57 protein-coding genes and 1 pseudogene are annotated in these 55,170 nt (G+C 64.7%); 20 read left to right on the forward strand and 38 right to left on the reverse strand.

Translation table 11 applies throughout. The features are described 5' to 3' along the window. Positions 1–159: 159 nt before the first annotated feature. Positions 160–405, reverse strand: coding sequence for a hypothetical protein (locus tag ACEWFR_RS19940; protein WP_374062693.1), 246 nt, complete (start codon positions 403–405; stop codon positions 160–162). A 405-nt stretch (positions 406–810) separates the two neighbouring features. Between ACEWFR_RS19940 and ACEWFR_RS19945 the strand changes: the two genes are divergently transcribed. Continuing rightward, a complete protein-coding gene (locus ACEWFR_RS19945) occupies positions 811–1,761 on the forward strand; it encodes a phytoene/squalene synthase family protein (RefSeq protein ID WP_374062694.1) in 951 nt (316 codons plus the stop codon). 273 nt (positions 1,762–2,034) lie between these two features. Here the strand turns inward: ACEWFR_RS19945 and ACEWFR_RS19950 are convergent, their stop codons facing one another. From ACEWFR_RS19950 to ACEWFR_RS19970, 5 genes and pseudogenes are all read right to left on the reverse strand, one after another. After that, the gene (locus ACEWFR_RS19950) at positions 2,035–2,196 is read right to left on the reverse strand and encodes a hypothetical protein (RefSeq protein ID WP_176548183.1); all 162 of its coding nucleotides are present in this window, start codon (positions 2,194–2,196) and stop codon (positions 2,035–2,037) included. Between the two features lie 93 nt (positions 2,197–2,289). Further along, positions 2,290–3,303, reverse strand: coding sequence for a bisanhydrobacterioruberin hydratase (gene cruF / locus ACEWFR_RS19955; RefSeq protein ID WP_374062695.1), 1,014 nt, complete (start codon positions 3,301–3,303; stop codon positions 2,290–2,292). Then, complete coding sequence (locus tag ACEWFR_RS19960) at positions 3,296–4,168, reverse strand: prenyltransferase (protein ID WP_374062696.1); 873 nt, start codon at positions 4,166–4,168, stop codon at positions 3,296–3,298. Before ACEWFR_RS19960 ends, cruF begins: the two co-directional genes overlap by 8 nt. A gap of 40 nt (positions 4,169–4,208) precedes the next feature. Beyond that, on the reverse strand, positions 4,209–5,690 hold the full coding sequence (locus ACEWFR_RS19965; RefSeq protein WP_374062697.1) for a phytoene desaturase family protein: 1,482 nt from the start codon (positions 5,688–5,690) through the stop codon (positions 4,209–4,211). A 150-nt stretch (positions 5,691–5,840) separates the two neighbouring features. Continuing rightward, positions 5,841–6,895 (reverse strand): annotated as a pseudogene (locus ACEWFR_RS19970) (TSUP family transporter). Positions 6,896–7,042: 147 nt separating this feature from the next. Between ACEWFR_RS19970 and ACEWFR_RS19975 the strand changes: the two are divergent. Then, positions 7,043–7,234, forward strand: a complete 192-nt coding sequence (locus ACEWFR_RS19975) for a hypothetical protein (RefSeq protein ID WP_098725928.1) — start codon at positions 7,043–7,045, stop codon at positions 7,232–7,234. Between the two features lie 196 nt (positions 7,235–7,430). Here ACEWFR_RS19975 and ACEWFR_RS19980 read toward each other — a convergent pair whose 3' ends face one another. The 14 genes from ACEWFR_RS19980 to ACEWFR_RS20045 all read right to left on the reverse strand — a co-directional run bounded on the left by ACEWFR_RS19980 (position 7,431) and on the right by ACEWFR_RS20045 (position 18,127). Next, entirely contained in the window at positions 7,431–7,715 is a 285-nt protein-coding gene (locus ACEWFR_RS19980; RefSeq protein ID WP_098725929.1) for a translation initiation factor eIF-1A, read from the reverse strand. A 142-nt stretch (positions 7,716–7,857) separates the two neighbouring features. Continuing rightward, a complete protein-coding gene (locus ACEWFR_RS19985; protein WP_374062698.1) occupies positions 7,858–8,370 on the reverse strand; it encodes a YkgJ family cysteine cluster protein in 513 nt (170 codons plus the stop codon). A 242-nt stretch (positions 8,371–8,612) separates the two neighbouring features. After that, a complete protein-coding gene (locus tag ACEWFR_RS19990) occupies positions 8,613–9,356 on the reverse strand; it encodes a fumarylacetoacetate hydrolase family protein (protein WP_374062699.1) in 744 nt (247 codons plus the stop codon). A gap of 123 nt (positions 9,357–9,479) precedes the next feature. Continuing rightward, on the reverse strand, positions 9,480–9,716 hold the full coding sequence (locus ACEWFR_RS19995; protein ID WP_374062700.1) for a hypothetical protein: 237 nt from the start codon (positions 9,714–9,716) through the stop codon (positions 9,480–9,482). Positions 9,717–9,858: 142 nt separating this feature from the next. After that, complete coding sequence (locus tag ACEWFR_RS20000) at positions 9,859–10,332, reverse strand: hypothetical protein (protein ID WP_374062701.1); 474 nt, start codon at positions 10,330–10,332, stop codon at positions 9,859–9,861. 356 nt (positions 10,333–10,688) lie between these two features. Further along, positions 10,689–11,492: an adenosylcobinamide amidohydrolase gene (locus ACEWFR_RS20005; RefSeq protein WP_374062702.1), complete on the reverse strand. Its 804-nt coding sequence runs from the start codon at positions 11,490–11,492 to the stop codon at positions 10,689–10,691. Continuing rightward, a complete protein-coding gene (locus tag ACEWFR_RS20010) occupies positions 11,489–12,547 on the reverse strand; it encodes a histidinol-phosphate transaminase (protein WP_374062703.1) in 1,059 nt (352 codons plus the stop codon). The genes ACEWFR_RS20005 and ACEWFR_RS20010 overlap by 4 nt, the downstream gene beginning before the upstream one ends. After that, entirely contained in the window at positions 12,537–13,592 is a 1,056-nt protein-coding gene (cobT, locus tag ACEWFR_RS20015) for a nicotinate mononucleotide-dependent phosphoribosyltransferase CobT (protein WP_374062704.1), read from the reverse strand. Before cobT ends, ACEWFR_RS20010 begins: the two co-directional genes overlap by 11 nt. A 2-nt stretch (positions 13,593–13,594) precedes the next feature. Continuing rightward, a complete protein-coding gene (locus ACEWFR_RS20020) occupies positions 13,595–14,182 on the reverse strand; it encodes an NTP transferase domain-containing protein (protein WP_374062749.1) in 588 nt (195 codons plus the stop codon). Continuing rightward, positions 14,182–14,961: an adenosylcobinamide-GDP ribazoletransferase gene (cobS, locus tag ACEWFR_RS20025; RefSeq protein WP_374062705.1), complete on the reverse strand. Its 780-nt coding sequence runs from the start codon at positions 14,959–14,961 to the stop codon at positions 14,182–14,184. The genes ACEWFR_RS20020 and cobS overlap by 1 nt, the downstream gene beginning before the upstream one ends. Next, a complete protein-coding gene (gene cbiB / locus ACEWFR_RS20030; protein ID WP_374062706.1) occupies positions 14,952–15,989 on the reverse strand; it encodes an adenosylcobinamide-phosphate synthase CbiB in 1,038 nt (345 codons plus the stop codon). The genes cobS and cbiB overlap by 10 nt, the downstream gene beginning before the upstream one ends. Before the next feature lie 39 nt (positions 15,990–16,028). Then, positions 16,029–16,670 carry an HAD family hydrolase gene (locus tag ACEWFR_RS20035; RefSeq protein WP_374062707.1) on the reverse strand — a complete coding sequence of 214 codons (642 nt, stop codon included), beginning with the start codon at positions 16,668–16,670 and terminating at the stop codon, positions 16,029–16,031. A 191-nt stretch (positions 16,671–16,861) separates the two neighbouring features. Next, positions 16,862–17,473 carry a translation initiation factor IF-2 subunit beta gene (locus ACEWFR_RS20040; protein WP_180842191.1) on the reverse strand — a complete coding sequence of 204 codons (612 nt, stop codon included), beginning with the start codon at positions 17,471–17,473 and terminating at the stop codon, positions 16,862–16,864. A gap of 297 nt (positions 17,474–17,770) precedes the next feature. After that, positions 17,771–18,127, reverse strand: coding sequence for a hypothetical protein (locus ACEWFR_RS20045; RefSeq protein WP_374062708.1), 357 nt, complete (start codon positions 18,125–18,127; stop codon positions 17,771–17,773). A 317-nt stretch (positions 18,128–18,444) separates the two neighbouring features. On the opposite strand from ACEWFR_RS20045, the gene ACEWFR_RS20050 reads away from it, so the two are divergent. After that, positions 18,445–18,969 carry a winged helix-turn-helix domain-containing protein gene (locus ACEWFR_RS20050; protein ID WP_098725942.1) on the forward strand — a complete coding sequence of 175 codons (525 nt, stop codon included), beginning with the start codon at positions 18,445–18,447 and terminating at the stop codon, positions 18,967–18,969. Positions 18,970–18,975: 6 nt separating this feature from the next. Here ACEWFR_RS20050 and ACEWFR_RS20055 read toward each other — a convergent pair whose 3' ends face one another. The 5 genes from ACEWFR_RS20055 to ACEWFR_RS20075 are packed head-to-tail and all read right to left on the reverse strand — an operon-like array spanning position 18,976 to position 24,215. Next, positions 18,976–19,797 (reverse strand): ABC transporter permease, encoded by an 822-nt coding sequence (locus ACEWFR_RS20055; protein ID WP_374062710.1) that lies wholly within the window; start codon positions 19,795–19,797, stop codon positions 18,976–18,978. Next, positions 19,794–20,726, reverse strand: coding sequence for an ABC transporter permease (locus ACEWFR_RS20060; protein ID WP_374062712.1), 933 nt, complete (start codon positions 20,724–20,726; stop codon positions 19,794–19,796). The genes ACEWFR_RS20055 and ACEWFR_RS20060 overlap by 4 nt, the downstream gene beginning before the upstream one ends. Before the next feature lie 9 nt (positions 20,727–20,735). Continuing rightward, entirely contained in the window at positions 20,736–21,935 is a 1,200-nt protein-coding gene (locus ACEWFR_RS20065) for a M24 family metallopeptidase (protein ID WP_374062713.1), read from the reverse strand. After that, a complete protein-coding gene (locus ACEWFR_RS20070; protein ID WP_374062714.1) occupies positions 21,932–23,044 on the reverse strand; it encodes an ABC transporter ATP-binding protein in 1,113 nt (370 codons plus the stop codon). Before ACEWFR_RS20070 ends, ACEWFR_RS20065 begins: the two co-directional genes overlap by 4 nt. A 37-nt stretch (positions 23,045–23,081) precedes the next feature. Further along, entirely contained in the window at positions 23,082–24,215 is a 1,134-nt protein-coding gene (locus ACEWFR_RS20075) for a PotD/PotF family extracellular solute-binding protein (protein ID WP_374062715.1), read from the reverse strand. A 199-nt stretch (positions 24,216–24,414) separates the two neighbouring features. Between ACEWFR_RS20075 and ACEWFR_RS20080 the strand changes: the two genes are divergently transcribed. The 5 genes from ACEWFR_RS20080 to ACEWFR_RS20100 are packed head-to-tail and all read left to right on the forward strand — an operon-like array spanning position 24,415 to position 29,932. Continuing rightward, positions 24,415–25,725, forward strand: coding sequence for an ArgE/DapE family deacylase (locus ACEWFR_RS20080; RefSeq protein ID WP_374062716.1), 1,311 nt, complete (start codon positions 24,415–24,417; stop codon positions 25,723–25,725). After that, on the forward strand, positions 25,715–26,596 hold the full coding sequence (locus ACEWFR_RS20085; RefSeq protein WP_374062717.1) for a creatininase family protein: 882 nt from the start codon (positions 25,715–25,717) through the stop codon (positions 26,594–26,596). The genes ACEWFR_RS20080 and ACEWFR_RS20085 overlap by 11 nt, the downstream gene beginning before the upstream one ends. Next, entirely contained in the window at positions 26,593–27,576 is a 984-nt protein-coding gene (locus tag ACEWFR_RS20090) for a CoA transferase subunit A (RefSeq protein WP_374062718.1), read from the forward strand. The genes ACEWFR_RS20085 and ACEWFR_RS20090 overlap by 4 nt, the downstream gene beginning before the upstream one ends. Then, entirely contained in the window at positions 27,569–28,519 is a 951-nt protein-coding gene (locus tag ACEWFR_RS20095; protein WP_374062719.1) for a CoA-transferase subunit beta, read from the forward strand. The genes ACEWFR_RS20090 and ACEWFR_RS20095 overlap by 8 nt, the downstream gene beginning before the upstream one ends. Positions 28,520–28,546: 27 nt before the next feature. Then, the gene (locus tag ACEWFR_RS20100) at positions 28,547–29,932 is read left to right on the forward strand and encodes an aspartate aminotransferase family protein (RefSeq protein ID WP_374062720.1); all 1,386 of its coding nucleotides are present in this window, start codon (positions 28,547–28,549) and stop codon (positions 29,930–29,932) included. Between the two features lie 30 nt (positions 29,933–29,962). Here the strand turns inward: ACEWFR_RS20100 and ACEWFR_RS20105 are convergent, their stop codons facing one another. Further along, positions 29,963–31,549: an AMP-binding protein gene (locus ACEWFR_RS20105; protein ID WP_374062721.1), complete on the reverse strand. Its 1,587-nt coding sequence runs from the start codon at positions 31,547–31,549 to the stop codon at positions 29,963–29,965. A 363-nt stretch (positions 31,550–31,912) separates the two neighbouring features. Between ACEWFR_RS20105 and ACEWFR_RS20110 the strand changes: the two genes are divergently transcribed. Continuing rightward, positions 31,913–32,107, forward strand: coding sequence for a hypothetical protein (locus ACEWFR_RS20110; RefSeq protein ID WP_374062722.1), 195 nt, complete (start codon positions 31,913–31,915; stop codon positions 32,105–32,107). Positions 32,108–32,295: 188 nt separating this feature from the next. Here the strand turns inward: ACEWFR_RS20110 and ACEWFR_RS20115 are convergent, their stop codons facing one another. Further along, positions 32,296–33,630 (reverse strand): aspartate aminotransferase family protein, encoded by a 1,335-nt coding sequence (locus ACEWFR_RS20115; protein ID WP_374062723.1) that lies wholly within the window; start codon positions 33,628–33,630, stop codon positions 32,296–32,298. Positions 33,631–33,840: 210 nt separating this feature from the next. Here ACEWFR_RS20115 and ACEWFR_RS20120 point away from each other — a divergent pair, with 210 nt between their 5' ends. Then, entirely contained in the window at positions 33,841–34,332 is a 492-nt protein-coding gene (locus tag ACEWFR_RS20120; protein ID WP_374062724.1) for an Lrp/AsnC family transcriptional regulator, read from the forward strand. Positions 34,333–34,344: 12 nt separating this feature from the next. On the opposite strand, the gene ACEWFR_RS20125 is transcribed toward ACEWFR_RS20120, so the two are convergent. Next, positions 34,345–35,742, reverse strand: coding sequence for an APC family permease (locus ACEWFR_RS20125; protein ID WP_374062725.1), 1,398 nt, complete (start codon positions 35,740–35,742; stop codon positions 34,345–34,347). 399 nt (positions 35,743–36,141) lie between these two features. Here ACEWFR_RS20125 and ACEWFR_RS20130 point away from each other — a divergent pair, with 399 nt between their 5' ends. From ACEWFR_RS20130 to ACEWFR_RS20145, 4 genes are all read left to right on the forward strand, one after another. Next, positions 36,142–37,095, forward strand: a complete 954-nt coding sequence (locus ACEWFR_RS20130; protein ID WP_374062726.1) for a PGF-CTERM sorting domain-containing protein — start codon at positions 36,142–36,144, stop codon at positions 37,093–37,095. A 451-nt stretch (positions 37,096–37,546) separates the two neighbouring features. Beyond that, complete coding sequence (locus ACEWFR_RS20135; protein ID WP_098725960.1) at positions 37,547–37,771, forward strand: hypothetical protein; 225 nt, start codon at positions 37,547–37,549, stop codon at positions 37,769–37,771. 255 nt (positions 37,772–38,026) lie between these two features. Then, positions 38,027–38,455 carry a hypothetical protein gene (locus tag ACEWFR_RS20140; protein ID WP_374062727.1) on the forward strand — a complete coding sequence of 143 codons (429 nt, stop codon included), beginning with the start codon at positions 38,027–38,029 and terminating at the stop codon, positions 38,453–38,455. Between the two features lie 158 nt (positions 38,456–38,613). After that, the gene (locus tag ACEWFR_RS20145; protein ID WP_374062728.1) at positions 38,614–38,991 is read left to right on the forward strand and encodes a hypothetical protein; all 378 of its coding nucleotides are present in this window, start codon (positions 38,614–38,616) and stop codon (positions 38,989–38,991) included. A gap of 56 nt (positions 38,992–39,047) precedes the next feature. Here ACEWFR_RS20145 and ACEWFR_RS20150 read toward each other — a convergent pair whose 3' ends face one another. The 3 genes from ACEWFR_RS20150 to ACEWFR_RS20160 all read right to left on the reverse strand — a co-directional run bounded on the left by ACEWFR_RS20150 (position 39,048) and on the right by ACEWFR_RS20160 (position 43,529). Next, positions 39,048–41,579 (reverse strand): DEAD/DEAH box helicase, encoded by a 2,532-nt coding sequence (locus ACEWFR_RS20150; protein ID WP_374062729.1) that lies wholly within the window; start codon positions 41,577–41,579, stop codon positions 39,048–39,050. Positions 41,580–41,581: 2 nt separating this feature from the next. After that, complete coding sequence (locus ACEWFR_RS20155) at positions 41,582–43,102, reverse strand: ribonuclease H-like domain-containing protein (protein ID WP_374062730.1); 1,521 nt, start codon at positions 43,100–43,102, stop codon at positions 41,582–41,584. Between the two features lie 76 nt (positions 43,103–43,178). Further along, the gene (locus tag ACEWFR_RS20160) at positions 43,179–43,529 is read right to left on the reverse strand and encodes a thioredoxin family protein (protein ID WP_374062731.1); all 351 of its coding nucleotides are present in this window, start codon (positions 43,527–43,529) and stop codon (positions 43,179–43,181) included. Positions 43,530–43,736: 207 nt separating this feature from the next. Here ACEWFR_RS20160 and ACEWFR_RS20165 point away from each other — a divergent pair, with 207 nt between their 5' ends. Beyond that, positions 43,737–44,087, forward strand: coding sequence for a hypothetical protein (locus ACEWFR_RS20165; protein ID WP_374062732.1), 351 nt, complete (start codon positions 43,737–43,739; stop codon positions 44,085–44,087). A gap of 283 nt (positions 44,088–44,370) precedes the next feature. Continuing rightward, positions 44,371–45,723, forward strand: coding sequence for a type I glutamate--ammonia ligase (glnA, locus tag ACEWFR_RS20170; protein WP_374062733.1), 1,353 nt, complete (start codon positions 44,371–44,373; stop codon positions 45,721–45,723). 123 nt (positions 45,724–45,846) lie between these two features. On the opposite strand, the gene ACEWFR_RS20175 is transcribed toward glnA, so the two are convergent. Next, positions 45,847–46,080 carry a MarR family transcriptional regulator gene (locus tag ACEWFR_RS20175; RefSeq protein ID WP_374062734.1) on the reverse strand — a complete coding sequence of 78 codons (234 nt, stop codon included), beginning with the start codon at positions 46,078–46,080 and terminating at the stop codon, positions 45,847–45,849. Between the two features lie 168 nt (positions 46,081–46,248). Here ACEWFR_RS20175 and ACEWFR_RS20180 point away from each other — a divergent pair, with 168 nt between their 5' ends. After that, entirely contained in the window at positions 46,249–46,566 is a 318-nt protein-coding gene (locus ACEWFR_RS20180) for a hypothetical protein (protein WP_374062735.1), read from the forward strand. On the opposite strand, the gene ACEWFR_RS20185 is transcribed toward ACEWFR_RS20180, so the two are convergent. After that, the gene (locus ACEWFR_RS20185; RefSeq protein ID WP_374062736.1) at positions 46,515–46,904 is read right to left on the reverse strand and encodes a hypothetical protein; all 390 of its coding nucleotides are present in this window, start codon (positions 46,902–46,904) and stop codon (positions 46,515–46,517) included. The genes ACEWFR_RS20180 and ACEWFR_RS20185 overlap by 52 nt on opposite strands. A 138-nt stretch (positions 46,905–47,042) precedes the next feature. Between ACEWFR_RS20185 and ACEWFR_RS20190 the strand changes: the two genes are divergently transcribed. Both ACEWFR_RS20190 and ACEWFR_RS20195 read left to right on the forward strand, forming a co-directional pair. Then, positions 47,043–47,423, forward strand: coding sequence for a hypothetical protein (locus tag ACEWFR_RS20190; RefSeq protein WP_374062737.1), 381 nt, complete (start codon positions 47,043–47,045; stop codon positions 47,421–47,423). Beyond that, positions 47,420–47,992, forward strand: a complete 573-nt coding sequence (locus tag ACEWFR_RS20195) for a hypothetical protein (protein ID WP_374062738.1) — start codon at positions 47,420–47,422, stop codon at positions 47,990–47,992. The genes ACEWFR_RS20190 and ACEWFR_RS20195 overlap by 4 nt, the downstream gene beginning before the upstream one ends. 4 nt (positions 47,993–47,996) lie before the next feature. Here the strand turns inward: ACEWFR_RS20195 and ACEWFR_RS20200 are convergent, their stop codons facing one another. Genes ACEWFR_RS20200 through ACEWFR_RS20210 form a run of 3 tightly spaced genes read right to left on the reverse strand, consistent with a single transcriptional unit; the run spans position 47,997 to position 51,907 of the window. Next, entirely contained in the window at positions 47,997–48,836 is an 840-nt protein-coding gene (locus tag ACEWFR_RS20200; protein ID WP_374062739.1) for a metallophosphoesterase, read from the reverse strand. A gap of 9 nt (positions 48,837–48,845) precedes the next feature. Further along, a complete protein-coding gene (locus ACEWFR_RS20205) occupies positions 48,846–50,636 on the reverse strand; it encodes a hypothetical protein (protein ID WP_374062740.1) in 1,791 nt (596 codons plus the stop codon). After that, on the reverse strand, positions 50,633–51,907 hold the full coding sequence (locus tag ACEWFR_RS20210; RefSeq protein ID WP_374062741.1) for a Single-stranded DNA binding protein: 1,275 nt from the start codon (positions 51,905–51,907) through the stop codon (positions 50,633–50,635). Before ACEWFR_RS20210 ends, ACEWFR_RS20205 begins: the two co-directional genes overlap by 4 nt. 209 nt (positions 51,908–52,116) lie before the next feature. Here ACEWFR_RS20210 and ACEWFR_RS20215 point away from each other — a divergent pair, with 209 nt between their 5' ends. Then, positions 52,117–52,455, forward strand: a complete 339-nt coding sequence (locus ACEWFR_RS20215) for a hypothetical protein (protein WP_374062742.1) — start codon at positions 52,117–52,119, stop codon at positions 52,453–52,455. A gap of 72 nt (positions 52,456–52,527) precedes the next feature. Here the strand turns inward: ACEWFR_RS20215 and ACEWFR_RS20220 are convergent, their stop codons facing one another. Further along, complete coding sequence (locus ACEWFR_RS20220) at positions 52,528–53,925, reverse strand: arylsulfotransferase family protein (protein ID WP_374062743.1); 1,398 nt, start codon at positions 53,923–53,925, stop codon at positions 52,528–52,530. Positions 53,926–54,076: 151 nt separating this feature from the next. Beyond that, entirely contained in the window at positions 54,077–55,072 is a 996-nt protein-coding gene (locus ACEWFR_RS20225) for a PhoU domain-containing protein (RefSeq protein ID WP_374062744.1), read from the reverse strand. Positions 55,073–55,170: the final 98 nt, after the last annotated feature.

Here is a 55,170-nt window from a genome sequence, read left to right on the forward strand (position 1 = left end):
TTGCACCCATAGATGTTTGTTCAGTCAACAGTGACTGTCGAACGCGCTGAAACGGAATCCGCGTCGATTGCACGCCCGTCGAGTGAGACCGATGTCGACTACACCGATCGTTCGGCGGGGAGCAACCGCTGGAGGCGGAAATATTTCACTGCTGTCGCTTCACGTAGCGACTCCGTCGTCGGTACCAACGGGTCGCCCGACCGACCGTCGGCAGACGGCCGGCTGCGCAGACGACCGCGAATGACAGGGGTGAGCGTGGACGGCGCTACTGGGGTGGGCCGGGCGGACGACGGCGTCCGTCGTCGGACCGACCCGTCCGTTCGCGTGGATCGAATCGGAGATCGCCTCGTCAGTTCGGCCACCGTCTCCGAGCGCCCGTACTCGAGCGACCGTCGTTGCCAACATGCTCGCTCGTTTCCAGCGCTCTGTTCGTCGTTTGAGGGATCTGTATCCCAGCGCGCCCGATCTCCGTGGAAGCCGTCCACGAACGACTACAAAAACGTTATCAAACATGTTTAGTGAGTTATAGTATTGGGCGGACGACCATCCGTCACCGATAGCCGGTTCACCTCGCGTCGGCGGTTGGAACGTTCCGAACCGCTGGTTCACGGCCCGGTCCGCGGACCAGTTCGGTTACAACTCCGGCTGAATCGTGACGCGATGCTCTCCGGGTACGAACTCACCGAAGTATCAACTATCCGGCCGGCCCGCGATCAGCGGTCGGTAAGCATAGTGAGGGTGTGCTACTTTATATGCAACTGTTGTAAGATCAACATCCGATCGCATCTGGTGGGATCAACGAGTCAAAGAATGAAACAGGAACATATCGATGCAGGCAAGGCGATACAGAAACGAACCGGGAAGACGTTCTATCTCGCGACGCGGTTCCTCCCCAAGCGGGTTCGACACGCTACGCACGTCCTCTACGCGTTCTTCCGGATCGCCGACGAAGTCGTCGACGACGCCGACGGGGTCCCGCCGGAAACGCAGCGCGCTCGGCTCGAGGAACTTCGTGCACAGGCCCTCGGCGAGCGAGAGCCCGACGATCCCGTGCTCGAGGCCTTCCAGGAACTCCGAGCGGAGTACGGCATCGCCGACGATGAGATCGACGCGTTTGTCGACGCGATGGCGACCGACATCGAGACGGAGCGCTACGAGACCTACGACGACCTCGAGTCCTACATGCGGGGCTCGGCCGCGGCGGTCGGCGTGATGATGACCGCGATCATGGAGTCCGAGGACGAAGCGGTCGCGCTCCCCCACGCGATCAAACTCGGCGAAGCCTTTCAGTTGACGAACTTTCTGCGCGACGTCCGCGAGGACGTCCTCGAACGGGATCGGATCTACGTTCCACAGGAGACGCTCCGGGAACACGGCGTCGACGCCGCCCAGATCGAGCACCTCGAGTTCTCCGACTCGTTCGCGGCGGCGATGGCCGCCGAACTCCAGCGGACGGAGGAGCTTTACCGCGAGGGCGTCGCCGGCATTCGATATCTCCCAGAGGACTGTCAGCTTCCGGTGTTGCTGGCGGCGGTTCTCTACGCGGAACACCACGCCGTCATCCGAGCCCAGGGATACGACGTGCTCTCGCAGGAGCCATCGCTGTCCACGACTCGAAAGCTGTGGTGTCTCGCGAAGACGCGGTGGCACTGGCACTGGAACCGCGATCCTGAGGCGGTGTTCCAGCGCGTGTCGGCGGTGCCGTCGGGCGAACCGGACCACCGCGGCTCCGAACACGGGGATACCGTCCCGATGCGCTGAGTGCTATAGTAGTCACTGAACGTCACTGTCCACCTGATCGCATGATCGCGATGCGATCAGCGTGTAAATCGTTTCAGTGACTACTATATTTCGAACCGCCCCGATATGGGGGCGCTCGGTTCGGGTACCGGATGTCCTTCGTTCGCGTTCGGCCGCCGACCGGTGCTCGCCAGCCATCGACGCGGGCCGACGCACAGCCCGAACGACCACGATCGCACTCGGCACCCGTTTCGCTCGCGAGGGCCGCGTTCGACTCGCGAGACGACCGCGGCGCTACTCGGCCGCGTCGCCGTTTGCCAGCACGGCCGTTTCGGCCACGATGAACTTCGCTAGCTTTCGTTTCGAGTGTTCCGTGAAGAGGTGGTCCTCGAGCTGTTGGCTCGCGTCGGGCGGTTCGCGACAGACCGGACATTCGACCGGCTCCTTCGTCGCCATGCTAGTGGTACTCCTCCCGAGCGCAAAAGGTACCGGCCGGAATTTCCCGCCGTCGGTATCGGTCCGCTCACCGCTCGCGATCGATGCACGGCACTACCGTCGGTCTCGAACCCCCGGGAGCGCCGCTCGAACCGTCTCCAGGTCGTAGCGATCGGTCCGGAGGAGCACGAGACAGAACAGGCCGGCGACGCCGACGGGCAACCACTGGCCGTAGAGCGCGTTGATCGTTCCCCATAGCACGAGGAAACTCACCAGATCGTCCAGCGCGAATTCGCAGGCACGGACGCGCTCGAGCACGGCCGTGCGATCGAACGCGAGATCGACGAGGACGACGGCGACGGCCCCCGAGAGGAGCCAGCCGCGGTAGTTCGAGGCCGGAACGCCGTAGTAGTCCCCCGGCGGGACGTACGTCCAGAACCCGATGGCGACGGCCGCGGGATCGAGCACCAGATCGATGGCGAGGACCGCAGCGATCGCCGCGAGAACGCGCGGGACGACTCGAACGGCGCGCTCGCCGAGCGCCAGTATCGCGAGCAAGAACGCGTTCAGCACGAGCGGGACGAAAAACAGCGGCAGCGCGAGTGGCACCTCGCCGCCCACCATCGGCCCGAGCCGAATCCCGTACTCGAAGGTCCCGTAGGGCCAGCCCGTCCGTACACCGACGATTTCGATCGCGTACGTGTACGCCGTCAGGACGCCGAGGAGGGCAAGCGCCCGGCGGTCGATTTCGGGGAGCAGGGTCACGACCAGCGGCGAGCGCATGACGAGCGTTCCGAACAGGATCAGGAAGGGGTTGTAGGACAGGAGCGGCGGGAGGAGCCCCTCGGCGCTCGCGACGAGGGTCACCGCGCCGACGGCCGGGAAGACGACCGCGATGGTGAACCGATTCTCGCGGATGAGGTCCTCGAGCCGTCGCTGGACGGACGCTCGCGTCATCCCGTCGGTGCCGGCACTGTCGGTGGAACGCGGCCTCGAGTCGGGATCGGCGTCGTCTGGAGAACGCGGCCTCGAGTCCGGATCGGCATTCGTCTCCGGGCCCGAACTCCGTTCCGGTCCCGAACTCGCGTGTGAGTTCGACGGCGAGCGGTTCGGGTCCTCGCTACCCATACAGCAGCCTCCAAAGGCCGCCCATCGTCAGGAGCGCGCCGACGACGGTGTTGATCGCCGGGAACCACCAGTAGGCGCGTTCGACGGCGACGCTCGCGGTCGCGATCGCGACGACGAGCGCGGGATAGACGAGCATGAGCGCGCCCAGCCGCACGTCGAGCGCGCCGAAGGCGGCCGCGCTCGCAACCCAGCACGCGCCGCAGTACGCGTAGGTGCGACGCTCGCCGAGCACCGTCGCGGTCGTTCGGATCCCCGTCTCGCGGTCAGGCTCGATGTCGGGGATCGCCGAGAACGTGTGCATCCCCATCGCCCACAGCCAGCCGCCGGCGATCGCGAGAAGGGGCGGTTGCGCGCCGGCGACGGCGGCGTAGGCGGCGGCCCCCGGTGTGACGTAGAGCCCGTTCGAAACCGAATCGAGCGGCGGGGTCGTCTTCAGCCTGACTGGCGGGGCGCTGTAGGCCGCGCCGAGAACGAGAAAGGCGATCAGCCACGGCAGCGCGGCCGTCCCGACCAGCGGTACGAACAGCACGGGAAGGGCCGCACAGAGCCCGACGGCGAGGGGAACGTATCCCTGTCCCCGATAGCGTGCCTCTCGGTCCTCCTTTTTCGGGTTGGCCGCGTCGATCTCCCGGTCATAGACGTCGTTGATCCCGTAGAGGAAGACGTTCGCTGGCAGGAGGAAGTAGGCGAACAGCACGATCGCCGCGGGCGCAAACAGTTCGCCGACATCGTCCGCGGCGTAGGCTATCCCCACGAGCACCGGGCCCGCCAGATACAGCCAGAACCGCGGCCGCGAGAGCGTCAGCAGGTACGACAGCCGGTCGCTCGCGTTCCGCTCGTCCGCGGCCGTCGGTTCCGGACTCATCGGTGGCGTCTCGAGGGGTTGTCGCGGTCGGTCGACTCCGTCATCCGTGATCCTCGAGCACTTTCTCGGCGGTCAGTTCGCCGCTGATAAGACACATCGGCACGCCGATTCCGGGCGTGGTGTCGCCGCCCACGAAGTAGAGGCCGTCGACCTCCTTGGAGCGGTGTGGCGGCCGAAAGAGGGAGGTCTGGCGGAGCGTGTGGGCCAGTCCCAGCGCCGTCCCCTCGTAGCTGTTGTACCGGCTCGCGAAGTCGTCGATCGCGAACCGTTCCTCGAGGACGATCCGGTCGCGCAGGTCGGTTCCCGTGTTCGAAGCGATGTCGGCGAGGATCACGTCGCGATACCGGTCGCGGATTCCGGGCGTGTCCTCGAGGCCGGGCGCGATCGGGACGAGGACGAACAGGGCGCTGTGGCCCTCGGGCGCGACGTCGTCGTCGGTCTCCGATGGAACGCAGCAATAGTAGGCGGGGTCGTCGGGCCACTGCGGATCCTCGAAGATCTGATCGAAGTGGTCCTCCCAATCGGTCGGCAGCACGAGCGTGTGATGGGCGAGTTCGTCGACGTCGCCCTCGACGCCGAGATAGAGCAAGAACGCGGACGGGGCGTACGTCCGTTCGTCCCAGTACTCTGCGTCGTAGCCGCGGCGCTCGGGTGTGAGCAACTCCTGTTCGGTGTGGGCGTAGTCGGCGTTGCTCACGACCAGATCCGCCTGTACCGGTCCCGCTTTGGTTTCGACCTCGAACCCGCCCGTGCGGCCCTTGATCTCCGTGGCGGGGCGGTCGGTATCGTACTCGACGCCGAGTTCGGCTCCCAGTTCCGCGACGCCGTCGATGACCGCGCCGATCCCGCCATCGGGGTACCAGACGCCGAGGTTAAAATCGACGTGGCTCATCAGGTTGTACAGCGCGGGCGTGTTGGTCGGCGAACCGCCCAGAAACACCAGCGTGTACTGCATGATCTGCTGAAGCTTCGGATGATCGAAGTAGTCCTCGACGTGGCCCTGCATCGACCCCAAAAGCGAGAGGCCGCGGGCCTGCCGAGCCACGTCGGGATCGATGTAGTCCCGTAGTCGCTCGCGGTCCTCGTAGACGAAGTGTTCCATCCCCACCTCGTAGTTCTCTTTGGACTTCTCGAGGTAGCGCTCTAGGGTCTCGCCCGCGCCCGCCTCGTACTCCTCGAAGACGGCCTTCGTTCGCTCGAGGTCCGGCGTGACGTCCACCCGATCGCCATCCTTGAAGAAGATTCGGTAATGTGGGTCGAGATGCGAGAGTTCGTAATAGTCGCTGGGCGTCCGGCCGAACTCGGCGAAAAAACGCTCGAAGACATCCGGCATCAGATACCACGAGGGCCCCATATCGAATCGGAAGCCATCTTTCTCGAGTCGGCTCGCGCGGCCGCCGAGCTGTTCGTTCTTCTCGATGACGCGCACGTCGGCACCCGCGTCGGCGAGGTAACAGGCCGTCGAGAGCCCACCGATGCCGCCCCCGATCACGACGACCGACTCACCGGCCAGCGATTCCATATCCGGACGTGAGTATGGGGCCGATGTTAAACGTATATCATACCTATGTAGGGAATCGGGACGTTCGCTCGAGGCGAAACTCCGGGTTACGGTGAAAACACGTCGCCGTCTCATAGACTGTCGGCTGACCGAATTGCGACTCGAGCGGCCCTAGAAGCCGCCGAACGCCATCAGGAACAGTGCCGTGGCGATAATCGCGAACAGAGCGCCGACACCCTTCTTGATCGTCCCCGTATCCAGCGCGGCTGAAACGTAGGGGGCGATTTGGCCGCCGGTCGCGGTGGCCGGACAGGTCCAGATGACCATGTTCCACGGCGTCGACGCCAGGTTCATCGTGTGGCCGCCGGGGACCAGCCCGCCGCCGAAGACGTGGACGACGGAGGCGAGGATGGCCGTCGAGGCGACGACGATGTGGTTCGTACCGATGGCGATTCGAACGGGGACGTTCGTCCGGAGCATCGAGATAATTCCCAGTTCGCCGATACCAAAGCCCGCGAGTCCCTGGAAGATGCCGCCGACGCTGTAGTTGGCGAATCGCTCGAGGTAGCCACTCCGCGAGTACTCGTAGCCGTTTCCGTCGCGGTCGGCGCGGGTTACGGTACCGTTCTCGGCGGTCCGGACGCCGGCGACGCCGGGTTTGGCCGCGTCGTTTGGCATGCCGCCGTCCGCCGCCATCGTCGAATCCTCCGACGCGTCCGACTCCCCGTGGCTGAGGTCTGTTTTGAACAGCAGATACGCCGCCGCGAGGAGCGCAAGCGCGAGCAATGCGTGGAACAGGGGCTCCGGAATCACGAACGAGAGGAGCGCGCCGGTGACGACGAACGGAATTCCCCCGAGAACGAGGCTGAGCGCCAGCCGTCGGTCGACTAACCCGTGCTGGATGAACGCGAGCGACGAACTCGAGAGTCCGAACGACTCGCTGAGCAGCCCGATTTTCACCAGCGTCTCGGGCTCGAGGGGGTACGCGAACAGCGGGAAGACGAAGATGAGGAAGGGGACGAACAGTGCGGAGCCACTGATCCCGACGGTGTTGACGATGGTCGCACCGATGACGAACGGGATACAGAGCACCAGTACTCCAGCCAGTAGCCAGTCCCGCCACTACCGGACGTTGGTGCGAAGAAGTACACCCCGAGGACGAACGGCAGTGGTGCGATGAAGACGATGTCACTGAACCGTGAGCGCTGCGTTTGGAAGTGAAGAATAAGAGTATTCCGTCTATCGCCACCCTGTGAACCGTTCGTGTGGGTGAGGCGCACAATGGCGGTGACTGAGAGTGATCCTCGCCTGTCGTCCGACTGGTCGAAACGTCCTCAATATTTATCACGCACCCCATGGTATGTGATAACATAATGGGTTTTTCAGAGGGGCCCCACGAACCGGGTGTGCAGTCCGCGGGAGAGGACAGCGGCGACGCGACCGACCCCACCCCGACGGAGAAACTCGTCGCGACTGCACTCGAGTCACTCCGGATACACTGCCAGAGTTGGCCGGATCGCTACGTCGAGATGCGCGTCGACGCGCGGACCGACCGTCGAGAGTAGCGATCGCTCACAGAGCGTTCCGGTCAGCCCGATAGCGTCACGTTTCCGGCGACAGGACAGCGCTGACGCGGGCGGGAGTGAATACTGTCAGGATCGGCGTCTCACGCCTCCGAGGTTCTCGGTACGAGAGTGCAACCGCTACGGACGAACTGTCGGTGCGGAGAAATCTAGTTGAAAGCGGAACCGATACCGGGGTTCAATCGATGTGGCCTTCGCGACGCAGTTGATCTGCGTCCTGACCAGTGTAGCGCCACTCGATCGTGGCCTTCTCGTCTTGCCAGTCCCATGGCTCGGCGACGACGATGTCGTCTGGCTCGATCCAGGTACGGTATTTCATGCGCCCGGGAATGCGGCCGAGACGCTCTTCGCCGTCCTCACAGCGGAGGCGAACGTGATTGCCACCGAGGTGTTCGGTTACGACGGCGAATACTTCATCGCTGTTGGGCATACGGAGGTTCCGTCGCCCGGAGTCTTCTGACACAGTCTGATTACGTGCGGCAGACTTTTAAATACTTGGAGAGGCGTGGTAGCGAATGTCGCGTGAATAGATGGCAATATGTTCGTACTCGTGCCAGAAGAATGGGCGAATTCACCCGCTCGAGCGGTCCCGGTCTGCGCTCCGGCTAGAGTTCGCGGTCCGAATCCGGATTCTCGAGGTCCCACAGCACTTCCGGTAAGAAGGCCTCGAGGTTGTCGATAACACTCCGGTCGCTGACGTTCAACCCCTCGCAGTGTTCGTGGGCCGAATCCCGGATATCGACGTGGAGGTCGCCATCCTCGAGCCAGACGCCCAGCGGGAAGACCGAACACCGAGTGGGTTTCCAGTCTTCCTCGAGGTGTAGCGAGCAGAGGCCGTCCTCCCGCAAAAAGGCGCAGGCGTGGCCGTCCTCGGCGACGTGGTCGTCGCGGTCTTTCGCCTCGCGCGTGACGAACTTCTCGCCGCGAAACTCCGTCGTGGTCTCGGCGAGGTTCGCCCGCTGGGCCAGCTCGAGGAGGTCCCGATCGTAGAGGAGCACGCCGTGGTGGCAACACCACGTGCAGTCGTCGACGCACTCGAACGTAAGGGTGGGGTCGAACTCGACGACGACCTCGCGGTCGGGATACACCTCGACGCGTCGCGTAGCGTCAGCGCTCACGTGTCGGTGGTGGGCGGTCGCCGTGAAGTGCCTTTCTACCGATCGCCTTCTGGGAGTGAGAACCGGAATTCACCGCGACGACGCTGAGCGTCACACTCGATATAGTAACCACTGAAACGATTCACACACTGATCGGACAGCTGTCGGTCGATCAGGCGTGCAATGACTTGCAGTGGCTACTATAGCTGTTCGATCGGGGTGTCGTCGCAGGTCCACATTCGGTTCGACGCGCGAAGCGTCACCTACTCGAGCGGCAGCATTTCCCGCTCGCTCGAGTCGACGACCGTGTTTCGCAGCGTGCCGACGCCGTCGTAGGTGATCTCGACGGTATCGCCGGGTTCGACAAGGCCAGGATTCGCGGGGCTGCCGAACGAAATTACGTCACCGGGACGGAGGGTGAACCGCCGCGAGAGGAAGGCAATAATCTCGTACGGATCGAACAGCATCCGTTCCGTGTTGGCTTCCTGTCGACGCTCGCCGGCCACGTCGGTGTGCATGTCGATGTCTGTCGGGTCGACGGCGGTTTCGATCCACGGACCGAGCGGACCGGAGGCGTCGAACGCTTTCCGGGCCGGTAGGTTCTCCTGGTCGAGCGCGTCCATATCGTTCAGAATCGTGTAGCCGCGGACGACCTCGGGGACCTCGTCTTCCGAGAGGTTCCGACAGGGGTCGTCGATGACGGCCGCAAGCTCGCCGGCATAGGTCACTTCGTCGCTGAAACCGGGATAGGGTATCGGATCCTCGTGGCCGACGAGCGACGCGGGCGGCTTGATGAAGAAGGTGGGTTCGTCGGGCCGCTCGTACGCCATCTGATCGAGGGTCGCCGCGTAGTTCCGGCCGACGCAGTACAGTGCCGAGGGTTCACAAGGCGGCAGGAAGGCCGCTTCCGTGTCGACCTCGTAGACGCCGTCGTCGGTGTGAACGACGCCGTCCTCGTATCGTCCGGCAACCGGTCCGTCGTCGGTTGCGATCCGCGCGTATTTCATGCCCGGCGCTCTCGGGCCAGAGAGATTAGTGCTACCGGTTCGACCTGACAGGGCCGAGTCAGCCGGATCGCTCGAGGTCGGCACTGACCGTCGGCCGTCGGTAGCATCTCGAGCGCCAGTCGCTCACTCCTCGAGTCGCAGGTACGTTCGGCTCCCACGGTGCTCGAGCGAGACGTCGTCGGTTTCGACGTTCGTGCGGACGTACTCGTCGATCCCCGCGGCGTGCAGGTCGGTGACGTCGATCCGTTGGTGCTGTTGCGTCGCTCGGTTCGTGTGGTCGACGGTCGAGCGTCGGTCGCGTCGGTCGCTCCCCTCGTCGGAATCGATCCGTTCGTCGGCTCCTTCAATGATCAGTGACATACGTTTCAGTTGGAGTGATAGTACGTCAAACCGATCCGTCCGGAGTGAAAGTGAAAGTACGGGACGGAGTCCCGGTCGGTGAAACGGGACTATGATGGGGGTCACAGCAGCAGTCACTGCTGACCTGCCGGTCGAGCGCTCGCTATCCGAGCGTCTTGAGTTCGACGCGGTGTGAGCAGTCGCCGGTCTCGAGCGTGACCGTCTCGACGATCGCCTCACGCGCTCGCTCCTGCCACGCCGCGACGGCCTCGGCGTGGCGCTCGCGGAGCCGGTCGGTCTCCTCCGAATCAGTGACCTCGTCCGGGTCGTCGTCCGCGTCAGCGTCCGCGTTCGCGCGTGTCGACTCGAGGTCGGGATACTCGGCGAGGATATCGTCTTCGATGATCTCGGCGGGCGAGAGATGAACTGCGCCGGTCAGTTCGGTATCGTCGACGCGGTAGACGTGGATTCGGGCCCGCATTCGGCCGTGAAACGGCGGCGTTACGCGAAGGACGGCCTCGCCCGGATTCTCCCGGCTGTAGGCGTAGGCGTCGACGGCGTCGTTCGGCGAGACCGCGATCGATCGGATCGCCGACGGGTCGTCGTCTTCGACTGACGGATCGTCGTCCTCCACCATTGACAGCGGATTGCACGCGCGGCCGGTTAACTGCCGGGATTCGAACGGTGTGACGTCCGTGAACGGAACGGTGGGTTATTGATGTGATTGTCGGAGACGAGGCGTCCTGCTATCGTGGCAACAGGGAATCGCCACGCCCTCCCCAACCGATTCATTCGCGCCTCGCGGCGCTCACTCATCCCTCGCGCAATGTCCTCGACCGTCCTCACTCTCGTTCGGCCGGTCGACAGCGCGCGCCACCGCCTGTCGATAGGTTGGATCGGAGTGATACGTGGATCACTGGATCTCGAGCAGCCGTGGTAACCTGTAGAACCCGTTCGATAGAAGCCGTCGAGTGAGGCGGTCCGAGCCTCGAGTCACTCCGTCGAAACGCGATCGTCGTCGGTTACCGGCTCGAGTCCCGGTCGAAAGACCTCGGCGCGATCGTCCGTCGAAACGCCGTACGCCGCGTTCGCGACCGATTCCGGGAGAGAGACATCGCTGTCCGTGTAGTGAACGCGCAGCGACGCCCGAATCGCGTCTCGAACGCACGCACGCGTGGCCGCGCCGACCTCGGTGCCGCTGCCCGAAAACGCCGCCGGCGATCCCGACGGATCGTGGCCGACGATGACCGCGTCCGTCGTCGTGCCCGGAAAGCCGGTTTCGGCGAGCAGCGTCGCGGCCTTCGCTTCCGCGGCGACCGCGATCAGATTCGCCAGCGCACCCGGCGCGAGGGCTCGCGTCGTCCCGACGATGACGTTGACGGTTCCTCGTCCCTGCTCGAGCGCCGATTCGTCCGTCGCCGGCCCGTCGAGATCGTTCGCGTCGGCGGGATCGGGCTCCATCGGCAGCGCGGCCGGATTCGATATTCCGGCGGTCGCGTAGGCCGTCACCGGACCTCGGCGAGCGCCGCGAGCGTCCGCGATGTCGACGCCGGTCAGCAGGGCCGGTCCGGCCGCGTCTGCGGCGGTCGGTTCGAATCCCGCACGCTCGAGGCGCTCGTCGACGTACGTCCCGAGATCGGTTCGCTCCCAGCCTTCGGGGACGGAGATGTTGTACGCACAGTCCGCCGTACAGCGGCCCCCGTTCCAGCCGGTCGAGAGCCACTCGGTCTCTGGTCTACCGACCCGAAGGACGCCGTCTCGTCGGATCGCGTCGTAGTCCGTGTCCGTTGCAGTCATCGATCGGTTTCGCGGTCGTCGTCTTCGTAATCGCGAACGCCGAGCGCCGCCAGCAGTCGGTCGTTCGCCGCGCGGTCTTTGACCGCGACCCGGACGTGGGAGTCGAGCGCGCGGAAGGTCGTCGCGTCGCGGATCGTCACGCCGGCCGCTCGCGCGTCGTCGATCACGGTCGATACGTCCCGATCCCCCACGTCACAGAGGAGGTATGGAGCAACCGATTCATGGACCTCGAACCGTTGCTCGAGCGCCTCGCGCATCCGTTCGCGCTCGCCGGCAACGCGTTCGCGCGTGTCGCGAACGAACTCGTCCCGCCGCAGGCAGTGCGCACCGACTCGAGCGGCCGGCGTCCCGAGCGACCACGTTCGACGGGCGGTCGCGAGCGCGTCCCGCTGCTCGCCGCTCGCGACGGCGAAACCGGCGCGCAGCCCCGGCAGGCCGAACAGTTTGGTGAGCGAGCGGGCGACAATGATGTTCTCCCGCTCGAGTTCGGCCGCCGACCGCCGGTCGGTGAAGCCGAGGAACGCCTCGTCGACGAGCAAGGTTGTGCCGGTATCCGCACAGCGGGCCGCGAACGCCTCGAGCGCGGCCGAATCGATTGCATCCCCAGTGGGATTGTTCGGGGTACAGATCACCGCGAGCGCAGACGCCTCGAGTACGGTCGGCCCGATCTCGCACAGCTCATCGTAGCGAACGAACCGCGGTGTCGCTCCCTGTAACTCGACTTCGCGGGCGTACTCGCCGAAGCTCGGATAGGGAACTAGCGCCTCGTCGCCCGGTTCGAGCGTGGCTTCCATCGCCAGCCGGATCGCGGCGAGTCCGCCCGGTGTGGGGATCACTCGGTCCGGATCGCAGCCGATGAACGCCGCCGCGGCGGCCCGGAACTCCGGATAGTCGTCGTCCGGATAGCGACGGGACTCCTCGAGCGCGCCAGCGTATACGTCCGCGACGCCGTCGGGAGTATGCGGGTTCGTGTTGGCCGAGAAATCCAGCAGGTCGCGGTCGGATTCGCCGCCGTGAGGGACCCGCTCCCCGGTTCGGATCGAATCAGGGTCCACGGGCACCCTCTTTGGCTCCGTCACTGCCTTCGTCGTTTTCGGCACCCGATTCACCGCCGTCGTTCTCGATCCCCAGCCGAGCACAGACCGCCTCGAGACGGTCTCTCACCTCCCCCATCCGGGCCTCGGGGACGAGCGAGAGCGCGCCGCCCATCGCGACGCCTTCCTTGGCCTCGCCGGCACAGTAGCGCGTCATCGCAACGTGATCGCGCTCGTCGAAGCCGGGATCGGTGACGGTCACCTCGCAGGCGAAGCGCTCGCAGGCGTCCGTCAGTCGGTCTCCCTGTTCGTCGGCCACGAAGGAAGTGGTCGCGATCGATAGCGGCGCGTCGATCCCGGCGTGGCGCAACACGGCCGCGACGGCTATCATCTGGGTCCCGCCGGCCAGCGTCACGTTGGTGCCGGCCTCGAGTGCGCCGGCCGCGATCCCGGTCACCGTCGGTTGGACGGGATCCCCCACGGCTTCGATCGCCTCGAGGGGCGCACCGTCGCAGTCGCCCGGCTCGAGGTCGCTTGCAGCCAGTGCCTCGTCGACGACTCGACGCTTGCGCTCGATCGGGTTCTCGGGCAGCGAGGAGGAGACGCCGGCGGGTTCGCCGAGCGCAGTGAGAACCCCGAGCGCGGTTGTCGTCCCGCCGGGGACCGTCTCGCCGATCACGAGCCGGTCGTCCGGCAGGCTCGCGCCGTAGTCGTACGCGCGATCGAAGGTCGCTTTCGCGTCCGGCACGGCCACCGATTCGCGGATATCGTCGCCGGGGCCCACGTCGAGGTCGATCGTCGGCGCGGCCGTCGACTGCGTGAGTCCCGCGTCGATCACCGACACGTCGAAGCCGATCACTTCCCGAACCGCCCGGGTCACGGCGGCGGGCGTCGGACAGCCGTTCGGACTTACGGGCGTCACCGGCGACATAACCGGTTCCCCGTACTCGAGGATCTCGACGTCCGCCGAGGGCGTGTGCTCCATCAGCTCCGGGGCGGCCCCGGCGGCGCTAATGCCGTCGATCAGGGCCGTCTCGGTCGTCCCGGCAGGGAGAAGGAGCCGCATCGTTAGCGTCCCTCCGCGGATCGGCGCTGCAACCGGTCGGCCGCGACGCGGGCGTCTTGGAGTCGATTCACGTTCACCGCCAGTCGTGGATCGTAGCGTACGTCTGTCATAGTCGTGGATTCGTCCATGGTGCCGACGACGTTGACCCCGGTCGGCACGAGGTGGTCGTCGGGCTCGAGTCGTGCGTCGATACTGACCCCGAGGCGCCGTTTGAGCGCCGCGGGAACGCAGACGGTTCGCGAGGCGTCGCTGTCGCCGTGCGCCGCGAGCACCTGGTCGACGACCGGCCCCTCGAGCAGCGGTAGGTCCGCGGCGACGGTCAGAACCGGCGGCGCGAGTTCGGGCCGCTCGAGGAGGGCCATCAGGTCAGTCACGTAGCCGTCGCCGGCCGTCTCGATCGTCGCGACACCGTCGCGGTCCTCGAGGTGAGTCCGCGTCTCCGGTGCCTTCGGCGAGACGGCGGCGTAGATCGTCTCGATCTCGCTCTCCCGGAGTCCGGCCAGCACGCGATCGACCATCGCCGTTCCGTCGATCGGGTGCAACGGCTTCTCGTGGGGACTCTCGAGGCGGGTTCCCTTCCCGCCACACATCACGACAGCGTCCACGCGATCACCCCCAGGTGGACGCCCGCGACGCGACCGATCTCGTTGGCCGCGCCGAAGATATCGCCGTTGATTCCCCCGAGGTGCCGGTCGGCCCAGTACCAGGGGAGCGCGATCCCGGCGACGGCACCGGTGAGCGCGATCGCGACGGGGAGCGGCCGGCCCAGAGCGGCCCCGATACCGGTGGCCGCTGCGAGGGCGACCGCTGCGGGCAGCAGAAACGACCCGGGCGTGGCCGCGTCAGTGAACCGCTTGCCCATCCCGTCGGCCGCCGCGCGGCCGAAACAGGCCATCGCGGCCATCCCGAGTTTCGTTCCGACTTCCGCACCGATCGCGACGCCGATCGCCGCGCGGATGGAGAGACCAGCCAGTCCGAGCCCAGCGAGCGCCAGCGCGGCGACGGTGATCGCGACCGCCAGTAGCGCGCCGACGCCTGTCGTCGTGTCCTTCAGCACCTCGCGTCGTCGCTCCGCGTCGCCGTGGACGACCAGCGCGTCGCCCAGATCGGCGATGCCGTCGAGATGGTGGATCCCCGTCACGGCGTACACCGACAGCAGGTATCCCAGCGCGACGGTCGGCGCTGCGAGTGTGCCCGCAGCAAGTAGCGGGATCGCCGCCAGCGCACCCGCCACGAGACCGGCGATCGGAAACGCCGCCGGCGTCGCCCGGAACGCGTCCCAGTCGCCGTCGCGGTAGCCGATCGGGAGCCGCGTCAGAAACCCGAGCGCGCCGCGAACGGCACCGATCCAGCGGCCGGTCACCGCCATTTCGCGCTCACCTCCGCGATCCGTCGCAGGATCGAGTCGCTATCCGGCCCGCCAATCACCGCGAGTATGAGTTCGCCGACCGACCCGCGAGTCGACTCGAGCCCGGAGAATTCCGAAACGATCACCGCGAGCACGACCGCGACGACAACGGCGACGACGGCCGCCCGGCCGACGACGGTGACGGCTCGCTCGCCGTCCGCCAGCGTCGGGAGGTCGGCGTCGGGGTTGAGAGCGTAGACGCCCGGTTTCTCGAGCCGAACGGAGAGTGCGCAGGCCAGCGTCGCCATCGGCCAGCCGGAGTTCGGCGACGGTGGGACCCGCGCCCACTGTCGGGCGCGACCGAGCGCGAGTGGGTCGGCCGCGGCAACGCCGATCGTGCCGGCCGCGAGGCGGGCGGGTAGGTACATGACGAGGTCGTCGAGCCGCGCGCTTCCGGTGCCGATCGGCTTCGAGGGGTAGCCGAGCATCGAATCCAGCGTGTTGACGCCCTTGACCCACGCGGCGACCGCCGCGGCGGCCGGGAGCGACACCGGCGCGAGTACCGCGAAGGGGAGGAGGGTCGCGACGAGCCCGTCCGCGAGGTTCTCGGCCGCGCTCTCGACGGCCGCACTCCGAAGCTCGCCGGCCGAGAGGGTCGACGTGTCCCGGCCGACCAGTCCCCTGACCCGCTCGCGAGCCGTCTCGAGGTCGCTCTCGGTCGCCGCGACGACGTCCTGGGTGAGCTCGAGCAGCGAGCGCAGGCTGGTCGTCAGGAAGAGGACGAGCGCGGCGGCGACCCCGCCGGCCGTTGGATGGAACGTCGTCGCAGCGAGGACGATACCGCCGGCGATACCGGCGGGGACGAGGGGAGCGAGGACGGCGAGCGCGATGCCGGCATACCGCTGGCCGCGCTCGGTCTCGCTCCACTCCCGGTCGAGCGCATCCACGAGCCGGCCGAACCAGGCCACCGGATGGGCGGCGGTCGGCGGCTCGCCGAGCAGGAGATCGAGGCTGAACGCCAGCCCGATGACCGAAAGCGTCGTCAGCACGTCGCGGTCCCCTCCATGCTGCCAGGGGAATGTGACCGCTCAGTCATGACTGCTGCATTCGGCGACCGTCGCCAGTCGCGCCGGCACGTCCGCGAGCGATCGCTCCTCGAGCACCAGCGCCGTTCCGCCGACGGCCTCGATCCCGCCGTCGGCCTCCGGATCGTCGCCAACGTGGATCAGATCCGCGGGGGCGACGTCGAGTTCGTCGGCCGTCAGTTCGAAGATTTCCGGGGCGGGCTTGCGCCAGCCACAGCCGACGCTCGTCACGATCGCGTCGAAATCGTCGCGCTCGAAGTCGGATCTGACGAGCGTCCGACCGACCAACTCCGGGACGCTGCAGTTCGAACAGATCGCCACCGGCCCCCGCTCACGGGCGGCGTCGACCGCCTCGAGCGCTCCCGGTTTGGTCTCGACGGTCGGATCGAACGCCGCGACGACGGCTCGTCGGGCGGCGTTGTGCTCGTAGTCGACGCCGCAACTCGCGAGCGCGCGGGAGACGTGGGCCGGCAGCGGTACCTCCGCACCGTCTGGCGCATCGACGTGTGGTTCCGCATAGGCGTCGGCCCAGTCGTCGGGTACCGTCACGTCCCGCTTGGCGAGTTCGGTCGCCACGGCTGCGGCCGGATCGTCTGGCCGGTCGGCGGTCACGAGCGTCCCGAAAAGGTCGAACGATACTCCCATAGAACTGTGACTAGAACAAGCTGACTTCAATTCCTCGATCCGACGGTGCGGGTCGGCGCGTCGCACAGTAGACCGCTCGAGCCGAACGAGCGTGGACTCGAATCCGGCTCATACGGACTGCTGTCAGTCAGTTCCGGTGCGACCGCAGGCCGTCTCGCGGTCGCACCGGTACATCGTTACAGCAGACCGTATCAGTCGAGTCGGGCGAATGCGAGGTTGCCGGAGATGTTCTTGATGTAGATCTCCACGACGTCGCCCTCTTCGGCACCGGGGACGAAGATCGTGTAGCTCCCCTTCTCCGCGACTCCGTCGCCCTTGCGGCCCGTCCCGGTGATTTCGACCGTGTAGGTCTGCCCCTCCTCGACGGCGTCTTGTTGTTGTTGCTGCTGGCTGCTGGTCGAGCGCTTGGTGACCGGTCGGAACGCACCGCAGGCGTCACAGCGCAACATCGGCGTTCGGTCCTCGCGGACGAGGCGCGTGTCCGGCAGGCCACACTCCGAACAGAGGACGTACTCGTCGACGTAGGCGTCGATCGCTGCGCTGAGGTCCGTCTGCGAGAAGGTGCCGTTGTACCGGCCGCGGCCGTTCTCGAGTTTGCCGCTGGTCCCCAGTTCCCGCTGGATGAACCGGTGGAGATGCTCCGTGTCCCGCGAGAGCACGTCGGCGATCTCGTCGAGATTCGTGACGCGCGTAAACGCACCGTCCTTCTGGGGCTGCGGATCGGGGATCTGTAGCCGCTCTTCGTCGCCCCCGATATCGGGGACGTCCTCCATCGCTCGGTCGAGACTCGCTTCGTAATCCATACGCGAGAACAGGTGTTGGGAACGTAAATCCGTTCTGCTATCACGATCCGCCCGGTGGCTCGGCGATCTCGTAACTACTGAAAGTCATTGCACACCCGATCGCACGTCGACTCTGCGATCGGGGTATGAATCGTTTCAGTGACTACAATATAGTAACTACTGAAAGTAACTGCACACCTGATCGCATGATGGTGTTGCGATCAGTATGTAAATCGTTTCAGTGGCTACTATAGTGGGACGGGATCGATGCAGTGGGACCTCGCTGACTCAGTATGTGCTGCCGCCGCTTTCGCTGAGCTACCCCTGTTTCTCCTCGTCCAGTTCGTCGAGATCACGCTCGGCGTTGGCCTCGTTGGGGCTCCCGGCCTCGCCGGTGAGCTCGCCGTAGGCCGCCTCGCGCACCGCCTCGGGAGAGTCGTACTGTTCGTCGGCCAACCGGTCGAAGACGCTGCCCAGCGATTCCGTCTCGTTGGGCATGTCGATCGGCTGGTCGGCGTACTCCGAGGCGAGCTCCTCGCTGGTCACCGGATACTCCATCTCACCGAGATGGCGTTCGACGTCCTCGAGGATCGATTCCGTGTGGTCGGCCCGCTCGGATTTGCGTTGTTCGGCGCGATCCTGCGCGCGGTCTCGGTTAGGGCTCTCGTCGCTCATCGATGGAGGTATCGCGACCCGTCGGAAAAGCGGCCGGCCGGCGCTCGCGGGTTCGTCAGGGGAATCAACTCACAGTGTCGGCTCGATCGCACTGTATCCGAAGAGTACACGTTGGTGCGGTCGTCGCCGTGTCGATGTGGGAGTTCTCTCAACCCCGCATAAATATGACGAGTTCCCGATATAACGCTACGCCCGCCGTGGCACGTGATTCTTCCAGAAGAACATACGATTCCGCCGGTTTTACGGCATCGATCGCTTCCGAACGACGACCGTCCGAACACGGAACGTAAATATGATTTCATGAACGAAACAGTACCATGCCCGGAGAGCCCCAACCGGACGACATCGACTGGGATTTCAAAGATCGGGACATTAAGATCCTTCGAGAGTTAGCGTCCGACCCGCAGATCACGAGTCGCGAGCTCGCGGACCTCCTCGAGGAGAAATACGATATCGATATCTCGAACGTCACGGTGAGTGAAACGATCCGGAAGATGCGGGAGTCGCGGATCTTTCACGAAGCCATCCTCCCGAACGAGGAGTTTTACAATTTCGCGCTGTTCGAGTTCAAATTCTTCCCGTGGGGATTCAGCGACAACTGGAAAGAGGCGATGGAGTACATCATCGATGACGAACACACCATGATGTACTTCATTTCGAACGGGGAGTATCAGTGGAAGACGATCATGATGTTCAGAACGCGCGAGGCGGAGTCGAAATGGATCCACGACTTTTACCGCGAGTACGGCGACGTCGTCCTGAACGTTCGTAACTCCGTCGCACACAACATGTTGAAGTTCAGAACCGATCCGAAGATCTTCGAACTGCTCGACGAATCGTGAACGGGGTCAGCTGGTGTCACTGGTCAGCCAGCGCTGGATCGCGAGGCCGACGACTGGGACGACCATCGTGATCACGAGCACGAGCGTCGCGAGCACGTTCACCTTCGGCGTGATCGTCGTTCGCACCATCGAGTAGATGACGACCGGTACCGTGGTCGTTTCCCGCTGCACCCAGAACTGCGAGGCGGTGAACTCGCCAAAGGAGATGACGAACGAGAGCACCATCGCCGTGATGATCGCGGGCGCGATCTGTGGAAGCGTGATCTCTCGGAACGTCACCAGCCGATCCGCGCCGAGGGTCATCGCCGCGTCCTCGAGCGTTTCGTCGAAGAGATAGAGGCGACTGCGGACGATCAGGAACGCGTAGGGCAACGCGAGCAGCGTGTGCATGACGATCAGCCACCAGATGCTCCGATCCAGTCCGATCTCGGTGAAGAAGCTCGTCGCCGCGACGCCGACGATCACGGGCGGGACGATCATCGGGGTCAGGAGCGCGATCGAGAGCGCCTTTTTCATGGGAAACGGCTTCCGGACGAATCCCATGGCGGTGAGCGTGCCGATCGCGCCCGCCAGTATCGCGGCGGCGATTCCGACCTGCGTGCTCACCCAGACGGCGCTGAGGAACATCTCGTCTCTGAAGAACTCGACGTACCACTCCAGCGTCAGCCCCTCCGGCGGGAAGGTCGCGATCCGTTGCGAGCTGAAGGAGTTGACGACGACGACGACGAGCGGGAGGATCATGCTGAGGTAGACCAGCGCCGAGACGAGTTTGATCCCATGCCAGTTCCAGTTCGTTTCAACGTCGGAGACGTACTCGCGAATGCTCATAGCTGGGTTCCCTCGAGTGCTTCCTCGATATCCGCTTTTCTACTGAACAGGTAGAGTATACCCACGATCAGCGCCACGTAGACGAGCGACAGCGTCGCCGCGAACGGCCAGTTGAAGTCCTGGCTGAACACGGTCTCGATGACGGGTGCGATCAGTCGGTCGCCGGTCCCGCCGAGAAGCTGGGGTGCCAGATACGATCCCGCCGAGAGGATGAACGTGAACAGGATGCCCGAGACGATGCCGGGCCAGGAGAGGGGAAACGTCACCTCCCGGAACGCCCGAGCATCGCTCGCACCCAGGGTCTTCGCTGCCTGGATGATTTCCTCGTCGATCGTGCTGACGATCGAGTACACTGGCAGTACCATGAACGGCAGGATGCTCACCGACAGGCCGAGAATCATCCCGTGGGTCGTATAGAGTATCTCGACCGGTTGGCTAACGACGCCGAGCCACAGCAGGAAGTCGTTGACGATCCCCTGTCGGCCCAGGATCGGGATCCACGCGTAGGTACGGATCACGAGCGGGACCCAGAACTGGACGACGACGAGTCCCAACAGGATCGGCGTCCAGCGACTTTTGGACCGACCCAGGAAGTATCCGAGCGTGTACCCGAACGGTAACACGATCAGCGTCGTCACGACGCCGATCAGCAGCGATCGACCGATCACGCGCTGATAGACGGTTCCGTTGACGAAGCGCCGGTAGTTCTCGAGCGTCGGTTCGTAAATGATAGTCCCGAACTCGCCGGCCCGGAAGAAACTGAACGTGACGATGACCGTCAACGGCAGGAACAGGAACAACAGCACCCACAGCAGTCCTGATCCCGGGGAGAGCAGGTAGCCGAACCGCTCGCTCTCCATCAGTCGCTGTCGGATCGATTCGATTCGATCGGGTGTCTCTGCCGTCGTCGATGTGGTTTCGCTGCTCATTGGGTCACCTCAGAGGAACTTCTCATGATCAGGATGGGGGGTTCGCGAGAGTACCTCGCGGCCGCGATCGGTTACGAGTACCATGTCTTCGAAGCGAACGCCGGCGACGTCTGGCCGGAACAGGCCCGGCTCGATCATGACGATCATGTTCTCCTCGAGCGTGACGTCCGCGGTCGGACCGACGTACGGCGGTTCGTGGGCAACGACGCCGATGCCGTGGCCGATGTTGCCGTCGGTCAGCCACTCCTCGTAGCCGAACTCGACGAAGATGTCGCGCGCAGCGTCGTACACTTCGCGGCCGGTTACACCGGGTTCGATGGCATCGATCGCCGCCTCGTGGGCCGCAAACGTCGCCTGATACATCGATCGCTGTTCGTCGGACGGCGTGCCGGGGAACGCCATTCGAGCCAGTTCGCTGTAGTAGCCCTTCCACATCGGGCCTTCATCGAGCTGGACGAACTCTCCCCGACGGATGCGCTTTCTGGAGGGATACTCCTGGCAGCGCGACCAACGGACGCCGGAGCTGACGATCGCTGGGAGGGCGTACGCGCCGGCTGCGCCGGCCGAGATCATCGCGTCCATGATCGTCCCGGAGACCTCACACTCGCGGACGCCGACCTCGACCGCCTCGATGCCGGCCTCGATCGCGAGTTCAGCCACCGAGAGCCCTTCGTCGATGAGCGCGATCTCCGCGTCCGTCTTGACGGCCCGCGCCTCAAAAAGCAAGTCGCCCGCGTCGCACAGTCGGCACCCCGGGAGCGAGGCCTCGATTTTCCGGGCGAACCGGAACTCCATGTGCGGATCGAGGGCGACGACGCCGTCCGCGACGCCGCGCTCTTCGAGCACCGTCGCGAACGTCTCCGCGGCCTCGCCCTTCGTCGTCGAGAACGGGACGACGTCCGCGAGCCAGTGACGGTCGTCGAGGTCCGCGGCCAGCCGGGGAGCGGCGACGATCGTCGGCTCTCCCGACTGCGTTACGACCGCGCCGTGTTCGGCCGAGAGCGAGAAGCTGTCGTAGGGGCCGTAGCCGACGAGATATCGGAGGTTGTCGGACCGGTTGATGATCAGGGCGTCGACATCCGCGTCGGCCATTCGTTCCTGTACCAGCTCGAGGTTCTCTCGCGCGACGGGCTCGAGCACTCGAAACAACTCCTGTCGCTCGTAGTCCCGGTGGCCCGCGTCGCCGTGCTGGATCCGTGCGTCGGTCATCGACTCTCCGCGGGGATTTCGGAACGTTCAGAGCCCTCGGCCGACGCCTGCGACGCCGTGTAAATGACGTCCGAGGGATCGATACTCACCCAGACCTCGTTGCCGGGCTCGAGCATACTCGCGTTCGCGTGGTGGTTCACCTGCACCGTCGTCCCGAACGCGGGGACGGACACGAAGTAGACGGCACCTTGCCCCTGGTAATCCACGCTCTCGATGGTTCCTCGAAAGGTGTTCTCGACCGCGGGGCGCTCCGTACTCAGGGACGCGAGTTCGGTCCGGACGAAGACGGCGACGGCGTCGCCGTCGTCGAGCCCGTCGCGGGCCTCGACGGTCATACTCGAGTCGCCGAACTGTACGTCGGGCGTCGATCCGAGTCGGAGAGTTCCGTCGATCCTGCTCGAGGTGCCGAGGAAGTCCGCGACGAACGGCGACGTCGGGTGTTCGTACGCCGTCTTCGGTTCGTCGTACTGTTCCAGGTTGCCGTCGTTCAGCACCGCGATCCGGTCGCCCATCGAGAGCGCCTCCGTCTGGTTGTGGGTGACGTAGACCGTCGTGATACCGGTTTCGCGCTGGATGCGTTTGAGTTCGGTTCGCATCTCTCCCCGAAGCTTCTTATCGAGGTTGGACAGCGGTTCGTCCATCAACACGAGGTCGGGATCGAAGGCGAGCGCTCGAGCGACGGCGACCCGCTGTTGCTGCCCACCGCTGCACTCGTGGGGATACTCGTCCTCGTAGCCCTCGAGGTCGATCATCGAGAGCATCTCGGAGACTTTCGCCTCGCGCTCGCGTTCGTCGGCACCGCGCATCTTCAATCCGAAGGCGATGTTCTCCGCGACGGTCTTGTGCGGAAAGAGCGCGTAGTCCTGGAAGACGACGCCGATGTCGCGTTCGTACGGCGGGAGGTTCGTGAGGTCGGTTCCCTGCAGCCGGATCGATCCGGACGTTGGCGTCTGGAGACCGGCGATGTTGAGAAGCGTCGTCGTCTTCCCACAGCCGCTCGGGCCGACGACGGTAACGAACTCCCCCTCCTCGACGGAAACGGAGATTCCGTCGACGGCGACGGTTTCTCCGAACTCCTTTCGAAGGTTGTCAATATCGAGAAATGACATGTGGTGGTTGTATGTATGTCGTTAGTCAGCGGGATAACTACGACGATTGGATGCTCTCCCACTCCTGGGACCACTCGTCGGAGTGCTCCTCCTGGTAGCCGGGGTTGAGGAACGTGAGTCGCTCACCGCCCGTCGGATCGTAGTCGCCGAGGTCTTCGATCACGCCGGAGGTCGCGCCGGTCGCCGGCGGGTAGCCGAGCGCCTCCGCGAGCGGGACCAGTACGTCCTCCTCGAGCAGGAAGTCGAAGAAATCCATCGCGGTGCTTCGCTTGTCGTCGTCGATGCCGGACACCATCGCCCAGTTGTCGGACCAGCCGTACGCGCCCTCCTTCGGAATGACGTAGTCGAGGTGGTCGTGACCGTCGTCGACGGCGGCCTTGATCCGGCCGCCCCAGGCTTCGCCGACGTACGCCTCGTTTTGTGCATACATTCGGACGTGCTCGTCGCCCGTCGACCAGTAGCTGGAGATCAGATCCTTCTGCTCGCGGACCGAGTCCCAGATCCGTCCGATACCGTCCTCGTAGGAGCTATCGGCCCCGATCTCGTTGGGATCCATTCCGAGGTAGAGGGCGGTCGTGAAGACGCGCACGAAGTCGGTCCCCTGCATGGTGACGTTGCCGGCGTTCGCCTGGTCCCAGCACGCTTCCCAGGAGTCGAGTTCGCCGAGTTCGTCGCGGTTGTACGCCATCCCGATGGTCCCGTATACGGTTGGAATGCCGTGGACGTCGTCTCCGGCGTCGTAAACCGGGTTCTTGAAGGTGTCGCCGAGGCTGTCGTAGTTATCCAGCTCATCGGTGTTGATCGGTTCCCAGACGTCATTAGTCGCGCCCATGTACAGCGTGTTCGCGGAGGTAATCGTCACGTGCGCGTCCGACTGCCCGGACTGGATCTGGTTGTATCCGTCGAACTGGTCGCTTATCTGGTTAACTGCGACGTCGACGTCCTGTTCCTCTTCGAACGCAGAGAACACCTCGCTCTCGTAGGAGTCGATGTAGTTTCCGCCGGTAACCTGAACGACGAACGGATCGCTCGAGCCGCCGCCGAGACAACCTGCCAGTCCAACGACACCGGCGGCACCGACGCCGCCGATCGATTGTAGTACTCGCCGCCGGCTTCGGCTCTCTGAACGACTGCCGACGTCGGAGGCCGAATCAGTGTAGGATTTACTCATTGTACGGGACTAGCATGGAACAACCCCATAATAAATCTTGCTACCTGATTACCAGATATAGGGAAATGGCGATGGGGTTAACTACTCCATTCTAAATCAGGATAAGAGAAATAGGGCGCAAAGCTTAACAGCATTTGGGATAATTGATGTCCGATGGCACCGTACGATTCACCTGAACGTCCACCGCTGGAGGCTGAACATGGAACCGAATGAGCGCGTCGCGGCCGCCGCGAGCGAGCGCGTCGAGGATGCCGTCGACGAAATCAGCGACGACCTCGTCGGATTCGCGAGCGATCTCGTTCGAATCCGAAGCGTTCTGAACCACGAAGAACCGGCCCAGGAACTCGTCCGAGAGCGCCTCGAGGCGCTCGATCTCGAGGTCGATGAGATCCGCGCAGACGAGGTCCCTGGCATCGAGGACCACGACGAGTACGTCGAACGCGATCTGTCCTACGAGGATCGGCCGAACCTCCTCGCGACGCGCGAGGGTGCGGATGACGGTCCGTCGCTGCTGTTCAACGGACACGTCGATGTCGTCCCCGAGGGCGACCGCGACGCGTGGTCGTTCGACCCGTTCGCCGGAACCGTCGAGGACGGACGACTCCTCGGGCGAGGCGCGTCGGACATGAAAGGCGGCGTCGCCGCGATGATCTACGCGCTCGAGGCCCTCGATCGAGCGGGAATCGAACTCCTCGGCGACCTGTCGTTCAACACCGTCATCGAGGAGGAGTACGGCGGCTCGGGCGGGACGCTCGCAAGCGTCCTCGCGGGCGTCGACGCGGACGCGGTCGTGATCCCGGAACCGACGGGCTTCGACTCGTGGATCGCGAACGACGGCGTCTCCTACTTTCGGGTAACGGTCGAGGGGAAAGGCGCCCACGCGGCGGAGACCGACGCCGGCGTGAACGCGATCTCGAAGCTGTTGCCGATTTACCACGCGCTCGAGGAACTCCACGACGAGCGCAAGACGACGGTCCACGACGAACTGTTCGAGGAGTGGCACGAGCACACGGTCTCGCTGAACCTCGGGACGCTGGGCGGCGGCGAGTGGGTCTCGAGCGTCCCCGACGAGGCGCACCTCGAAGCGCGGGTCTCGCACGCGCCCGAAGAGACGCGCGAATATCTCCGCGAGACGGTCGAGCGGACGGTCGAACGGGCCGCCGAGGGCGATCCGTGGCTCGCAGAGCACCCGCCAGAAATCGAGTGGTTCGGCTGGCGCGGGCGGTCGGCGAAGATCGACCCCGACGAGCCGATCGTTCGGACCGTCGAGACCGTCGCCGAAGACGCGCTGGGCCGGGAGAGTCACGCCAAGGGGTTCCCCGGCGGGATCGATTCCCGGTTCTTCGTCAACGAGACCGGGACGCCGGCCGTCTGCTTCGGACCGGGCGCGTACAACATCCACGGCACCGACGAGTACCTCCCGGTCGCGGAACTCGAGGAACTCACGCTCGCGCTCGCGTTGACTGCCATGTCGTGGTGTGGCTACAGGGTGACGCCGGATGAGTCGTAACGACGGCTCGGCACCCCGTCGCTACGACGAACTCACGTCGCCCGAAATCGACGAGGCCGCCGAGGACGGCGCGACAATCGTCGTCCCCGTCGGTGCGACCGAAGACCACGGTCCCCACCTCCCGCTCGACGTCGACCGTCGGATCGTCGAGGCGGTCTGCGAACCGGCCGTCGCCGCCAGGGACGACGCGTTGCTGTTCCCGACGATCGATCACGGCTATCTCCCCCACCACATGGATTTTCCGGGCGGGATCACGATCGACTGGCGCACGTTCGTCGACTACGTCATCGACGTCTGCGTCTCGCTCGCCCACCACGGGTTCGAGCGGATCCTGCTCGTCAACGGCCACGGGTCGAACCACCACCTCCTCGAACTGGCCAGCCGGCAGGTCATGCTGCAGTATCCCGACATCCACTGCGCGATGCTCTCGTGGTGGGAGATCGACGAGGTTCGCGAGACCGCGAGCGCGGTTCGCGAGGCCGGCCCGCAGGGGTCGGCCCACGCGGGCGAGATGGAGACATCGATTTACATGCATCTCTACCCCGAGCGCGTCGACATGGACGCCGCTCCCCGAGACGTCGACTACCCCGAGAGCCGGCACTTCAACAACCTCGATCTCGCGGGCCAGACTCGCCCCGAAGACTCAACGCCCGTGACGATGCTCGGGTGGTGGTCGACGATCTCCGAGACCGGCGTCTTGGGCGACGCGACCGTCGCGACCCCCGAGACCGGTGAGTTGCTTCTCGAGGCCGCGGTCGAGGGACTCGGCTCCGTCCTCGAGGAGTTCGCCACGTACCCAATCCGATCGATCGACGACCACCACGCACGGACCGTAACCGATCGCGAATACGACGCTTTCAGACCACGATGACCCACGCCATAGACGCCAGAGAGACCCCCGATAGACGGGCCGGAATCGGCGACGAAACAACCGACCGGGAGAAGGTCACGGACCTCGTCTCCGCAATCGAAACGTACGTTACGGACGGTTCGAGCATCGCCTTCGGCGGAATGGGTGGGCGCGATCCCGAGGCGGCCGCCCGCGAAATCGTCCGCCAGGGAACGACGGGACTGACCGTCCTCGACGACGCCCGGACGACCTTGCTCGATATCATGGTCGGTGCGGGCTGCGTCGACGAGTACGTCGGCTCCTGGGTGGGGACGAGCCTCATCTCGCAGGGACACAACATCCGAAACGCCGTCGAGAACGGCGTCCCCCACCACCTCGAGATGCGCGACGTCTCGAACTTCGGCTCCTCGCTGATGTTTCTCGCGGGGGCGATGGACCTTCCGTTCGTGCCGACGCGGTCGATGCTCGAGACGGACATTCCAGAGTACAACGACGATCTCGAGGTGATCGAGGATCCACTCGGGTCGGGGGACCCGCTCGTACTCGTCCCCCCGGCGCGACCCGACGTCGCGATCATCCACGTCCAGCGGTGCGATCCGATGGGGAACGCACAGATACTGGGCAACGTCGTCAACGATCACCTCAAGGCTCGGGCCGCCGAACACACCATCGTCACCTGTGAAGAACTCGTCTCGACCGATGAGATCCGACGACAGCCCGAACTTACCCGCATCCCGTTCTACACGGTCGACGCGGTCGCCGAGGTTCCTTTCGGCTCTCATCCGTGGCACTGTTACGGGCAGTACTACGCCGACCTCCCGTTCTACCGGGAGTACGGACTCCGGTCGCAGGACCGCGAGGAGTTTCTCGAGTGGCTCGAGGAGTGGATCCGCCCCCACGACGAGTACCTCGAGAAGGTCGGCGCCGACCGACTGGAAACGCTCGAGCACATGGAACGAACGATCAACGGTGCCGGCTCCGCGGAGGGTGCCGATGAGTGAGCGCTCGACGGCGGGCGAGGCCGCCGAGCCATCCACGGAATCGGTGAACCCGGTTCGCGTCGATCGGCCGGACGAGACGGCAGACGACTACACGACGACCGAACTCCTCGCCGTCGCCGCCGCGCGCGAGATCGATGACGGGGAGACCGCGTTTATCGGCGTCGGCATGTCGCTGATGTCCGGTATTCTCGCCAAGCACACCCATGCGCCGGACTGTCAGCTCGTGACCGAGTCGGGCTACATCGGCTCCGTCCCTCCGGGCGTGGTCCAGTCGATCTCCGACACCATCCTCGGGGTCGACGCGCTCGTCGCGACCGATCAGTGTGAGATCTTCATCGACAACCAGCGCGGTGCGTTCGATGTCGGCATCATCGGCGCGGGACAGATCGACAGCCGCGGGAACACGAACTCGACGGCAGTTATCGGTGACGCGACGTACGACCGGCCGAAAGTTCGCCTGCCCGGCTCCGGCGGGAGCAACGATATCATGACCTCCTGTGGCCGGACCGTCGTCATGATGCGCCAGCAGCGCCGCGCGTTCACGACCGAAGTCGACTACGTGACCGCGCCGGGTCACCTCGATCACTCTGGCCGACGCGAGGAACTCGGTTTCGTCGGCGGCGGTCCGGCCGCCGTCGTCACCGACATGGCGGTGTTCGGTTTCGACGACGACGGCGAGATGCTCCTCGAGACGACACATCCCGGTGTCAGCGTCGACGACGTTCGCGACGAAGTCCAGTGGGACCTCCGCGTCGCAGACGACGTCCGGACGACGCCGGAGCCGACGCGGGGCGAGGTCGCGATGTTACGCGCCATCGACCCCGCGGACGTCGTCCTTCGAGGGACCGACTACGTCTACGAAGTGGGCTTCGAGGAGTGGAGCAACACCGTCCTCGACCACTGGGAGCAACTGGAAACGGTTCAGAACGAGACCGACGACTGAACGAGACAGACGACTGCGACACAGCTAATGACGACACACGACACACCCCAACGACAGACGAGAGCGGGCACCGACCTCGGGGGAATGTTCCCCCGCGCGTTCGCCGACGAGTACGTCACCATCGTCCGCGGCGACGGGCCGTGGGTCTGGGACGCGGACGGGAACCGGTACCTCGACGCCGTCTCCGGAAACCAGAACGTCAACATCGGCCACGGCCGTGAGGAAGTCGCAGCGGCCGCGAAAGAACAGCTCGAGCGCCTCGAGTACGCCTCGAGCATGCTGTTCGCGAACGAACCCGCGATGGAGTACACCGAGAAGATCGCCGAGTTCACGCCCGACGGGTTCGAGAAGACGTGGCTCGTCTCGAGCGGCTCAGAAGCCAACGAGAGCGCGATCAAGATGGCCCGCCAGTACCACTACGAGCGGGGGAACGAGGGCAAGTACAAGGTAATTTCGCGCCGTCGCAGCTACCACGGCAACACCGCCGGCGCGATGGCAGTATCGGGATTTCCGGCCCGGAAGACGAAGATGGAGCCGCTGTTCGCGAACTTCCCGAAAGCGCCGAGCGCGACGCCGTACCGCTGTGAGCGCTGTGACGGGGACGGCGGGCACGCCTGCGGCGTTGAATGTGCAAACGACCTCGAGCGACTCATCCAGGACGAGGGACCGGAGACGGTCTCGGCGTTCATCACGGAGCCGGTCACCGGTGCCGCCAACGCCGGCGCGTATCCACACGACGGCTACTTCGAGCGGATCCGCGAGATCTGCGACGAGTACGACGTGTTGTTCATCGTCGACGAGGTCATGGCCGGGTTCGGACGGACCGGCGAGAACTTCGCGATCGAACACTGGGACGTCACGCCCGACATCATCACCGGTGCGAAGGGAATGAGCGGCGGCTACTCGCCCATCGGCGGCACGATGCCACACCGTCGCGTCGCGGAGGTCTTCGAAACTATCGAGGACGGGTTCCAGCACGGCCACACCTTCTGTTTCAACCCGGCATCGGCCGCGATCGGCACGGCCGTCCTCGAGTACATGGACGATCACGACCTCGTGGCCAACGCCCGCGAGGTCGGCGCGCACCTCCAGGAACGGTGCGAGGAGTTCGACGAGTACGACTTCGTCGGCGACGTCCGCGGCAAGGGACTGATGATCGGCGTGGAGTTCGTCGGCGATCGCGAGACGAAGGAACCGCTCGCGGAGACCGGCACGGAGTTCCAGTCGCTCCTCTTCGAGTCGGGATTGGACAACGGGATCGTCACCTACCCCGGTGGCGGCCACGTCGACGGACAGTACGGCGATCACGTGCTGATCACGCCGCCGCTGACGATCGACGACGAACTCGCCGACGAGGTCGTCGACCGGATGCACGCGACCTTCGCGGACGTGGAATCGGCGCTCGGACGGTGACCGCAGCCCCGGAACCGGACCGGTCCGCTATCAGTTGATCCGTCGATCCTCGTCGCTCCAGTATCGATCGCGCAACGCTTCTCTGTCGATTTTTCCGTACGGCGTCGTTGGAAGGGCGTCGAATACGTCGACTGACTTGGGCCGCTTGTAGCCCGCCAGCCGCTCGCCGGCGAACCCGAGGAGGTCATCGACATCGATCTCCTGTCCCTCGGCCGGGACGACGACCGCGTGGACGGCTTCACCCCACTCTTCGTCTGGGACGCCGATGACGGCAACGTCGCCGACGGCCTGGTGCTCGCCGAGCGCGCGCTCGACCTCGCTGGTGTAGACGTTCATCCCGCCGGTGACGACGACGTCGTTGCGTCGGTCGAGCAGATAGAGGTAGCCTTCGTCGTCGATCCGGCCGACGTCACCGGTCCGAACCCAGCCGTCGACGAGCGTCTCGTCGGTCGCCTCCGGCAGTCCGAAGTAGCCGTCGAAGGTGTACGGTGCCCGCACGAGCAGTTCACCCGGCTCGTCGGGCCCGCGTTCCTCGCCGGTGTCGGGATCGACGACCTTCACCTCCGAGAGCAGACAGGGCTGCCCGGCGGACCGCAACAGTCGGTCGTCGCCGTCCTCGAGCACGCGGGCGTGATCGCGACGGTCGAGCGTGGTGATGAGGTTGGGGACCTCGGTCTGTCCGTAAAACTGGGTCAGGATCGGTCCGAGTCGGTCGAGCGCTTCCTGCAACCGGTCGGGACGGATCGGTGCAGCCCCGTAGATCACGTTCTCGAGCGAGGACACGTCGTGGACCGCGAGGGGGCCGTCCAGCAGCCTGTAGAGCATCGTCGGGACGAGAAAGGTCCACGTCACGCCGTGGGTCTCGACGGCCGTACAGAAGTCGGTCTCATCGAACCCACGGTGGAGAACGACCGTCCCGCCCGCGAGCAACGCCGAGAGCAAGAACGTTCCCGCGGAGTGCGAGATCGGCGTCGCGACGAGTCCGGTGTCGGTACTCGAGAAACCGAGATCGGCGTGGTGTGCGAGCAGGTTCGTCGTGAGACACGATTGCGTGTAGCAGACGCCTTTCGGGTCGCCCGTCGTCCCACCGGTGTAGAAGTGGCCGGCGATCGCGTCCGGTTCGACCGACACGGACGGGCTATCCGCGGCCGCTCCGTCCTCGAGCCGCGCCGCGGAACGCCAGCCTGCCGGCGGCTCCGCCGATTCGACGGCGACACACTCCGGCCGCGTCGGAAGGCCGTCGACGAGGTCCGCAACGTCGTCGAGACGAGCCGCGTCACAGACGACGACGGCCGGTTCGGCGTCCGAGAGGATGTACTCGATCGCCGTCGTAGAGAGCTCTGGATTGATCGGGAGCCGCGTCGCACCCGCCTTGTACGTCGCGATGTCGACGATCGGTGCCTCGAGCCGGTTGGGGAGTATCGTCGCCACGCGCCCTTCGGGTTCGAGTCCGAACTCGAGCAAGGCGTTAGCGAGCGCGTTCGAGCGCCGATCCAGTTCGCCGTACGTGAGCGATCCGGTTTCATCCCGCAGTGCGATCCGTTCGGGACGCCGGGAGAACGCTGCGGTGAGAAGTGATGGTAGTGTTTGTCCGTTCGTCCGAGTACCTGAGATCACAATTGGTCTCTGTCAAGGTGTATTCCGCCACACCTACTCAAACTAGCGGTCGTGGCCGTATTTTCGCGACTTCTTCGAGTTTCTCGAGGGCCACACGGAGTCCATCGATAGTGTCCGTGAGCCGGTTCCGTGAGGTCAGTAGTACCACGGTGTCTGTGAGCCGGTTCCGTGAGGTCAATAGTACCACGGTGTCTGTGAGCCGGTTCCGTGAGATCAGTAGTACCACGGTGTCCGCTGGTGTGCGTGCCGAACAGCCACTCGAGTTCCCGAGCGGTGTTGTTTCGATCGAAGTGACGACGACGATGTCGCTCGAGTCCTCACGGCGGATACTTGTGATCCGTATCACGACGTGACAGTGACGATATGGACGAACGCGACGACAATCGACGAACGATCGCCGCGTGCGAGCAGTGCGGGTCGCTCTATGCGGCACTCGAGCTGTCCGACGACAAGATTCGCCCGATCGGACGCAGAGACGGGTGTCGGTGTGGCGGAACGGATTTCACCGCTGTCGACGATTCGCTCTCGGATCTCTCGCTCGAGGAGAGCGACGAATAAGGACCGCAACGGTACAAACCGGCAGGAAACGGCGGTCACCAACGGTGCTTTCGAGACGGTCGCAGCCGACTTCTCGGACGCCCACCTCCCGAAGCAACCATCTCCTCATACGGTTTACTGTAACTATTTACCGGCGCGACCGCAGGCCGGGCCGCGGTCGCGCCGGAAAGGACTTACAGCAGACCGTATCAGGCGGTCGTCTCGAGCGCCGTCCGAAGCTCGTCGACGGCGTACTCGAGTTGCTCGCGCGAGATCGAAAGCGGCGGCTGGAATCGCATGACGTTCTTGTAGTAGCCGCCGACGCCGATCACGACGTTCGACTCCTCGCGGAGGTGCTCGCTTACGGCCGATGCGAGATCGCTATCCGGTCGCGGGGCGACGTTCTGTGGCCCTGTCGTTCCCGGTTCGACGAGCTCGATACCGCGCATCAGTCCGAGGCCTCGCGCCTGCCCGACGACGTCGTACTCGTCCTCGAGGGCCGCGAGCTCGGACTCGAGCCACTGTCCCTGCTCGCGAGCGTTGTCGACGATGCCGTCCTGCAGTTCGTCGATCGTCGCCAGCGCGGCGGCGCAGGCGACGGGGTTGCCGCCGAACGTCGAGAGGTGGTCGCCGGACTCGAAGGCGTCCGCGATTTCTGCGGAGGCGGTGAACGCACCGAGGGGCAGTCCGTTCGCGATCCCCTTCGCCTGCGTCAGGATGTCGGGCTCGACGTCGAAGTGGCTACTCGCGAACAGCTCTCCGGTTCGACCGTAGCCGGTCTGGACCTCGTCGGCGATGAGTAGCGCGCCGTGGTCGTGGGCGATCTCCTGGACTCGCTCGAGCCACCCCGCCGGTGGAACGACGATGCCGGCCTCCCCCATGACGGGCTCGACGACGACCGCCGCGAGATCACCGCTGGTGTGCGAGCCGATGATCCGCTCGAGTTCCTCGGCGCAACTGGCGTCGCACTGGTCGCCGTCACAGCGCGGACAGCGGTAGCCGTACGGCGGCGCGGTGTGGGCGACGTCGTTGAGCGTCGGGGCCATCCCCTGCTTGTAGGCCTTGTTCCCCGTCAGCGCCAGACTACCGAGAGTGCGGCCGTGAAAGCCCATCTCGAGGGCGATGACCTCCTTCGAGCCGGTGTATTTCCGCGCGAGTTTGACGGCCCCCTCGACGGCTTCCGTCCCGGAGTTACAGAAGAAACTCTTCTGGAGGTCGCCCGGCGTCACATCGGCGATCCGCTCGGCGAGGTCGGCGACCGGCTCGTTCGGGTGGACGTACGAGCAGCCGTGGACGAACTCCTCGAGTTGCTCCGTTGCAGCGTCGACGACGGCGTCGTTGCCGTGGCCGACGTTCGTCACCGAGATTCCGGAGAAAACGTCGAGGTACTCGTTGCCCTCGAAGTCCTCGAGCGTACACCCCGCGGCCCGTTTCACCGGCACATCGAGCGATTTCCAGATCGGCATCAGATGCTCGTCGTACGCCGACACGACGGCCGAATTCGACTGTGCTCCGTCCGGGGATTCTGATTGTTGTTCGGACATAGTTGCTATATCTATACCATGTCCTATTAAACTATACTTCTTCGGATAGATGGCAGCCTGGGCCGAGTTATTCAAATGGGGAGCGATGATAGGTTGATCGAGTCGCATGGATCCTCGCGATCGACGAACTGTCGAACTGAATCCAACTTTGGGCCGAGTACAGGCTTCGTATTCGAATGTTGTTTATTGGCGGGTTCCCTTCGGCGAGATATGGACGAGCGAAATATCCGCATTCTGCAGGCCGTTGCAGATCTGGGGACCGGCAGTCCGGACGAAATCTCCGAGTACACCGATATTCCGAAGTCGACCGTCCACTATCGACTGACGAAGCTCAAAGAAGACGGGATCGTCACAGACGACCTGTTCGATGTCGATCTCGAGAAACTGGGCCTCGAGATTACGGTTATCTCGGAAGTCATCGCGGAATACGAGGAGCAGTATCACGACGAAGTCGGGAAGAAACTCGCCGCCGTCGAGGGGGTCAATCAGGTGTACTTCACGATGGGGGACACGGACTTCGTCGTTATCGCACACCTCTCGGATCGCAAGATGGTTCAGCGGCTCATCAGCGACTACGAGATGATCGATGAGATCGTCCGAACGAGTTCGCAGTTCGTCGTCGAAACCGTCAAAGACGAGCCCCATCCACTGAACGACTTCGAGTTAGAGACGTTGGTAGCGGCCACAACGGACTCCGACTGATCGCTCGAGGGGCTACTCGAGTTTCTCCGTCTCCAGGTCCGCCACGTCGACCTCCGAGTCGGTCGACGAGACGCTGTACAGGACGACGCCCAGGAGCGCCCAGAAGAGAACGATCAGCCACTCGTAGGGCCACAGGAGCGCCGACGGGCCGCCGGGCAAGTAGAGACCGATGAAGCCGAGTGTCAAGACGAGTGCGGCGGCGCCGAACGCGTAGCCGAACGGAAGTTTGAGCGGTCGATCCAGGTCAGGTTCGTTGCGCCGAAGCACGAAGAAAGAAATGACTACGAAGAACCACGCGACGACGAGTCCGAGCCCGCTCGCGTTGACGATCCAGACCAGCATCTGCTCGCCGAACAGCGGAGCGAAGACAGAGAGCCCGCCGATGAGGACGACGGCCGTCGACGGCGTGTTGTATTCGGGGTGAACCGTGCTGATTTGCTTCGGAATCATCCCGGAATCCGCGAGTGCGAAGACCGCGCGACTGGCACCGAGCAAGAACGAGTTCCAGCTCGTAAGGACGCCCGCAATTCCTGCCAGGGCCATAATGCGGCCGATAAATTGGCTGTCGAAGATCGTTTCCATCGCTGCGGCGGCGGGCAGCGGGCTCTCGACGAGTGCGGAGCCGGGCATCGCCTGTCCGGACGCCCAGATGACGCCGATGTAAAACAGGGCGGCCAGCGTGACGGAGGCCGGGATGAGAAGGCCGATGAGACGGGGAGGCACGTCCGCTTCCTCGGCGGATTGCGGAATGACGTCGAACCCGACGAACATGAACGGCGTCATGATCGCGACCGTGGCTACTCCCGTTGCACCGACATCGGACAGCGGCGGATTCGGCTGCGACTGGCCGTTCAGAACGGCACCGACGGCGAGCATAATTCCGGCCAGCGCGATAACGAGCGTCAGTATCGTCTGGAACTGCGCCGCGGGTTTCACGCCGCGATAGTTAAGCGCCGTCATCACGATCGCACCGATACCACCGACCAGGATCCAGGACGCGTACACCGGTTCTCCGGCCACCGACCAGAGCTCGAGGACGTTAAATCCTGGAACGATATACGCCAGCGCGGAGGGCAGTGCGATAACTTCGAACACGACGACGCCGACGTACCCGAGAACGAGCGACCACGTACACACGAACGATCCGACCGGGCCGAGCGCTCGAAGGCTGTACACGTGCTCTCCGCCGACGAACGGCAACGCGGAGGCGAGTTCGCCGTAAATCAGGCCGACGATACAGACCATGATCGCCCCGACGACGAACCCGAGAACCGAGCCGGCCACGCCGGCTTCGTCGATCCAGAACCCCGTCTGGATGATCCATCCCCAGCCGATCATTGCACCGAACGCGAGCACGAAGAGGTCCTTCTTCGTCAGGACCCGTTCAAATTTTCTGGTATCTTCTCCCATACCACATGCTGCTAGATAGTGGATGTTAAATTTAACCAAGTCCCAATCTTCAGGACAGTGTACATTTTATCCTAATTTTGCTGAACCATGTCCAACCTCCGTCGTGGTCGCTGATTCGGAACGACACAGCTGCGTAACTGCGATGACGCCGAGCGAGAATCGCTCCGAACGACCGAATTCACAACCGCCCAGTAGCAGGTGCTTTATGCACGGTACAGGGGTCCAAACGACCGCCTACTAGAGGTAGCGACCAGCTACCTCGGGAGTACGCTGCTCATATATAGAACGGGGAACCCGGTACCCCAGTTCGATGACCAATACTGACAAACGACAATCGTCGCTGCGGGACAGTCACAGGATCGATAACTCGGCAATCAAACTCGGTGACGGGGTATAAGCATGTCCGGACTATGGGGGTCTCGAGGCTCGATCCCGGGCGGGCGACGCGGACTTCTCGCTCTCGGCCTCGGACTGGTCGTGATTGCCAGTCTCGTCGCAACAGGTGCAGCGGCCGCGGGCGCCGCCACCCAGGATTCGAACGGGAACGTCTCGGAGGAAGCGTACGTCGAGCCCGCGCCGGAGCCGGGCGATCCCTACTTCGAGGCGGCGGCGACCGACGGAAGCTGGGTCAGTTACGAGAACCCGCGCGACGAGTACCGCAGTCCGTATCTCGGAGACGGCTCCGGGAAGGTCTGCGTTACGCTGGTCAACGAAAACGGTGACCCGGTGGTCGGCGAGTCGGTACCGAACACGTCCGTGACGATTCCGACGAACGACGTGACGAGCTGGCATTCCGACGCCGATCCGATGACCGTCGACTTCCCCATGACGGACAACTACGAGCGGCCGCTCGACGCCGATCAGTTCGGAACTAGCCCGGACGTCGCGCAGGGCGACGGCTACATGGACTCTCACTGCATCGAAATGCACGGCCTCCCGGAGGACGCGACCGTCGAATACGGCGAAGCGCAGATCACCGGCGAACACGCCGACAGGATCGACGTGGCCGGCTACATCCAGCAGGTCCCCGAAGGGGACGGCTGGGACGCGGACATCGATCCGGTCGCGGCCGCGGAACCGTACGCGGACGCCGGCGGCGGCTGGACCTACGAAACCGATGCCTCACACGGACAGGTCGTCGTCGTCCTGCAACTCGACGCACCGGCCGACGAACGGCTCGAGCCCGGCGGGTCGAACAGCACCGATCCGCCGAAAAACGACTCGAATAACTCCCAACAGGGAGCCAACACGCAGTCCGACGGGGACGGAGGAGGCGACGAGATGCCCGGATTCGGCGCGCTCGCCGCCGTCGTCGCGCTGTCGGTCGCCGCCCTCGCTCGACATCGAGGGTGAGGGTGTATCGGCAACACATCCGAATCAATTGGGTTGGCTCCCGACACGTTCACCGCGAAGAGAGACTGCGGACAGCCCTCCCTCTCAATGACAGAAAGGATGGCTCAAAGAAAGACAGGGAACGGCTACGGGTGTAGCCGGGAACCATGGAGTTCCTCGCACGTCGTGACGGGGTGATCAAACCGAGCGGAATGATCCGCTGACAGACTGTCGTACCCCCCGTCTATCAGATTGTTCGCCGCAATTAGTATAATACTGCTGGCCAACGACACCGGGAAGCGACGAAAACGAACCGATAGACCGGCTCAGTCGCGGTATTTGTGTTGGTATACCATGACAGGGAACCGCTCCTATCGACGAGCTGTCACCGACGGAATGAGTCGATACACGACTGCGTCGGACGGGAAGCGAACCAATGGGGCTTTGACGATCGGCGCGAGATACACGACAAATGACGAACACAAGCGAGTCGGACGAAGACGCCCCGCGCGTCCCGGTCGTCTGTCCTGACTGCGAAACGACCTCCCGCGTCCCCCTGTCGGAGCTCGCCGACGCCATCGACCGACACAACGAGCAGCTCCACGACGGCGACGATGTCGCCGCAGTCGATCCCGACATCGCCGATCAGATCGCGAATCTGGCCGCGACCGACCTCGGACTCCTCGAGGACGACTGACCACGGATTCCTCCGACTCGAGTGGGATCGAACGGGCGAGAGAAGCCGTCACTCGACCTCCTCGAGTGTCTCGAATCGGCCTCGCGTCTCACGCCGGCTGTCGCCGAGGAATCATCGATCAGAGAGACGATATAAAACCCCGATACGAACGCGCAAAATTCCGCCGAGATCCGGCATGTGTGGTTATATTTCGCCAGTTCTTACCGTTAGTTCAGTGAGAAGGTTTATACTGTCATACTCGACTCTGTCCACCATATGGAACCCGAAAACGCACCTGGAAATCGTGACGACAGCCGTGTTGCCGTGGAACTGACGGACCGTGGCAGTACACCGATCCAGACCGAGACGCCGGCGACAGCGACCATCGCAGCGACGAGATCGACGTCGAACGCGACCGACGCAAACGGTGACCGGCCGAACGTGCTGACGATCATCGGGCAGGGGACGCCCTCGAGTGTCGAACTCACCGTCGACGGCGCGATCGAGCTGGCCGACGAGGAACAGGAAGCGAACGTGACCGTCCTCTCGGGCACTACCGTCGAAGGGACGATCGAGAGCGGAACGGTGACGTTCCGATTCACCGGCGACCTGACGGACGTCACGTTCGTCGATCGCGGAATCACGGGGCACGAACCGGCCACGATTCCGAACGTACACGTCGATTACGCCGTCCCGGAGGAGTAACGACCAGCGGCGAGCCCGGCCGCCAACGTTCGCCCCTCTCACTCGACGGGGGCCGAGTCGTTCACGGGTGTTCCGTCCCGGTAACGAAGCCGCCGATCGCGTGACGGGCCTCGAGCGATTGGGAAACACATTCCTCCGCGGAGGGAGTCTTGCAATTCATGGACGATTCGACGACGGACGATTCGGCGGAGTCATCGGACGCTGCCGACGGCCCCGAGACTGGTACCGACGACTCCGAAACCAGTGCCGACGCGTCCGAGAGCGAAACGGAAACGGAAGCGGAAACGGACGCCGAGTGGATGGAACCCGCGGATAAACCGATCCTCGAGTTCCTCCGGTCCGAGGACGCCTTCGAACCGGACCAGATCGACGACGAGGGGATCGCCCCGGCCAGATATGCGGCCTATCGGTGCCGCGAGATGACCAAGTATGGGCTCCTGACGAAGCACATGCCGGGCGTCTACGAGGTCTCAGAGCTGGGCGAACGGTATCTCGAGGGGACGCTCGACCCGAGCGAACTCGAGGCCGACAAATAGATCGACGCGCCTGTATCGAATCCGTTCTCGATCGCATTTTCCGCCGCTCGTCACGGCTACGAAACTGATGCTGGTGGCCGACGTTCGGTGCTGTCGTCGGGGTCGGCGTTTGCGCTCGAGCGCAACGCGGCCGGATCGACCTCGCCGAGCAGCGCGTCGATCACGTCCGTCGCCGCGGGCGCGTACAGCGGCCGGTTGTCGTTGCCACAGCGATCGTCCATGAGACAGGCGGGACAGCCCTCGTCGCGCCCGCACGGGCAGTCAGTCATCAGGTCTCGCGCCCGGCGGGCGACCGCCTCGTACTCCTCGTAGATGCGCCGGGAAAAGCCCAGGCCGCCCTCGACCCCGTCGTAGATGAACCAGCCGCTCGCGTCGGTCCCATCGGGGAGACGATTGGTCGCGAGCCCCCCGAGATCCGCAGCGTCTACGGTCAACTCGAGTGGCGCGACGGCGATCATCGCGTGCTCGATGGCGTGGATGCCGCCGAGGTAGCCGTGGAGTCGCGGCGGCAGCTCCTCGCACTCGTCGTTGTGATAGTCGCTGTGAGCCGCCGTCACCGCCCGTTCGACGTCGTCGGGCACTTCGGCCCAGCACAGTTGTGTTCGCATCTCGAGCGGTGGGACGCCGGTCTCGAGCCCCACCGCGAGAACGTCGCCGGTCCCGATCTCCCGTTTCGTGTAGGTATCGTGGTGGACCGTGACGGTGCCGTACCCCCAGTTGAGCCGGAAGGGCCCGACGTCACGGGACTCGCGGACCTCGGTGTCGTAGATCGTCGTCCGGCGCTGGGACTGGGTGTAATAGTCCACGTCGACCGGCTCGAGCGTGACGGATGGCTGGGGTCGATCCTCCTGCAGTTCGACGACCTCGTACTGGTCGCCCCGATACAGCACCGTCGCGCCCTCGTGGTAGTCCCGATACGCGCGCGCTTTGCCGATGGGCTGGTGGCCGATGGTCTCCTCGCCGGCCAGCCGGACCTCGAAGGCGTTCCCGCCGGAGGCGTACAGATTGATCTCGCTTTGCGGTCGGTCGCGGTGGGCGTACGTAACGCCGCCCGCGAGCGATCCCTCGAAATCCCCCGTCCGTCGGCCGTACTCGACGGCTCGTTTCAGTCGATCGATCCCGCCGAACCGGTCTGCGTCCTCGCGGCGCAGCGGGAGTTCCTGAGCGGCACAGCGCAGATGCTGGAGGTAGACTGGGTTGTTCGCGAGGTCGACGATCGCGCTCTCGGGCTCCTCCTCGAGGAGGTACGCCGGATGGCGCAGGATGTACTGGTCCAGCGTCGCGTGACTGGGGACGAACACGGAGAGCGCCTCGCGCTCGTCGCGCCCCGAGCGGCCGAGGCGCTGCCAGAACGACTGCCGGGATCCCGGATACCCCATGAGGATCGTGCCGTCGATCCCGCCGACGTCGATGCCGACCTCGAGCGCGCTGGTCGTCGCGACGCCGTCGAGCTCCCCATCTTTGAGCCGGTTTTCCGTACTGCGCCGTGATCGCTTCCCGTGGCCCGCGTTGTACGCCGCGAGGTCGGCGCTGTTCCGGTAGGGCAGGGTGGGGTTCTCGAGGTACTCGCGTGCGCGTCCGACGGCCAGTTCCGTCTGCTTGCGCGAATCGCAGAACAGCAGCGAGGGAACGCCGTGATAGCAGCAGTGCGCCCAGACTTCCGCGGCCTCGACGGTGGCGGGGCGTTTGCTCGGCGACCACTCAGTATCACTATCACCGCTCCCGTCTTCGTACTCGCCCCCACCGCCGTCCGTCGGCGGGTCCCAGAACGCGAGGTGGCGGCGACCGCTGGGCGAGCCGTCCTCGTCGATCACCGTCGCCGGCTCCCCGGTCAGCGCGCGGGCGTGTTCGGCCGGGTTGCCGATCGTCGCGGTCGTCAGCACGTACTGCGGGTCGCCGCCGTACCAGTCGATCAGCCGCCGGGTCCGCCGGAGGATCCAGGCGGCGTGCATCCCGCTGATTCCCGTCCACGAGTGCGCTTCGTCGATCACGATCAGTTCGCACTCCGCGTGGAACGCGGCCCAGCGGTGGTGTCCCTCGAGGTACTGATTCAGTCCGGCAAAATTCGTGATGACGACGTTCGCCTCCTCGCGGATCCGGGCCTTCTCCTCGCGTTTCGTGTCGCCGTCGTAGACGCCGACGGTGACGTCCAGCCCGAGCGAATCGAAGAGATCGTTGAGTTCCCGTTCCTGATCGCGGCTGAGCGCCTTCGTCGGATAGACGAGCAGCGCGCGCACGTCTGGATTCTCCCGAAAACGTCGCGCGACGTGCAATCCGTAGACGTAGGTCTTCCCGGAGGATGTCGAGGTCGCGACGCAGACGTTCTCGCCGTCGGACAGCGCCTCGAGCGCCGCGGCTTGGTGGCTCCATGGGTCGACCTCGAGCGTCGCCGCGAGGTCTGCGGGCAACACCTCGCGGGCCGGGACGTGACTGGCCGGCTCGGCCGGCAGCGTGAACCGTTCGTGAAGCTGTCCGTGGTAGCGACGCGACGGAAAGGTGTCCCGTAGCTCCGCGCCGGTCAGCGCGAGGCCGTCCGCTCCGGTACTGTCCTGCCCGTCGGTCAGATCGTCTATGTCGTCGGTTGGCATAGTTAAAAGTCGGCGAGGCCGGTCTGCGTCGAGTCGTCGGCCGATCGTCCACGTCCCGTTTCTGTCTGCGCTTCGCCCGTCTCGAGCGGGGCCGCCGCGATCGCCTCGGCGACCGCGGCCAGTTCCCGGACGTCCGCCTCGCAGTACTCTCGGGCGGCCGCCCAGTCGATAGCGGTTCCAGTCGAGGCCGCCGTCGCGGCCGCGCGGTCCTCGGGGCCGGCACCCGAGGGCCGTTCGCTTTCGAGCAGCCGTCGAATCCGCTCCGCGAGGCTCTTCCCGTCGAGGGCCGCCGCGGCTCCCGCCCGGTCACAGCCCAGCGCTTCGGCCACGTCCTCGAGTCGGTTTGTTCGACCCGGCAGTACGGCGTGCTCGCACCGCACAGCCCAGTCGTAGAGGTCGTACGTGAAAACGTCTTCCCGCCAGTAGTCGCGGAACTCGGGCACGTCGCGGGCGATGAACCGCTCGAGGTGTTTGTAGTCGAACGCGTGGCCGTTCCACGCGACGAGCGACGGCGCGTCGTACTCGGCGGCCAGCCACGAGACGAACTTGCGGGTCGTCGCGCCCGGCTCGTCGCGGGACGGATCGGTGTCGACGAAGTCCACGTACGCGTCGCGTTGGGGATCGTAGACCCCGATCAACCAGATGATCGTCGGCTGTAGCCCGTCGGTTTCGATGTCGACGAACAGCGGCGTCGCGGTCTCGGCCGCCGGCGGGACCGGCTCGTCGGTGCGGCGGACGACACGTGACTCCGCGAGCGCACGCGCGTTGTGGCGGATCGCTCGAGCCGTCGACGCGCCGATCCCCTCGATCGAGCGGAGGTCCGCCTCGGTGGTCTCGGCGACGGCCGCGCGCGTCTCGTACCCATTCGTTCGGAGGCGCTGTGCGGTCGTCGGCCCGACGTTGGCAAGCGCTCGCAGCCCGAACCGGTCGGCCGGGGCCGACGAGACGGCCACCGAACCGCGCCGGTCGCAGGTGAGACAGGCGAGTTCGGCCGCACCGGAGCGGCGCAACGGGGCGACCCCCCGAACCGGTATCCTGACTCCTTCTCTGTCGACGGTCGGCTCCCAGACGTGATCGTAACTCGCCTCGAGCGCGCCGGTCAGCACGGTCACCGTCCCGCTCGCTCGCGACTGGTAGCGGGCGAGCGGTTCGCGGCCGGCGAGACTCGCCTCCAGCATGACGGCGTCGGCCGTCGGCTCGATGTCGTCACAGACGACGTACTCCGCGGTCTGCGTCTCGTCGTCTTCAGAGTGGTCCTCGAGCAGCGACGCCGACCCCGCGAAGACGAACGTGATACCGGCGACCGTCTCCGTCCGAACGTCGGCGGGGCCGCCGGCGGAGACGACCGGCCCGTCGAACGCGCGACGGAGGCGGCTGACGACGCGGACGTCCGACGATTCGCGAACGACGTAGACGAGGTCCGGATCGAAGTACTCGAGCGCGTCTCGCAACGCCGTGTCGTCCAGATCGGCGACGGCGTCACAGCGCAGCGCCAGCAGGTCGGCACCGTCCTCGTCGGACATAGAAGGGGAATACGAGCGAGCGATGATAAGCGTTCGCGGACTCGAGCAGTGCGCTGCAGTGACGAACCTGATTCTGTCAGTCGGCACCGACGGCGGTCGGAACGTGCTCGGCCAGGAACTCGGTGACGGCGTCGCCGCCTTGGAATCCTTCCGCCAGCCGCGCGGTTTCCTCTCCATTTTCGAAGAGGATCAGCGTCGGCACCGACCGAATATCGAACCGGTCGACGAGTTCGATGTCGTCGCCGGGGTTGACCATCCCGATCGCGACGTCCGTGGCCCGAGCGACGTTTCCCAGGACAGGTTCCATAGCCTGGCACATCGCACAGCCGCTGGTGTAGAACTCCACGAGCGCCACGTCGTGGGCGTCTACGAAGTCGTCGAGTTCGTCGCCGGTCTCGAGTCGGCTCGGTTTACTGGTCGCGACCATGACGACGGATACGTGACCGGCGCGGAAATCCGTGACGCCGGGGCGCGGCGAGTCGACGGTCGGGTCGTACCGCCGCCCTGACTCTCGTGGACACACCGCATTTCTCGGATCGGTTGACGGTGTCACAGCGGAGATTCACCGGCCGATCGTATTGTGTGAATCGAGTACGAAATGTGACTTTATACCTGGGGCCTGTACCCACGCCCGATGACCCAGCCAGCATCCACCCGCGGTGACGGCGCCCCGACGCAGCGGAAAGCGACGCTGTTCTGCTGGGAGTGCGACCACTCGAGCCCGGTCGACGGCGACTGGGTGTTGGAATCGAACGGCCGGCACGTCGCGTACGTCTGTCCGAACTGCGAGACGACACTGACGAAGCGGCCGCGACCGACCGAGTCGGCACGCGAACGAGCGCCGATCGTCCCGACCGCGGCGTGGCAGCGAGCGATCCGCACCTCGGCGACCGTCTGGCGGGCAACCATCGAGATTGGCCTCTCGAGCCTGACGATACTGACCGGAGTCGGGCACGTCCCCAGTGTGCAGGCCGCTTCGGCGTAGCGACTCGATCCTCGAGATCGACGAGTTCGACACGATCGAGGCGTGACTCGAGACGAGACCTGGAACGCGACTCGAGGGATCGATGAACGTCCGACGAACCGACGCCTCGAGCGACCACTACACGATTATTCATTTCTGCCGGTATTTTTTCAGCCGATGTCAGCCACATACCGAGTATACCATATTATAAACTACGTTCGTCCATCTGAGAGGAGATTTGCGCATATTCGCCCACAACAATAGAATTTTAATAGTGGAATTCGTTTGCTTACGCGAGTAGAAGATGACGAACGGAAATCTAACCGCTTCGGAAGAGGAGGTACTGGACGAAATCGAGGAGGAAGACATCGACTTCCTTCGGCTACAGTTCACCGACATTCTGGGGACTGTCAAGAACGTCTCCGTGCCCGCCCGGCAGGCCGAGAAGGCGTTCACCGAAGGGATCTACTTCGACGGCTCCTCGATCGAGGGATTCGTGCGCATTCAGGAATCGGACATGCGGCTCAAGCCCGATCCCGACACGTTCGCGATCCTCCCGTGGCAAAACCGTGAGGACGGCGCATCGGCCCGAATGATCTGCGACGTCATCGATACCTCGACCGGTGAGCCCTTCGAGGGCGACCCGCGGCGCGTCCTCAAGAACGCCCTCGAGCGCGCCGACGACCTGGGATACACGGTCAACGCGGCACCCGAACCGGAGTTCTTCCTCTTCGAAGAAGACGAGGAGGGACGTGCAACGACGAAGACGGGTGACCACGGCGGCTATTTCGACCTCGCACCGAAAGACCTCGCGAGCGACGTTCGCCGTGACATCATCTACGGCCTCGAGGATATGGGCTTCGAGATCGAAGCGAGCCACCACGAGGTTGCCAGGGGCCAACACGAGATCAACTTCGAATACGACGACGCGCTCTCGACGGCGGACAACGTCGGCACCTTCCGCACCGTCGTCCGCGCCATCGCCGCACAGCACGACCTGCACGCGACGTTCATGCCGAAACCGATCCCGCGCATCAACGGCTCGGGCATGCACACGCACCTCTCGCTGTTCGAGGACGGCGAGAACGCCTTCCACGACGAGGACGACGAGTTCGACCTCTCCGAAACGGCACACTCCTTCATCGCAGGGATCCTCGAGCACGCGCCGGCGATCACGGCCGTCTCGAACCCCACTGTGAACAGCTACAAGCGACTGGTGCCGGGGTACGAGGCACCCGTCTACGTCGCCTGGTCCGATCGCAACCGCTCGGCGCTGATCCGCAAACCGGCGGCCCGCGTCCCGGCGGCTTCGCGCATCGAAGCGCGCTTCCCCGACCCGTCCTGTAACCCGTACCTCGCGCTCGCGGCGCTCATCCACGCCGGTCTCGACGGGGTCGAACGCGACCTCGACTGTCCGGATCCGGTCCGCGAGAACATCTACGAGTTCGACGAACAGAAGCGCGAAGAGTACGGCATCGACACACTGCCGACGAACCTCGGCGAAGCCGTCGAGGCTCTCGAGGAGGACGAAGTTATCTACAGTGCCCTCGGCGAGCACGTCGGGCCGAAGTTCGTCGAAGCCAAAGAACAGGAGTTCGAGGACTACCTCGTCGACGTCTCCGAGTGGGAACTCGACCGCTACCTCGAGACGTTCTAACCAGCCACCCCGAAGACGACGTGTTTCGGCGCGTCGAGCGCCGATACGCTACATTCCAGTTTCTGACGACACGCCGGCAGAACGAGCGCCGATCTCGTCGTCCCAGTCGTCGCGACTCGCCGATCAGTTCGCGACGACGTACGTCGCGCCCGTCTGGGTGACGTAGTCGGCACTCGAAAGCGAGTTCAGCACGCTCAGAATGTCGATCTTCTTCATCGCCAGTATCTCTCCCAGTTCTTCGACCGTCGCGCCGTCGGCCGCTTCGAGATAGATGTACACGAGTTTCGCCTGGGCCGACTCGAGGTCGTCGGGAACCGGATCGATCTGCGCTGTCGGTCGGTGTTTCTGTGATTCCATTGTCACCAGTACGGATCCCGTTCTGGTATATAAATTCACACGTGGATGGGTACTAAGGAATTCTAGGACTCAATACAGGCCACGTCATCACACCGCAAATCGTGACGCGGAAGACGGTCTCGAACGGAACAACGACGTTTTACGGTCGCCCACCTCTCATCGGAAGACATGACTGTCAACGAGCGACCGACCCCGCCGCCGGAAGTGGACCGCGTGGAACGTGAGGCGCTCGACGAACTCGCGAAACGAGACGCAGCGACGCTTCGCGAAGTGAGCGCCTATCTCGAGGAGGTGGCAGCGTGGAAGGAGCGACGTGAGGGGGCAGCCGACGAATCGGCATCGGACGAGGCCGATGCCGAATCCTACCCCGACGGCGTCCCGGAGCGGGCGACCGTCTCGGTGACGGAGATCGCCGGGACCGAGTACGACTACTATCAGTGGCGCGAGGGCGACGAGATCCGATCGGAAACCGTCCGGCGGTCCTGACGTGGCTGTACTTCAGCAGCCTCCTGCTCCTCGTCGGCGTCGCCGTCAACGCCGTCCTCTCGAACCGCAGCCGCGACGTGACTATCGAGCCGGCCATCGGCGGCGTCCCGCTCGGACGCGAGCGAGGAGACGGCTGCGGATCCCGCAGTCGCGCTCGAGCGACTCGAGGGCCAGCTGTCGTCGGCCAGTACGATGACGTTCGTCGTCGACGGCGAATCGGTCACGGTCCCGGCACCGGACGTAGTCGAGGTGAACGCCGGCAGTTCGGTGCTCCCGGTGATCGATGGCGGGACGGGAATCGAACTCAGGTGGTCGACAGTGGACGGCGAGTTCGTCATCGGTGAGGCAGGACCGGAATCGTAACTGACGGAGGGTTCTGTTACTGACGGCTACTAGTTCGGACCACGTCGATTTGTGCAAGCGATGTGTAGCAGGGCGAAACCGTTATTGTTCTATGTGCAAAAGATGCACACGAGATGAGCGCCAGTGACGATCCTCGACGAGTACACTTTCAATCACCGGAGTATCTCGTCGATCGACTCGATGCGATCGCCGACCTCTTCGATACGGATCGGACGGATCTGCTCGTCGACGCGATTCGTGAGTATATCGAAGAGACCGCGGAGAGCGAGACGTTTCGAGAACTGGTCGCGACGAAGTACTACGACGACCAACTGGAGTTTGAAACCGTCAAACAGCTGGTCGGTGCGGAAACTGCACAACGGCTTCGTCTCCTCAAAGCGGATCTGGAGGGGGAGCCATTCGATCTCGCAGCACCCGACGATATCGAGATCTACGATGGGGAGACGGAAGCGGTTGATCCGGAGACCGAGTCCACTGGTAGCGACGAGCGATGAGCGATCGACCGCGGCTCCGGACGGTGGTCGCTGATACGAGTGCACTCGTCAGTCTCGGCGTCCCACGTGCTGACGCGGGAGACGACGCGGGTGAGCAACCCGATCCGCTGCAGTATCTGCTCACGTCCTGTACAGTCACCGTCCCGCCCGAAGTCGTTTCGGAACTCCGTGATATCGCTCAGTACCACGATATCCACGGAGCAGCCGCGAACAACGTTCTCGCCGCTCGAGAGCACTACGTCGTCGTCGACCCCTATGAGCGATCGGAGACGCCGGACTCACGGCCGACGTTCGGACTCGACGACGGCGAAACGGACGGCATCGTTCTGGCGAACGCGCTCGCTGCCGACGGCTTTCTCACCGACGAATTCGGCGGGACGAACTTCGCGCTCATTCACGCGGTGCTTACCGGACCGCGAATCGTTCCGACGCCGCGACTCCTCTGTGATTACGCTCGCGGCGGCCATATGACCCGCAGTGAAGCACGAACACTCATCACCGCGATCAGTCCGCATCGGAGTTGGGATAACAGCCCGTATGTCTCCCAGTTGTTAGACCACTTGGAGTGATCTGTCAGACCGACTCATATGGACCGAGTCGCGTACCGTCCAGCAGGTACGCCTCCCCCGAAGCCAGCCCCGCCGGAAGAAACGGCGAGAGAAACGACTGGCCGGCCACGTTGATCCACGTTCCACCGACGAGGTCGTTGAACGCCGGCACGACAACCACGCGCGGCGGGGTTTCGTCTGCATCCTCGAGCCACGATACTTCCTCGTACTCCGGACGCTCGCGAAACGGGCCGGGATCGAGCCGACCGCGGAGCCACGCCCGTTCGACGCGGCTCCCGCCGACCTCGTCCTCGAGTCGAACGCACGGGTGTTCGTGACCCAGACAGACCACCTCGCTCTCGAGGACCGCTCGGGAGGGCCAGGTGTGCCCGTGACAGACGCCGATATCGCCGAGCGCGATTCCTTCGCCGGGGACCACGGTGATCGTCGCCCCGATATCGTCGCTGTCCGCGAGCCAGGTTTCGATTCGACCGTCGTGGTTTCCCTTGACGACGGTGGCCTCGAGATCGGCTGCAAAGGACTCGAACAGCACCTCGAGTTCGCCGCGTTCGGCCCCGCCCGGATCACCGATTGAATGCATGAGGTCGCCGAGGACGACCAGCCGATCGGGATCGGTTCGCTCGAGCAACGCTACCAGTCGCTCTCGGCGGCCAGGTGCGCGGCTGGGAACGTCGACGCCGCGCTCGGAGCGCAAACCGGCCTCGTAGCCGGCGTGATAGTCGGCAACGAGCAACGCGCTCTCACCCCCGATCGCCGCGGTCGCGGCCGGTTCGCCGGGAACCGGTTCGACGCGAGCGGGCGGCGACGGGGTCCCGGTCGGAGGCCGGTTGGGATCGTCTCGCATCGCGGCCGCTCAGATCGCCTTCAGCGTCTCGTCGTCGGGCTCGTAACACTGGCCCCCCATCAGCGCGTCCTGGATGGCGTCCTCCACGTCGTCGGCGGGTGCCCCCGTGTCGGCGGCGACCGTCTCGATCAGCTCCGTCCGATCGGCACCGTCGCCGTCGTCGAGTTCGGTCATCGTCTCGACGACGGCGGCCTCGAGATTGACATCCTCGGCCGGTTCATCGTCTGCGGCCGGTTTGTCATCCGCGACCGGCTCATCGTCCGGTTCCGCGCCGTCGGTTTCGGACTCCTCGTCGGCTGTGGGTGCTGACACATCGGCTTCGTCCGATTCCGCGTCCTCGAGTCCGGATTCCGGTGGTGTACCGATATCGTCGTCCTCGTCGGATTCCGTACCGTCGCCCAGTTCCGATTCTGCCTCGAGCTCGTCGGCCGCGGCGTCTTCGGGCTCGGGAACGTCGATTCCCGCTTCCCCGGGCTCGTCGACGTCGGAGCCGGCGGTGAACTCCGTGCCGAACTCCTCCTCGAGCTGTTCGCGTTCCGACTCGTCCATCTCGTACATGCCGTCGTCGACGTCGCCGGCGTCGAAGTCGCCGAGTTCGTCGTCGGTTTCGTCATCGCTGTCGTCGGATTCCGACGCCGCGACGGCGACAGGCTCGTCGTCGACCTCGCTCGCTGTCTCGTCACTGTCGGGCTCGGCCTCCGGCGAGTCGTCGGCACTGTTGGATTCATCGGTGTCGTCCGACTCGGCGTCGGGTTCGGCTTCGGCTGCCTCGACCTCGGGTTCGGCGTCGGCTGCCTCGGTGTCGGGTTCGGCGTCGGCTGCCTCGGTGTCGGGTTCGGCGTCGGCTGCCTCGGCCTCGAGTTCCGCATCGATATCGGTAGTCGCGGGATCGTCACTCGTCGCCGTTCCGGCCGCGGAGCCAGAATGCGTGTCCTCGGGGTCGGTCGCAGCCGTGCCGCTTCCGTCGGTCGTCGCCGCGACTGGCTCCGTCGCCTCGAGTTCGGGTTCGGATTCGGACTCGATGCTGGCCTCGAGCGCGTCAGTGTCGACGCCGTCGAGGTCGGTGAGCGAGGCGAACGTCGCGTCGTACTCGGGACTCGTCGTGTCCGGTGCGATGGTGAGACCGCTCACTTGATCGCGCTCGCCCGCGACGACTTCGACCGCCTCGAGCGCACACGCTCGCAGCGCCGCGAGGTACGACGGCGTCGTCCCATAGTGCTCCTGTGCGAGCGGAATCCCCGCCGCGAGGCCGGATTCGACGCCGGCCTCGAGCAGCGCGTCGGTCAGCGCGTCGCCATCGAGATCGAGTTCGGCAGATCCGGCGTAGGTACCGATGCGATCGAGGGTCTGCTCGGCCGCGCTGACGACCCAGCGGTCCCGGGTGTCGGCGTCGACCGTCGCGATGCTCTCCGGCCGGATGGAGGTATAGACCTGATCCGAATCGTCGGGCTGGAATGTCCGGGCCTTTCCCGTCACCGCGACGAATTCGGGTGGTTCGGCCCCCTCGAGGAAGGCCAGTTCGTCGGGCTGGTACTGGCCGGCGTAGACGACGAACGCGCCGGTCGGGTCGACGACGCGAGCCCGGACCATCTCGTCGTTGACCGACGTGACCTCGGTTAGCGTCCCGACGGCGAAGACGCGGTTGAGTCGCGCGCCGGTCGGCGTGATCACGTAGTTCGGCGCACGCTCCTCGTCGCTCTCCGCGTAGGAGAACGAGGCGTCGTCGTACTCGGCAGCAAAGAGCCGGTAGGCGAGCTCTCGCCCCGGAATCTCGTCGTCGCCGTCGCCGTTCGCGCTCATGCGTCCACCTTCGCTAAGAAGGCCGTCGCACGGGCGGCCGGATCGTCGTCGCTCTCCTCGAAGCGTTCGGCGTCGAGATTCGCTCCGTACTCGTCGACCGAGAGGTGACCCCGAACGCGGTACTCGCGGCCGACGATGCGCTCACGGATCCGATCCGCGACGACCTCCTGGTCCATCGCTTCGCGGGCCTGCTCGAGGGCGTCTTCGAGAGTCCCGTCGTAGACTCGCTCGGTGAGGTCGTCGTCGAGGACGACGGTGACGGTCCCGGTGCCGTCGTCGAGGATTGCCTTGACGCGCAGGTCGTCGATCCCGTCGACGTCACCGTGGGTTCGGCACTGTCCCTTCTGGATGACCCGGTAACACTCCGGACAGCGCTGAATGAGCCCGGAGCCGTCGCGGACCGCGAGCAGGTTCCCCACGACTTCGACGTCGTAGATACCGCCAGTGGCAACGGCGTCGCCGACGTCCATCGTCGACGTGTTGGTCCCGACATCGATCTCGCGGTCGAGTGCGGAGACTCGCGAGAATTCCGAGACGTTGACCTCGGGCACCCCGCGGAACTCCTGTACGTAGGCGTTCTCGATGCGGACCGTGCCACCGTCTTCGATTTCCGGTGCGGGATCCCAGTTCGTGAAGGGGAGCCGCCCGCTCTCGTCGCCGAAGACGCCGCTCAGGATGTCCGTCTCGCCGTCGCGGCCATCGATCGTCTTTCGCTCGCACTCGAGGACGCTGACCTCGATGGTGACCGCGCGGTCACCGGTCCGCAGTTCGGCCAGTTGCGCGTCGCCACCGCTCTCGTAGGGCACCTCGAGAGACTCCTCGATGAAGGACAGCGAGGTGCTCTCGCCGAGATTGAGTTCGGGTTCGCCGTCCCACTCGCGGACGCCCGCGTTGCCCGCGGTGATCGTGTCGCCCGGCGAGAGGCCGAAGTCCTCCCACGCGGTGTAGTCGATGACGCCGGTCTCGTCGGCCAGTCGGCCTTCGACGATGACGTGATCGGAGCCCTGATAGCGGATCGATCGTTCGCCCGCGGTCAGGACGACGCCCGTGACGGTGACGTTGCTGTCGTCGGTCGTGATTTCGGCGATATCCTTCGCCGACGGCGCGCCGCCACCGCCGCTGGAGCCGCCGCCGTACTTCCGCCGGAGGCTCTGTTTCGCCTCGTCGATCGGGACGCTGTACTCCACCAAGTTCTGCAGGTCGTCTGTGACCTCCTCTTTGTCAACACCGAGGTCGGAGGCGAGATCCTCGGCATGATCGTCGAGTTCCATCACTTGCCTTTCGAGTTGGGGTGTAAAAAGCGTTCCCGGAGGAGGGTGGAAGTGAACGGATTGACCGACGACGACGTCGACGAAGTTGTTGGTACTTATCGTCAGTGTCTCGGCACCGATCAGTACCCATAGCGTCGCGGCCGACCCGTCATAGTAGCTGTCGATTTGCAGGTCGAAGCATAGAACGGTCCCGTTGGAGAACGAGACGAATGGCTACCGTCGAGACCGTCCTTTCGTCAATTTTTAGCACCGTTCCCGAACTTCATTCGGGCCAGCTCGGGCTTCTCTCCGGTATTCTCATCGGAATTATCTACTGGCACGGCTACCGCCGGTCGTCGTTCGCGCTTTGCACCGCGTTCTATCTGCTGGCGCTCGGTATCGTGCCCGCTTCCACGAGGGGTCTCACAGTGATACAGTCCAAGCCGTGGTACTTCTGCTCGTTCCTGATTTTTACCTCGCTCGTCGCCGTCGGCGGACGCGCCGTACGGACGCGGCTCTCCCCCTCGAGCCGCACTCGATCGCTGACGGTCGGACGGAAGGACGCCTGACCGGTCCGCTCTCCCTTGCCGACGAGACGGAGATGAGTATCACCCGCGGAGCAACAGAGGCCACCGACCGCGCTACTCCCGTTCGCGGGAGACGGGGAGGCGGAACCTGATACCGGCATCGCGGAGCGTCCATCTGATCTCGAGACCCACCCAGGTCAGCCCCGACAGGAGTCCGACGGCGATCGCGGCGGCTGCAGTTTCGCCCACCCAGACCGGCGCAACGAAGATGAGCGCGTTATAGATCCGATGGGGGAGGATCGACTCGACGATGCCGCCGAGAAACGCGAACGGGTCGATTCCGAATTCGCCGGTTCCGCCGTCGTCTTCGGTTACCGTCCGGGACTCGAGACCGAGTTCCCGGGCGCTCTGGCCGCTCACGCTTTCGGCACCGGTCTCGAGACGCTCGGCTTCGTAGGGGAGTGTCGACTCGACCGTCCAGACGATGTCGCCCGATTCGTTGACGGCCATAACACGGTTGCCGTGGGTGTCGGTGATCAAGGTATTCCCGTTCGGAAGCCGGTCCGCGTCGCGGGGCCATTGGATCCGTTCGTCTTCCCACAGCCAGCTTCGGTTCCACTCGCCGTCCTCGCGCTGGAACTCCTTGATCTGGCCGTTCTCGGAGTCGGCGACGAGGACGGCCGGTCCACCTCGGCTCTCGGGGATGAAGTCGGGATTGTGCTGTTCGTTCAGAACGTCGGTATCGTTCTCGCCGCCGAGAGTCCAGTTCTCGAGCAGGCCCTCCTCCCGGTCGAGGAAGACGACCCGATTCTGGTTTCGAACACTGACCATGATCCGGCCTTCCATCCGGCCGTCCTCGATGTACTCGACGTCGTTGATGTGCGTCCAGTCGTTCGGGAACGAGTGGCCGCTCTCCAGCGGGAACTCGCTCTGGGCGTCCCAGAGCCACTCGACGACCTCGGTCTCCGTGTCGACGATGAAGACCTGATCCGCGACGATGTCGGCGACGAGCACGTGGCGCTCGTCGATGCGGTCCACGTCGTGCCACTCGGCGGCGGTCTCCTTGTGATCGTAGCGTTCGTAGACAACCTCGACCGCGCCGGTCTCGAGGTCGACACGCTCGATGACGTTCCTGGCGCACGGCGGATCGCCGCAGTTGGGTCCGTCCGTGTGGATCGTGTCGGTCGCGGTGTACTCGACGGTCAGCGGATCGCCCTCGACCGGATCGACGTCGAAATACTTCGTCCGCGAGTTGTTGTAGTAGAGGACCTCCCCGTCGGGTTGGTAGGCCGTAATCGTCCCAGCGCGACCCGATTCGGTCACGACCGTGTGGTTCTCGGTCGGCGGTGCCTCCGGGACGGCCTCCTTCGACGCCGTCGAGAGGCCGCCCGACGCCGCGGCGGCGACGACGGCGGTCGAGAGCAGCACGACGACGCCGAGGCCGACCCGAATTCGGGTGCGCGTGAGCGCCGGTCGGATTCGAGCGAGCGACGAACGCGGGCGGTTCGTCACGGTATTACCTCCGCGACCCGAAACGGATCCGCTTGGGGAGCCATCAGTCGTCGATTTCAGGGAGAGGTAGTAGTAGTTTTCCCGCTCGTTCGCAACGCTACCGCGGATCGGGCCGAGCGGGACGCTGACCGGTGCGGTCCGATCGAACGTGTCAGGGCCGCGGTGCAGCCTTCTGTAGCGCCGTCTCGGCGATGTTGCCGCCGTAGTCGGCGCTTCTGGACAGCGAGTCGACGATCAACCCCAGCGACTGAGCCTGCACCGGGTCGAGATCCCGGAGCATATCGTCGATCTGGCGGGTGTGCTCGTCGATCTCGAGGACGGCCTCCCGGGCGTCGTGGCCGAGCCGGTTTGCCTCCCCGGTTTCGTCGGCGAACAGCGCGTCCATCGACTTCTCGAGGACGGTGGAGGCGTCCGTATGCAGTTCCTCGAGCGCCTCGGCGACCGGCTCGGGGATCTCCTCGAGTTTGAGCGCGATGTTGCTGATCTTGGCGGCGTGGTCGGCGACGCGCTCGAGCTGGCGGGCGCTCGAGTGGAAGTCGAAGCAGTCCTCGCGCGGGACGCCGAGTTCCTCGGCGGCGCGGGGCGACCGGAGGGTGGCGCGGAAGATCCGCGAGACGACGAGCCAGAGCCGGTCGACGTCGTCGTCGCGCTCGATCACGTCGCGAGCGATGTCGTCGTCGTTTTCGATCAGTGCAGTCACCGCGTCCTCGAGCATCGACTGGGCGATCAGGCGCATCCGCGTGACGGCGTTGACGATCGACAGCTCCGAGGAATCGAGGAGGTCCTGAATGACCACGCTGTCGGTGGTCTCCTCGAGGACTTCGACGCCGACCAGCCCCTGGGTCGCACTTCGGATCGCGCGACGCTGGTCGGTCGTGATGCGCCCTGCCTCGAGTCTGATGATGTCGAAGCCGCTGACGTACATCGTCATCACGGCCCGGGTCAGGCGTTCGCCCTCGATGCTCGAGATGTCGAGGGTCCCCTCCTGGCGCTCCGTTTCGCTCTGGGGCGTCAGCAACAGCTCGCTGTCTTCGGGGTAGAACTCGACGGTTGTGCCGGCGCTGACGTCGTTGTCGTTCGCCCACGTTTTCGGCAGCGAGACCGTGTACGTCGATCCGCCCGTCACCTGGACCTTTCGCGTCTCCATGTGGTCGGATGTAGTCCGCTCGAATATAAATATAGCCGCATCTATAGAGGCTCGCTGGCAGACTACCAACGCCCGATACAGCTGGTAGTATCGCACTT

The organism is Natrinema sp. H-ect4 (genome assembly GCF_041894845.1).
In the GTDB taxonomy this organism is placed as follows: Archaea; Halobacteriota; Halobacteria; order Halobacteriales; family Natrialbaceae; genus Natrinema.

Coding starts and splice junctions, on each gene's coding strand:
- ACEWFR_RS20225 (WP_374062744.1), bottom strand. CDS start 55,072: ATGGAGACGCGAAAGGTCCAGGTGACGGGCGGATCGACGTACACGGTC.
- ACEWFR_RS20115 (WP_374062723.1), bottom strand. CDS start 33,630: ATGTCCGAACAACAATCAGAATCCCCGGACGGAGCACAGTCGAATTCG.
- ACEWFR_RS20155 (WP_374062730.1), bottom strand. CDS start 43,102: ATGTCCGACGAGGACGGTGCCGACCTGCTGGCGCTGCGCTGTGACGCC.
- ACEWFR_RS20060 (WP_374062712.1), bottom strand. CDS start 20,726: ATGAGCAGCGAAACCACATCGACGACGGCAGAGACACCCGATCGAATC.
- ACEWFR_RS19945 (WP_374062694.1), top strand. CDS start 811: ATGAAACAGGAACATATCGATGCAGGCAAGGCGATACAGAAACGAACC.
- ACEWFR_RS20005 (WP_374062702.1), bottom strand. CDS start 11,492: ATGACTGCAACGGACACGGACTACGACGCGATCCGACGAGACGGCGTC.
- ACEWFR_RS20215 (WP_374062742.1), top strand. CDS start 52,117: ATGGCTACCGTCGAGACCGTCCTTTCGTCAATTTTTAGCACCGTTCCC.
- ACEWFR_RS19995 (WP_374062700.1), bottom strand. CDS start 9,716: ATGTCACTGATCATTGAAGGAGCCGACGAACGGATCGATTCCGACGAG.
- ACEWFR_RS19975 (WP_098725928.1), top strand. CDS start 7,043: ATGGGTTTTTCAGAGGGGCCCCACGAACCGGGTGTGCAGTCCGCGGGA.
- ACEWFR_RS20205 (WP_374062740.1), bottom strand. CDS start 50,636: ATGAGCGCGAACGGCGACGGCGACGACGAGATTCCGGGGCGAGAGCTC.
- ACEWFR_RS20145 (WP_374062728.1), top strand. CDS start 38,614: ATGGACGATTCGACGACGGACGATTCGGCGGAGTCATCGGACGCTGCC.
- ACEWFR_RS20195 (WP_374062738.1), top strand. CDS start 47,420: ATGAGCGATCGACCGCGGCTCCGGACGGTGGTCGCTGATACGAGTGCA.
- ACEWFR_RS20100 (WP_374062720.1), top strand. CDS start 28,547: ATGACGACACACGACACACCCCAACGACAGACGAGAGCGGGCACCGAC.
- ACEWFR_RS20095 (WP_374062719.1), top strand. CDS start 27,569: ATGAGTGAGCGCTCGACGGCGGGCGAGGCCGCCGAGCCATCCACGGAA.
- ACEWFR_RS20175 (WP_374062734.1), bottom strand. CDS start 46,080: ATGGAATCACAGAAACACCGACCGACAGCGCAGATCGATCCGGTTCCC.
- ACEWFR_RS20070 (WP_374062714.1), bottom strand. CDS start 23,044: ATGTCATTTCTCGATATTGACAACCTTCGAAAGGAGTTCGGAGAAACC.
- ACEWFR_RS20165 (WP_374062732.1), top strand. CDS start 43,737: ATGACCCAGCCAGCATCCACCCGCGGTGACGGCGCCCCGACGCAGCGG.
- ACEWFR_RS20135 (WP_098725960.1), top strand. CDS start 37,547: ATGACGAACACAAGCGAGTCGGACGAAGACGCCCCGCGCGTCCCGGTC.
- ACEWFR_RS20075 (WP_374062715.1), bottom strand. CDS start 24,215: ATGAGTAAATCCTACACTGATTCGGCCTCCGACGTCGGCAGTCGTTCA.
- ACEWFR_RS20000 (WP_374062701.1), bottom strand. CDS start 10,332: ATGGTGGAGGACGACGATCCGTCAGTCGAAGACGACGACCCGTCGGCG.
- ACEWFR_RS20035 (WP_374062707.1), bottom strand. CDS start 16,670: ATGGGAGTATCGTTCGACCTTTTCGGGACGCTCGTGACCGCCGACCGG.
- ACEWFR_RS20130 (WP_374062726.1), top strand. CDS start 36,142: ATGTCCGGACTATGGGGGTCTCGAGGCTCGATCCCGGGCGGGCGACGC.
- ACEWFR_RS20160 (WP_374062731.1), bottom strand. CDS start 43,529: ATGGTCGCGACCAGTAAACCGAGCCGACTCGAGACCGGCGACGAACTC.
- ACEWFR_RS20050 (WP_098725942.1), top strand. CDS start 18,445: ATGCCCGGAGAGCCCCAACCGGACGACATCGACTGGGATTTCAAAGAT.
- cobS (WP_374062705.1), bottom strand. CDS start 14,961: ATGGCGGTGACCGGCCGCTGGATCGGTGCCGTTCGCGGCGCGCTCGGG.
- ACEWFR_RS20045 (WP_374062708.1), bottom strand. CDS start 18,127: ATGAGCGACGAGAGCCCTAACCGAGACCGCGCGCAGGATCGCGCCGAA.
- ACEWFR_RS20040 (WP_180842191.1), bottom strand. CDS start 17,473: ATGGATTACGAAGCGAGTCTCGACCGAGCGATGGAGGACGTCCCCGAT.
- ACEWFR_RS19960 (WP_374062696.1), bottom strand. CDS start 4,168: ATGAGTCCGGAACCGACGGCCGCGGACGAGCGGAACGCGAGCGACCGG.
- ACEWFR_RS20110 (WP_374062722.1), top strand. CDS start 31,913: ATGGACGAACGCGACGACAATCGACGAACGATCGCCGCGTGCGAGCAG.
- ACEWFR_RS20150 (WP_374062729.1), bottom strand. CDS start 41,579: ATGCCAACCGACGACATAGACGATCTGACCGACGGGCAGGACAGTACC.
- ACEWFR_RS20055 (WP_374062710.1), bottom strand. CDS start 19,797: ATGAGCATTCGCGAGTACGTCTCCGACGTTGAAACGAACTGGAACTGG.
- ACEWFR_RS20085 (WP_374062717.1), top strand. CDS start 25,715: ATGAGTCGTAACGACGGCTCGGCACCCCGTCGCTACGACGAACTCACG.
- ACEWFR_RS20185 (WP_374062736.1), bottom strand. CDS start 46,904: ATGACGAACTCGCCGTCCACTGTCGACCACCTGAGTTCGATTCCCGTC.
- glnA (WP_374062733.1), top strand. CDS start 44,371: ATGACGAACGGAAATCTAACCGCTTCGGAAGAGGAGGTACTGGACGAA.
- ACEWFR_RS20120 (WP_374062724.1), top strand. CDS start 33,841: ATGGACGAGCGAAATATCCGCATTCTGCAGGCCGTTGCAGATCTGGGG.
- cruF (WP_374062695.1), bottom strand. CDS start 3,303: ATGGGTAGCGAGGACCCGAACCGCTCGCCGTCGAACTCACACGCGAGT.
- ACEWFR_RS19940 (WP_374062693.1), bottom strand. CDS start 405: ATGTTGGCAACGACGGTCGCTCGAGTACGGGCGCTCGGAGACGGTGGC.
- ACEWFR_RS19950 (WP_176548183.1), bottom strand. CDS start 2,196: ATGGCGACGAAGGAGCCGGTCGAATGTCCGGTCTGTCGCGAACCGCCC.
- ACEWFR_RS20125 (WP_374062725.1), bottom strand. CDS start 35,742: ATGGGAGAAGATACCAGAAAATTTGAACGGGTCCTGACGAAGAAGGAC.
- ACEWFR_RS20200 (WP_374062739.1), bottom strand. CDS start 48,836: ATGCGAGACGATCCCAACCGGCCTCCGACCGGGACCCCGTCGCCGCCC.
- ACEWFR_RS20190 (WP_374062737.1), top strand. CDS start 47,043: ATGAGCGCCAGTGACGATCCTCGACGAGTACACTTTCAATCACCGGAG.
- ACEWFR_RS20020 (WP_374062749.1), bottom strand. CDS start 14,182: ATGTGTGGCGGGAAGGGAACCCGCCTCGAGAGTCCCCACGAGAAGCCG.
- ACEWFR_RS20065 (WP_374062713.1), bottom strand. CDS start 21,935: ATGACCGACGCACGGATCCAGCACGGCGACGCGGGCCACCGGGACTAC.
- ACEWFR_RS20180 (WP_374062735.1), top strand. CDS start 46,249: ATGACTGTCAACGAGCGACCGACCCCGCCGCCGGAAGTGGACCGCGTG.
- ACEWFR_RS20080 (WP_374062716.1), top strand. CDS start 24,415: ATGGAACCGAATGAGCGCGTCGCGGCCGCCGCGAGCGAGCGCGTCGAG.
- ACEWFR_RS20140 (WP_374062727.1), top strand. CDS start 38,027: ATGGAACCCGAAAACGCACCTGGAAATCGTGACGACAGCCGTGTTGCC.
- ACEWFR_RS19965 (WP_374062697.1), bottom strand. CDS start 5,690: ATGGAATCGCTGGCCGGTGAGTCGGTCGTCGTGATCGGGGGCGGCATC.
- ACEWFR_RS19990 (WP_374062699.1), bottom strand. CDS start 9,356: ATGAAATACGCGCGGATCGCAACCGACGACGGACCGGTTGCCGGACGA.
- ACEWFR_RS20210 (WP_374062741.1), bottom strand. CDS start 51,907: ATGGAACTCGACGATCATGCCGAGGATCTCGCCTCCGACCTCGGTGTT.
- ACEWFR_RS20090 (WP_374062718.1), top strand. CDS start 26,593: ATGACCCACGCCATAGACGCCAGAGAGACCCCCGATAGACGGGCCGGA.
- cobT (WP_374062704.1), bottom strand. CDS start 13,592: ATGCGGCTCCTTCTCCCTGCCGGGACGACCGAGACGGCCCTGATCGAC.